This is a genomic window from Arthrobacter globiformis NBRC 12137 (assembly GCF_000238915.1).
GTDB classification, from domain to species: Bacteria; Actinomycetota; Actinomycetes; order Actinomycetales; family Micrococcaceae; genus Arthrobacter; species Arthrobacter globiformis.
The window spans coordinates 1-54720 of the sequence record NZ_BAEG01000027.1 but is presented as its reverse complement, the minus strand read 5'-3'; the positions used below and the strand labels follow the sequence as shown (position 1 = coordinate 54720).

Genomic DNA, 54720 nt, shown 5'->3' with positions numbered 1-54720 from the left:
CCGGCCGATCGTGTGGTGAGCTTGGATCATGGCAGGCAGAAGGTTGGTATCCCGTTTGGCCCTCGCGCTGGCAAAGCTGCTGGGGTTCGTGATTGTCAGCTGCCTCTGCGGGGTCCTCGTGGCCAGCTTCCTGGTGCCCGGGGCCGCCCTCGCCGGCACCTCGGTCAGCAGGTCGATTTCCTACTTCAACAGCCTGCCCACCGAACTCGCGGTGCCTGCGCCGTCGCAAACCACCCGCATGCTGACGGCTGACGGCAAGCTCATCGCTACGTTCTACTCAGAGAACAGGGTCCGCGTTCCGCTGAAGCAGATGTCCCCGTTTATCCGGAAGGCCGTCGTCGCCATCGAGGACAGCCGGTTCTATGAGCACAGCGGCGTGGACACGCAGGGCATCCTCCGCGCTCTGACCAGCAACCTGACCCGCGGCGACCGGCAGGGCGCCTCCACCCTCACCCAGCAGTACGTCACCAACATTGTGAACGAGTCCCTGATTTCCGAAGGCCGTGAGGACCAGGTGGTGCTCAGCGGGCAGAAGACCATGGGGGACAAGCTGCGCGAGATGCGGCTCGCCATGGCCTTGGAGAAGAAATTCACCAAGGACCAGATCCTCGAGGGCTACCTCAACATCGTCTTCTTCAACCGCAGCGCCTATGGCATTGAGGCGGCGGCCCAGTATTTCTTCAGCCTTCCGGCCAGCAGGCTGACCCTGCCGCAGTCTGCGCTGCTCGCGGGCCTGGTTAACAGCCCCAGCTTCTACGATCCTGTGGCCAACCCCAAGAACTCGCTGAAGCGCCGCAACCAGGTCCTTGGCGAAATGCTCAAGCAGAAGATGATCACCAAGAAGCAGCATGACGCCGCGGTGGCTTCAGGGGTCGGCCTGAAGGTGCGGCCTTCGCAGCAGGGGTGCGCCGCTGCCACCATGGCCCCGTACTTCTGCGACTACGTGACCCGGCTCTTCCTCAACAACCCGGCCTACGGCGCTGACACAGAGGCCCGGGAAAAGCGGCTCTTCCGCGGCGGCCTGACCATCACCACCACGCTGGACAGCCGGCTGCAGGCCAAGGCCCAGGCGCAGGTGAACGCCACCGCCGGCGCCAATCCGGACAGGTGGGGCGCTTCGCTGGTCACCGTCCAGCCGGGCACCGGCCGGGTCCTGGCGATGGCGCAGAACACGGTGTACCTGCCCCAGCCCGGCAAGTTCGACACCCAGCTGAACTTCAACGTGGACGCCAAGGACGCCATCGGCAACGACCTCAACGGCGCCGGCGGGTTCCAGCCCGGATCCACCATGAAGCCCTTCACCTTCGCCGAGTGGCTGCACCAGGGCAAGACCATGACCACGGTCGTGGACGCTTCGAAGCGCGAGTATCCGCTGGGCTTCCGCTGGCGGTCCTCCTGCGGCAAGGTGGCCGGCGGCTACAGCACCAAGCAGCGCAGGGCAGGACTTGAAACGGCTGACGACCTGCAGAACGCCTCGGAGGGCTACTACCGCAAGATGCCGGCCGACTACGGGCTCTACAACTCCATCAACACGGCCACCTTTGCCGAGGCCGCGCAGCTGGACTTCTGCGGGATCCAGAACATGGTCAACGCGGTCGGGCTCCGCAGCGGGCTGGACGGGACGCCAATCGACATGCACCAGCTGGGCAACCTCCTGGGCGGCACCGGCGTTGCCCCGCTGACCATGGCCAACGCCTTTGCCACCTTCGCCGCGGACGGCCGCTACTGCGTGCCGGTGGCCCTGGCCGGGGTGGCGGACATGGCGGGCAAGAAGCTGCCCGCGGAGGTGCAGAAGTGCAGCGAAACCGTGGACAAGAACGTGGTCCGCGGGGTGAATAAGGCATTGCAGGACATGCTCAACAAGGGCTCCGGAATCTACATCAACCCCAAGGTGCAAAAGAGCGTGCCGGTGGCGGCCAAAACAGGCACCAACAACAGCAACGGCGCCACCTGGGTGCTGGGCTACACCACCGGCCTGGCCACGGCCTCGTTCTTCGGGGACGCCCTCGAGGGCCAGCAGCGTCCGGGCCGGAACATCACCATCAAGGGCACGCACTACGACCGCATTGACGGCTACATGATCGCGGGTCCGCAGTGGGCAAACTACATGCTCCAGGTGGCGCGGCTCTATCCCGCCGCCGCCTTCCCCAAGCCGCCGGCGTCGATCGTCAGCAAGCCCGCGGCGAAGCCCAAGGCGCCCGCCCGTCCAGCCCCGAAGCCCACGGCCAAGCCCAAGCCCAAGGATTAGCCCGGGACCAAGGATTTAGACGGCCCCGGACAAGCCGGACGAACGCTCAGCCCAGCAGGATGCTGACCAGACGCGCGGCCACGCGGGCGGTCCGGTTGTCGATGTCGAAGGCCGGGTTCAGTTCGGCCACGTCCGCGTGCAGCAGCTTGCCGCTGGCCACCGCCTGGCGGCAGACGGCACTGATCACCGGCAGCGGAACGCCGTACGCCGCCGGGGCGCTGACGCCCGGGGCCACCGCAGCCGGCAGCACGTCCAGGTCGATGGTCAGGTAAAGGACATCGATCCCGCTGAGGAAATCCGCCACAAAGGCCTCGGCCGCGGCGGCGGTGCAGTCCTCGTCCAGGAGGTATTTCACGCCCAGCTCGTCGGCGGTGCTGAACAGCGCGCGCGTGTTGTTGGGTTCGGAAATTCCGACGACGGCGTACTTCAGTTCGCGCCCCGCGGCCGCTTCCGCGCGGGCCATCTGGAGGAATGGGGTCCCGGAGCTGGGGGCGTCCTCGTCCCGGAGGTCGAAGTGGGCATCAAGGTTGAGCACGCCCAGCCGCTGGCCATCGCGGACCGCCCGGGACCCTGCCACACCGAGGTAGCTGGCGTAGGCGGTTTCGTGGCCGCCGCCCAGCAGCACGGTGAGGCGGCCGCCGTCGAGCAGTGCCGCAACGGCGAGGCCTGCGCGGGCCTGGCCTGCCTCCAGTTCGCCGTCGCGGACCGCCACGTCACCGGCGTCGGCGACCGGCCGCTCCGAGTGGTAGGCGAGCGGTCCCAGTGCACTGCGGATGGCCGCCGGGGCGGCCGCGGCTCCGGTCCTGCCCTTGTTCCGGCGCACGCCCTCGTCACTGCAGAACCCGAGAATCACGGCCGGGCGCTGCGTGGCGGAGCCCAGCGCAGTCTTACCGGTGGCAGGCGTCACCGCCTGCCACCACCGGCGGTGGGCTTCGCCGTCGCCGTCGTAGCGGCCCGTCCAGGGGCGGGGTTGAACGTCAACTGGGAGCGCGGGAAAGTCCATGCTTCAAGCTCACCGTAAGGACACAGCGAAAGCCAGCAGCGCCGCCGTCGTGATGTCTGAAATACCGGAAACGGCAAACCCGCCAGGAAGGCCGGTGCTACATGCCCAGCGCCTGCTCAATCGGGCCGATTCCGAAGAACAGGACGAAGGCAGCCGCGACGGCCCACATCAGCGGGTGCACTTCGCGGGCGCGGCCCTGGAAGGTGCGGATGAGGACATAGGAGATAAAGCCGGCGCCCAGGCCGTTGGCGATCGAGTAGGTGAACGGCATCAGCGTGAACGTGAGGAAAGCGGGCATGGCGATGCCCCAGTCCTGCCAGTGGATCTTGCTGATTTGGGCCACCATCATGAAACCGACCACCACCAGGGCCGGGGCCACGGCCTCGAACGGCACAAGGTTGATGAGCGGGGTGAAGAACATGGCCACCAGGAACAGCAGGCCCGTCACGATCGAAGCCAGGCCCGTCCGCGCGCCTTCGCCGATGCCTGCACCGGACTCGACGTAGATCTGGTTGGAGGAGACGGACGCACCGCCGCCGACGATGGCGCCGAGGGCGTCCACCTGCAGGACGCGGTCAACGTTGGGGATGTTGCCGTCCTTGTCCACGGTGCCGGCCTCGTTGGCCAGGCCCACCATGGTGCCCATCGCGTCGAAGAAGATGCTGAGCAGGATGACGAACGCGAGCAGCGCTGCGGCCACAACGCCCAGATGGCTGAAGGCGCCGACCGGGTTGGCTTTGCCGATTAGGGAGAGGTCGGGAGCGGCCCATTCGGTGAACGTGGGGGCAACCAGGGACCATCCCTGCGGGTTGAAGTTTTTGCCGTCGAAGCTGGGGCCGATGTGGAGCGTGAACTCGAGGATGACGGCCAGGATGGTGGAGGCGACGATGCCGATCAGGATGGCGCCCTTGACGTTGCGCACCAGCAGGGCGATGGTCAGGATGAGGCCGAACACGAACACCAGGGTGGGCCAGCCCAGGAGCTTGCCGTCAAAGCCGAGACCCACCGGAACGGTGGTTCCGGCCGCGTCCGGAACGCGCCGGACGAAGCCGGCGTTGACCAGGCCGATGAGGGCGATGAACAGGCCGATGCCCACCACGATTGCGGTCTTGAGCCCGTCCGGAACGGCCCGGAACACGGCGGTCCGGAAGCCGGTCAGGACCAGGATCATCATGGTGACGCCGGAGAGGACCACCAGCCCCATCATGTCCGGCCAGGTCAGGCCCGGGTTGGTGGCCACTGTCACGGCCACGAAGGCGTTGACTCCCAGGCCGGTGGCCATGGCGAAGGGGTGCTTTGCCCACGCGCCCATGAGGATGGTCAGGATGCCGGCAACAAAGGCGGTGACGGCAGCGACCGCCTGGAAACCGAGTGTGGCGCCGGAGGAGTCCGCAACGGACAGGATCAGGGGGTTTAGCACCACGATGTAGCTCATGGCAAAGAACGTGGCAAAACCGCCGCGGATCTCGCGGGAAAGGTTGGACCCCCGTTCGGAAATCTTGAAATACCGGTCCAGTGCAGAGCCCTGCTTGAGCATTAGTCCTCCGGTGAGAGAGCGTGGGGTTACTTGAATCCTAGTAGGTTGCCGGGTGCCTACCCAGCAAATTCGCCTAGTCTGTAAGGAAGTCAACACGAGGAGTCGTCCGCCCATGCGTTTCACCCGCCAGCTGCTGTCCGCCCTCCTTGGTGCGCTCGCGCTCGTCGCCCTGCTCCTTACCGCGGGACCCGCTTCCGCGCACGACGCCGCCGAATCAAGCAGCCCCGCCGACGGCGCCACGGTGGCAACAGCTCCCGCCAAGGTCTCGATCACCTTCAACAACACCCCGCTGGGGCTCGGCTCGCAGGTCAAGGTGACCGACGCCGCCGGAACTGACTGGGCCGACGGCAAGGTGGAGATCGTGGACAACATCGCCTCGCAGAAGCTGCGGGAAGGCGCACCTGCCGGGAAGTACACCGTGGTGTGGCGCGTAGTGAGCTCGGATTCCCATCCGATCGAGGGCACGTTCGCCTTTACCGCCACGGCCGCTGCGGCGGGGGGAACGTCGGCGCCCGTTCAGACCGCCGGTACGCCGCAGCCGGGAGCCACGCAGGCCACGGGAACAGCTCCGGAGTCCTCGGAGCCCTTCCCGTGGAGCATCGTGGTGTTTGCCGCCGTGGCTCTCGGCCTGCTCGTCATCCTCGGTGTGCTGGCACGCCGGAGGCTCGGCGTGGGCGACCGGCCTGACGACGGGGATGCCGGGAAATAGCGCCCGCTTCAGACGCCCGCTTCAGACAGCCGGGGCGGGCAGAGCCGGGAAGCTTCCGGTCAGCACCGACGGCACACTGTCCGGGTAGACCTTCGCCGAGATGGCCTGGCCCACCACCTTGGCCTGGCGCAACACTTCCTTCGGCGTCGGCGTAATGAGCTCACCCACGCCGACCAGGTAAATGCCTATGGCGCGCATGGCGGCGACCAGGTTGGTGCCGATGGAGATGCCGAGGTCCGTGAGCATGCGCCGCAGCTGGCTGTGCGCACAGCGCGTGAGCACAATGTGGTCGGCCAGCAGGACGCCGTCCGGGGTATGCACGGCCCAGCGGTGCAGCGAGGCTTCCGCCCCCGGCCCCATCTTGTCGAGCAACACGGCAGACGTGTCGCTGCGGATGTCCAGCTGGTGGCTTGACGCGTAGTTGCGCAAGTGCCGAAGGATTTCGTTCCGCTCCTGGATTGACGCCGCCTCGGCGTCGTCGCACCGCTGGTGCCCGGATTTCTGGAACGACTGGCCGCCGGGGGATTCCAGCCGGCTGACGATGATTGAATCAACTCCCCGGCGCCGGAGTTCCGTGGCGATTGCCAAACCGGGAAGTCCGGTGCCGATGACCACAGTGGTGGTCCGTTCTGCGCCGCTGAGACCAGGCATGCGTGACACTACAACTTCCTCCTCGAGAATTTCGAAGTACAGGGCATCATCGCCGTGCACCGTCCACTGCCCCAGCAAGCAGACACAAGCCATCTCCGGCTGTGCGGTGGAGCACAATCCGGATCGATGGTGCCTCGACATTACAGAATTTTTTGGTCGCTGGATACCCTTCCGGAAACATTGGTTTGCAGGGCTTTGCATGGCGTCACCGGAGCACCCTGAAGGGCGCCGGAGGAGTGCCAGAAGGGGTGGAAAACAGCACCCCGCGAGGATCTTCAGGGCCCCGTCGGGCCCGCTTGCTAAGAGGTCGCCGACCGAGAATAGTTGGTCTTAAGGCAGGCTGTGCATAACCGGGAACCGGACGGCCTGCCGGTGACGGCTAGGCGGGCCGCTTCTGGCAGAATAGCCGCATCATCAGGCAGTATCGCGAGGAGGCGGACCGAATGGACGCACACGAATTGCATCCCGACCCGGCACGGGATGGCGGTGCCCGGCACGCGAGACCCGAAGGAATCGTCGTCGGCGTCGACGGTTCGGACCACGGCCAGTGCGCACTCGTGTGGGCTGCCCGTGAAGCCGAACGCCGCCGTCGTCCCCTCCACATTGTCACCGCCTACTCGGTGCCCATCTTTGCCGCGTCCGGACTCGACGGCGGCTATGCCACCGTGGATGACTCGGTGATCCGCGAGGGCGCCGAGGCCATCCTGCAGCATGCTGTGGACAAGGTGGCGGGCTACAACATCAACGTCAGTGCCTCGGTCGAGAACGGGGACGCATCCGGCGTGCTGCTGGACCTGTCCGAATCCGCCGAGCTGCTGGTCTTCGGGACGCGGGGGCGTGGCGGCTTCGTAGGGCGGCTCCTCGGCTCCGTGAGCAGCGCGCTTCCGGCCCACGCCAAATGCCCCACGGTCACGGTTCCGCTGATCTGTTCCGACCGTCTGGGCGAGACCACCCAGGACAAACACATCCGGGCCGAGCAGGCCAAGGCCGGCCACGGCCCCGTGGAGCAGGTCGTTGCCGTGGGGGTGGACGGGTCTGAGCAGGCCCGCGTCGCGGTCCTGGAAGCCGCGGAGCAGGCCGAACGCCTCGGCGCGCCGCTTCGGGTGATCTGCGCCGTGCCGCAGTACAGCGGATCCCTTGCCTGGGTTCCGGCCCCGTTGGACCGGGAAGCGCTTTTCGCCGATATCCAGGTCCAGCTCAAGGCCGGGGTGGCCTGGCTGCAGAGCCACTTCCCGCGGCTGGCCATCGAGACCCGCCTGCTGGACGGCTCGCCCGTGGATGTGCTGGTGGAGGCCAGCCGGCACGTTGAGCTGATAGTCGTGGGAACCCGCGGCCGTGGCGGCTTTACCGGCATGCTCCTGGGGTCGACGTCGGATGGCGTCCTGCACCATGCCAAGAGCCCCGTGATGGTGGTCCCGGACCGGGAAGACCCCCGGCTCGCCGACCGTGCCAGCTTCGGACCGATGCTCGGCGCCTCGTAGCGCATGAGCGGGCTGGTGCTCGGCCTCGGGGACCTCAGCGCATCCATGCTGCCGCAGGTTGGCGGCAAGGCCGCCAACCTCGGCGAGTTGCTCGCGGCTGGCCTCCCGGTGCCGGACGGGTTCTGCCTGACCACTGAGGCCTACGTCCAGGCCGTGGGGCCGCTGGGGCTCGCAGAGGTGCACAGCGCCCTTCAGGACACTCCGGCCGACGACCTCGAAACGCTCGCGGGCCTGGCCGGCAGGGCCCGCAGCCTGATTACGGCGGCAGAACTGCCGACGGCGACCGCCGGGGAAATACTCACGGCCTACCGGGCGCTGGACGGCGCTCCCGTCGCGGTGCGGTCCTCGGCCACGGCCGAGGACCTTCCCTTCGCCAGCTTTGCCGGCCAGCAGGACACCTACCTGAATGTCATCGACGCCGTCGCGCTGCTGGACGCCGTCCGGAAGTGCTGGGCCTCGCTGTGGACTGACCGGGCGGTGGCATACCGCGCCAGCCGGAACATCGACCCCGCAACGGTGGCCCTCGCCGTCGTCGTCCAGCGCATGGTGGACGCCGACGCGGCGGGGGTGATGTTCACCGCCAACCCGGTCACCGGCAGGCGCCGGGAGGCTGTGATCGACGCCAGCTCCGGGCTCGGCGAGGCCGTGGTGTCGGGCGCCGTCAATCCGGACCACTTCGTCGTGGACACCGCATCCGGTGCCATCCTGCAGCGCCGCCTGGGCGACAAGCGGACGGCTGTCAGGCCGCTGCCCGGGGGAGGCACCGAATACGTCGAGCAGGGCACAGCTGAGGTTGCACCGAACCAGCCCTGCCTCACCGACGCGCAGATCCGGGAACTCGCAGCCCTGGGGAGCAAGGCCGAAGCCCACTTCGGCGCCCCGCAGGACACGGAGTGGGCGCTCGACGGCGAGGGTAAAGTCTGGCTGACCCAGTCCCGGCCCATCACCACGCTTTACCCGCTGCCGGCGAAAGACCGTCATGGGGAGCAGGACCGTCTTGGGGAGAAGGCCGGTCTGACGGAGAGTGCCCCGTGGCGGGGCAGCCCGGTGGAGGAGTTGCGGGTCTACCTGTGCTTTAGCCTTGCCCAGGGCCTCACCCGGCCGCTGACTCCCATGGGGCTCGCCGCCCTCAGGCGGATCGGCTCGTCGGTTGCTGCCGCCGCCGGCTTTGACGTTCCGGACCCCCGCAGCGGGCCCCCGCCCTACGTCGAGGCCGGACAGCGCATCTTCGTCGACCTGACCGCCGCCGCGCGGAGCACCGTGGGCCGCCGGATCGTCCCGAAGGTCTTCGACGTCATGGAGGCACGCTCCGCCAAGGTCCTGCGCAGCGTGTTCGACGACCCGCGACTCTCCGTCACCCGCCGCACACCCTGGGACCTTCTCAGACACGTGGTCCCCCTCGCGGCCCGGGCCCGCGTCCCGGAAGCAGCGATCCGGGCGCTGGTCCGTCCCGAGGCGGCCCTCAAACGCCTGAACCGCTTCACCACGGAATTCAACGCGACGCTGGAACTGCCTCCGGGCGCCTCCCCGCGCGCGCGGCTTGACCACGCCGAGGGGATACTCTCGCGGCTCTTCCCCAACCTTCCGGCCGTGCTCCCGCTGGCCGGCCTGGGCTTCGCCATGCTCGGGCTCGCCGGGAAACTCCTTGGTGCCGGCAAACTTTTTGGTGCCGGCACACGCAGCACCGGGCAAGACAGTGCCAGCAAGGACAATGCCGGGCCGGAACGTGACATCGACCTCCAGCCCGTGCTCCGCGGTCTCCCCAACAACGTGACAACCGAGATGGACCTCGAGCTGTGGCGGATCGCCGCGGCGGTCAGGTCCGACGCCGAATCGGTGGCCGTGCTCACCGGGCATCCCCCGACGGTGCTGGCGCAGCGCTTCGCCGCGGGCGACTTGCCGGCTGCAGCCCAAGACGGGCTGGCAGAATTCCTGGCCCGGTACGGGCACCGGGCTGTCGCCGAGATCGACGTCGGGATGCCCCGCTGGCGGGACGACCCCACCCACATCCTTGGTGTCCTGGCCAACTACCTCCGGCTGGAGGACCCCGAACGCGCCCCCGAGCGGCAGTTCAGCAAGGCAGCGGCCGAAGCGGACGCACACATCGAGCGGCTGGTGGCCGAGGCCCGTTCGAGGGGACGCCTCCGCGCCGTGGCCGTCCGGGGGGCGCTGCGGCGGGCCAGGCTCTTCGCCGGGCTGCGCGAACTTCCCAAATTCCAGATCGTCCTGGCGCTGGCGGAGGTCCGGAAACAGCTGGCCGAAGTCGGCACCGTGCTGGCGGAACAGAAACGGCTCGCCCGGGCAGAGGACATCTTCTTCCTGGACTTTGCCGAAGCGAACCAGGCGCTGGACGGTACAGACATGCAGGACCTTGTGGCGCAGCGGCAGGGGGCCTATTACCTGGAACTTGAGCGGCGCCACATTCCGCGGATGCTGCTCTCGGACGGAACGGAACCCGAAACACTGCTTACCGCGGTCGGACCCGCTCACGCCGGGGCACTGTCCGGGAGCCCGGCGTCGGCGGGAACGGTGACAGCGCCCGCCCGCGTCATCCTCGACCCCGTGGGCGCCCACCTGGAACCGGGCGAGATCCTCGTGGCACCGTCCACGGACCCGGGCTGGACCCCGCTGTTCCTTACGGCAGGTGGCCTGGTGATGGAGATGGGCGGCCCCAATTCCCACGGCGCGGTGGTCGCCCGGGAGTACGGCATCCCTGCCGTGGTGGGCGTCGCCGACGCCACCTCGCTGCTCAATACGGGCCAGGAAGTGACGGTCGACGGCGGTGCTGGCACCGTGGTGCCCGGCGCCTAAGGGCTCGGGACCACAGAGGCCGGCGGCTACTGGCGGTCCTGTGCCGGCTTTCCCCGCCGGATCTGCCGGACCACGAGCCAGGCCAGGAAGATGGCCAGGGCGGTGTACACGGCGTAGTTGAGGAAGCGGGAGTACTGCTCCACCATCGAGTACTGCCGGCCCAGCAGCACGCCGAGGCCGATCAGCGCTCCGTTCCAGATGGCGCTGCCGGCGATGGTGAAGATGCTGAAGGTGCCCAGGTGCATCCTTTCGGCGCCCGCCGGCAACGAAATGAGGCTCCGCACGCCGGGCAGCAGCCGTCCGAAGAAGATCGCCGACCTGCCGTGGCGGCGGAACCAGACGTCTGCGCGTTCGAAGTCCTCCCGGTCCATCAGCGGCAGCTTGGACAGCCACCGGATCGAACGCTCCAGCCCCACCTTCGCGCCCAGGAAATACAGCGCCAAGGCTCCCACGTACGCCCCCAGTGTGCTGGTGACGAAGACCAGGGCCAGGTTGAGGGACCCCTGCCGGGTCAGGAACCCCGCCAGGGGAAGAATCACTTCGCTGGGGATCGGCGGGAACACCGTCTCAAGGAGCGTAAAGAGGCCCACACCCCATTCCCCGAGCGAATCGATCGACTGGGCGGCAAAACCCACGATGCCTGTCAGTTCGTCGGCGGGACTGGAGGTGGCACCTGGAATGCGCATGTGGGGAAGGCTCCTGGAAGCTGGAAAACGGCGTCCCACCCAGTCTGGTCCACCAGCCGGTACAGGCAAAGCCGACAGCCCGGCCGGGGCTGCCACAAGGGATGCCGAGGCGTACCCTGATGGTATGAGCTGCGACGTCGGAGCGGAGTTGACATGACTGCGACCTGGCTACGGTGGACGCCCGCCGTGGCCGTACCTGCCGTTATTGCTGCCGGAGTCCTGGCGGGGTCCCTGCCCGCGAGTGCGCGGGATCCGTTGCCTGAGAAGACGCCGGCACAGGTGCTGGCGATGATTGGACAACACCAAACCAAGTCCTTTTCCGGCACGGTGGAGCAGTCCTCCGAGCTTGGCCTGCCCGATGTCCCTCAGGTTGGACCCACCTCGGGCGCAGGCACGGGTTCCCTCGCCGAGCTGCTGACCGGGCCACACAGCGCCCGGGTCTACGTCGACGGACCAAGCAGGGCCCGCATCCAGGTGATGGACCGGATGGCCGAGCGCGACGCCGTCCGGCAGGGCAACGAACTGTGGCTGTACAACTCCAAGGACAACACGGCCACGCACGTCACCCTTCCCGCGAATGCGTCGAAGGAGTCCCGCAGCCATGACATGCCGGCAGGTGTGGCAACGCCGGAGGAACTGGCCGCCAAGATGCTTGACAAGCTGGACGGCAGCACCGAAGTGGCCGTGGCCGAAGACACAGAGGTGGCAGGCAGGACGGCCTACAATCTGGTCCTCACGCCGCGGTCGGACGTGACCTTGGTGGGCTCCGTGGCTGTGGCCGTGGACGGTGAGAACGGCATGCCGCTGAGCGTGGAAGTGCGGGCACGCGGGCAACAGGAGCCTGCGTTCCGGACCGCGTTCTCCACCCTGACGCTCGGGGCCCCCGACGCGAGCCTGTTCAACTTCTCGCCGCCGCCGGGTGCCTCTGTGAAGGAACTTGCGGTGCCGGCGAAGCCCAGCGGCACCAGGGACCTGGCTGACAGGAACCGGACCCGCAGCAATCCCGCTGACAGGGATTTGGGCAGCAAGGATCAGTCCGAAAAGGATTCAGCCCACAAGGACCTGCGCGGCCACGCCCCGACGGTAACCGGCTCAGGCTGGGAACGGATCGTCGGCATCCCTGCCCACTCCGCTTCCGCGCGGTCCCCTGAGTCCGGAAAGCAACCGGTCGACAGGCTGCTCAATGATCCCCTGCTTCGCCAGGCGACTGTGACTGTTGAGGGCGGACGGGCCATCTCCACATCACTGGTCAATGTCCTGCTGACGGACGACGGCCGGACGTTTGTAGGTTCCGTGCCCCTGGAGCGGCTCCAGGCCGCCGCTGCCGCGAGGTGACAGCCGCTGGCCGCGGCCCGGGTTCCGCAACTGACGCAGCGGCACCCGCCGTACCCGAAACCAGCGCGCCCGCTTTCAGGGCAACAGGCAGCCCGGCCATAGAAACCAAGGGGCTGAGCAAGCGGTTTGGCCACCAGATGGCGGTCAACAGCGTCGACCTGGCCGTCCCCAGGGGCTCTGTCTTCGGCTTCCTCGGCCCCAACGGTTCCGGCAAGACCACCACCATCCGCATGATGCTAGGCCTCGCCGCCCCGACCGCGGGGGAGGTCAGGGTCCTGGGGCTGGACATGCCGCGGCAGCTGGATGAGGTCCTGCCCAGGGTGGGCGCGCTGGTGGAGGGTCCGGCTTTCTATCCGTTCCTCTCGGGCGCGGCAAATCTGCACCGCTTTGATGCAGCGGACCGCCATGCCGTGCCGTCCACCCGCCGCGCGCGGGTGGCTGAAGCGCTGGAACGCGTGGGGCTTTCCCATGCTGCCCGCAAGAAGGTGCGGGCCTACTCGCTCGGAATGAAGCAACGGCTGGGAATCGCCAACGCGCTGCTGGCGCGGCGCGAATTGCTGGTCCTGGACGAACCCACCAACGGGCTGGATCCGCAGGGCACGCGGGAGGTCCGGCACCTGGTGCGGTCCCTCGCCGCCGACGGCGCCACCGTGTTCGTGTCCAGCCACCTGCTCGCCGAAGTGGAGCAGATCTGCACGCATGCGGCGATCATGAGCGCTGGCCGGCTGGTGGCCCAGGGACCCCTGGCCGAACTCCGCCAGGCGGGCACCGCGCAGCTTCGCCTGCTGACGCCCGACGCCGGGACGGCCGCGGGCGTTTTGGCGCGGTTCGGCTTGTCCCCGGTTGTGGGACACCCCGACGGCGCCGACGCCGTCATCACGTCGAGCCTGCCCGTGGGCGCCGGGTTCCCTGCCGATCACCCGGCGCCGGTCGGTGAACCATCCGCAAACGGCAGCGTGGCACCGGAAGCGATCGTGGCTGCCCTCGTGGCGGACGGGGTGCGTGTCCGCGGGTTCACGGTGGAGCGAGGCAGCCTGGAGGACCGTTTCGTGGCTTTGACGGGGGAGGGCTTCGATGTCGCACAGTGATGGGCCGGCAGTGCAGGAACCTCGAGCGCAGCAAGCGGAAATGCAGCGGCTGACCGTACAGAACAGTCCGGTGGCGGGTACCACGCGCCGGCCGTCCAGCGTTTCGCTGCTCGGCTCGGAGCTGAAGCAGCTGTTCCGCCGTCGCAGGACCCAGGCGATGCTCCTGGCGCTGGCTGCCATCCCGGTGGTGATCGCCGTCGTCGTCCGCGTTTCCTCAGCTGTTCCGCCGGGGAGGGGGCCCGCTTTCCTGGACCGGATCAGCCAGAACGGGCTGTTCGTTGCCGTCACGGCGATGCTGGTTTCCGTTCCGCTGTTCCTTCCGCTGACCATTGGCGTGGTCGCGGGGGACACCATTGCCGGGGAAGCCGGACTGGGCACGTTGCGGTACCTGCTCGTGGCACCTGCCGGGAGGGTGCGCCTGCTGCTGGTGAAGTATGCCGGGGCGGCTGTTTTTTGTATTTCCGCGCCGCTGGCCGTGGCGCTCGCCGGCGCTGGCATCGGGTGGGCGCTCTTCCCGGTGGGACCGGTGGCGCTGCTGTCGGGCGACCTGGTGGAGCCGGACGAGGCGCTGGTCAGGATGCTGCTGATCGCGGCGTATCAGGCCGTGTCCCTGCTGGGGTTGTCGGCCATCGGGCTGTTCTTGTCGACGCTGACCGACGTGCCCGTGGGCGCCATGGCTGCCACCATTGTCCTGTCCGTCGTATCCCAGGTGCTCGACCAGCTGCCCCAGTTGGAGTGGCTGCACCCGTGGCTGTTCACGCACTACTGGTTCGGCTTCGCAGACCTGCTTCGACAGCCCATCGGCTGGGACTCGTTCGGTGACAACGCGCTGTTGCAGGCGGGCTACATCGCAGTGTTCGGAGCGCTCGCGTACGGCAGGTTCGTGAGCAAGGACGTGCTGTCCTAGGGGTGGGGCTTCCGCCAAAGGGGTCTTGAAAAGCGCGCGTTCCGCTAGTAGCGCGCGGCGACGGGGTGGAGCTGCATGCCGGCCATCATGCTCAGGTCCGTCACGGTGATCCCCGCAGACGGGTTCAGGGCCTGGACCACCTTGCCGCCGCCCAGGTAAATCGCCACATGGTAGAAACCCGGGGCCGATCCCCAGACGAGGAGATCGCCGGGCTGCGCCTGGGACAGGGGCACGTGGACGGGCGCCTGGGCGAACTGCTCCGCAGCCGTGCGCGGAAGCTGCTTTCCGATGGCTGCGAATGCGTTCTGAACCAGGCCGGAACAGTCGAAACCGTACACACCCGTACCGCCGTACTGGTAGAAGTACGGCGATCCAACCTTGCCCATCGCCACCGAAATGGCCGCCTGGTTGGAACCGCCCGGAGAAGGGGCCGGCTGAACGGGAGCAGGGGCAGGAGCAGGAGCAGGAGCAGGGGCTGGTGCCGGCTGTACGGGCGCGGGAGCAGGGCGGACGGGGGCGGGGCGGGCCGGCGCCGCAGGCGAGGGGGCTGCAGGAGCCGCCGGGGCGGCCTGTGAACGAGTGTTCTGGGCAGGAGTGTTCTGGGATGGAGCGGCTTGGGCCGGCGTCCGGACCGGCGCGGGGGCGGACTGTTCCGCCGGTACTGCACTCCCGTTGCCGGCCGCCGCAGCATTCGCAGCCACTGCCTTGTCTGCGGCCGCCTGGGCTGCGGCGGCCCGTTCGGCTGCCGCAGTCACGGCGGCGAGGCGGGCCTGCTGGCGCTGGCGCTCCAGCCCGTCCACGCGTGCGGATTCGAGCGCAGCCGTGGTGTTCCGCAGCGAGGCGAGCTGCCCCACCAGGACGGTCCGCTGCGCCTTGGCATCCGCCACTGCCTTCAACTGCGCTGCGTTGGCGTGGTCTGCCCCGGCCTTGAGCGTCTCGGCGGTTTTCGCGGCGTCGTCTGCCGCGCGGCGGGCGTCGGCGGCAGCAGCGGTGAGTGATTCGGCCGCTGCGGCGGTGGTTTCGGCGGCGGTGAAGGCCCTGCTCCGGCCTGCGGTGAGGGCCTGCAGCGTGGCGGCCTTGGCGAGGACGTCGCCCGAGCCCGTGACCAGGCCGCTCAGCTCCGGATTAAGGCCGCCGTTCCGGTACAGGTCCCCGGCCAGTTGCCCCACGGCCTTGCGGCTCTTGAGCTGTTCCTTGTCTGCGGCAGCAGCCCTGGCCGTGGCCACCGCAGCCGCTGCAGACCTCGCGTCCAGTTCCACCAGGGCATTGCTGTAGGCGTTGTTGGCTTCGAGCGTCCGTGCGAACGTGACCTCCTGCGCCGCCGCTGCGTCGGCGAGGAGGCCGTCAATGTCGGTGACCTTCGCCGCCGTCGCACTTTCACTGGACTTGGCGGCAGCGATGTCCTCGGGGGAGGGGATTTCCGCCGTCGGAACCGTCAGGGCCGCTGCCCCAAGGCCCGCGGCCGGCGCAACCGCAAATGCCAGGTCAGCCCGGGCAGGTGCTGCAAGGGTTCCGAAGAGAACGACGGCGGTGCACAGGACAGCCGCCGTGCGGCCGGGGCCGATCAAACTCATTCACAACCTCGCAAGTCAGGGCGGGGCGAACGAGTCGGGAGGCGGCACGGAAGTGCCCCTCGAAAGATGCCCAGCCCTCTGAGGTTAGGTGTCCATTTGCCACTTTGGCAACACTGGTCACATCAATAACATAAACAACACGAGTGTCATTTGGGTGCAGATGGGGCGGGCGTGTCGCGGAATCGCTGCTGCACGCGCTAGTCCCACCCGAGTTCGTGAAGCCGCTGGTCGTCGATTCCGAAGTGATGGGCAATCTCGTGGATGACTGTTACCGCGACTTCCTCCACTACGTCCTCGCGTGAGGAGCAGATGTCCAGGATGGGCTGGCGGTAAATGGTGATGCGGTCCGGCAGGGATCCGGCGTCCCACCAGGAGTCACGCTCGGTCAGGGGTACGCCTTCGTACAGCCCCAGGAGCACAGTGTCCGGGTCCTCGCCGGGCTGCGGGACGTAATCGTCGTCGATGAACACCGCCACGTTGTCCATGGCCCGCGCCACCTCGGCCGGAAGCTGATCGAGGGCGTCGCTGACGGCAGCCTCGAAGTCGGATTCGGACATTTCGAACCCCGACGGGTCGCCGGTTCCGTCCGGCACGATCGGGAGGCCGGGCGGCAGGTTTGCGGGCATATCCAAACTTTAGCGGGATCTCCGCCGGGTCAGCCCGACGCCGAGGAGGCAGATGGCGCCGCCCACGAGTCCCCAGACGGTCGGGATCTCGCTGAGCACCAGCCAGGAGATCAGCACTGTGGTGCCGGGAACCAGATAGGTGGTGGCCGCCAGCTTCCCCGCGTCGATCAGGGACAGAGCGTAGGCCCAGGTAGTGAAGGCGATGGCGGTGGGGAAGATGCCCAAGTAGACCAGGCCAAGGGTTGCCGGCAGCGGCGCCGCCTGCAGCTCCGTCACAAGCTGGCCGCCGAAGGGCAGGCAGCAGAGCAGGCCCACCATGATTCCGAACCACGTGGCCTGCCCGGCCGGAAATTTCCGCAGCACGGGCTTCTGGATGATGACGCTGACTGCGGCGAGTGCAGCAGCGAGGAGGCAAAGCAGCACTCCGGCCACGTCCGCCGTCGAACGCGTCCCCGACCCCAATGCGATGACCGCGACGCCGCCGAACGCCACAAGGCTGCCGATGATCAGCCAGCGCGGAAATCCCTCCTTGAGGATGACGCCAGCCATTACGGCTACCAGGATCGGGTTCACGTTGATGAGCAGCGCGCTGGTTCCGGCGTCGAGTGAATGTTCCGCGGCGTTGAGCGCCACGTTGTACCCGGCGAACCACATGACGCCGTAGGCGAGGATCGGCCACCACTCGCGGCCCCGCGGCAGCGCCCGCAGCTTTGGCAGCACCACTGCCCCGAGTACGACGGCGGCGATCGCCAGCCGCCCGAGCGTCAGGGCGCCGGGGGAGAAGCTTGGGCCGACGGCGCGGATGCCCACGAAGGCGGAGGCCCAGAGCGCCACGGTCACCACGACGGCAGCGACGCCCAGCGCGTTGACTGAAAAGGCAGGTTTCTTGGAAGAGGTGCCTTTTGGTGCCGGTCCTCCAGCGGAGGGACCTTCGGGGGAGTGGGGCTGGAGCGGGCTCGTGCCGGCGGTGGATGCCATGGTGCCAATCTAGCTCCGTTCCCCGCGCGGTGGCTGGCGGAAATCGGCCATGTCTAGCCAAGAAACTGCCATTGTGGCGGGCCCCGATTTCCCTGCGGTTTGGGTGGTCTTCGGGCCGATTTTGGATATTCCGGCGAGAGGCTCTATAGTTTTACAGGTCCAGTTCGGAGGAACACGAAAGGACAAGAACGAAAGGCTTCGGCCCTTTATTTTTGCCCTTGTTCAACCAAATTGAGTCCAGGCCCCCATCGTCTAGCGGCCTAGGACACCGCCCTTTCACGGCGGCGGCACGGGTTCGAATCCCGTTGGGGGTACGCAAGGAAGTGGTCAAAGCAGGCAAAAAAGTCTGGTAGGCTGGAGTCCTTGAAAAAACGCGGTAGCAATACTGCGGAAGCAAGAAATAGCAAGGCCCTGTAGCGCAGTTGGTTAGCGCGCCGCCCTGTCACGGCGGAGGTCGCGGGTTCAAGTCCCGTCAGGGTCGCTTTGATTGCCGGAAGCAATTCCGGCTCTCATGGTGACATGTCACCTAGGCTCTGTAGCTCAGTTGGTAGAGCGTTCGACTGAAAATCGAAAGGTCACCGGATCGACGCCGGTCGGAGCCACCAGCTAAAACCCCGCTGTTCCATCAGGAACAGCGGGGTTTTTTCGTTTCCCGGGCTTTGCCCCTAATTCTCAACCTTGGTTGGGCGGCCGACTGGGTGAGCCGTCGTGGGGCACTTTGGGGGCGCCGCCGTCGTAATCCACGACGGCGTCCGGCGTGTCCCGTGTCAAAGTGCCCCGTTTGGTCGGCAGCCATTAGGTCGCCACCCTGAGATCGCCATGTTGGGGGCGCCGCGGGACCCGCCCACCTGGGCGGCCGGGTTGCTGGCTGTGAGCCGTCGTGGGGCACTTTGGGAGTGCCGCCGTCGTAATCCACGACGGCGTCCGGCGTGTCCCGTGTCAAAGTGCCCCGTTTTGGTCGGCTGAAGTCATGGTCGCGGGTGTGACCAAAGCCATTGATGACGCGTTTATTAAGGCACGTTTGATTCCAGTCCAGAAGTGCGCCACGCGCGCGCAAACGTGATGTAAGCGCTTGCATCCCTGGTGGACCCGCCGAGGGTACGCGGCCAAAACCGTGTTGAACTCGGCTGACATCGTTGTCTAGCGTTGAGTGTGGGCCGCGAAATGTCTGACGTTTCCGATCGCCCAGCGCGGGGTCCTACCCAAACCCCGTTTTCTCCCTCGACACAACGGCGTCCTCGATGACGCATGCTGTGTCAGCGGGGTCTCCGGAGTTCGGGGGACAAGGGCAGCTGCCCGTCTTCCACGAACGTAACTCCGCGAGAAGAGCAAAAAATGCACAAGCACCCCAACACCCCCCGGATGCTGCGGTGGCGCCCCGCCGCCGCAGCTCTGGTGGCAACTGTCGCCGCCACGGCGTTCCTCGCCGTGCCGTCGGCGCAGGCGAATGAGCCATCGGATCCGCCGTCGAGCACCCAGATGCCGGCACCGACTCCGGGCTTCCCCCTGCCGACGCCCCACACCCAGACGGCACACGACCCGGCCTCGGACTTCACCTCAAAGTGGACCCGTGCGGATGCCAAGCAGATCATGGCTCAGAGCGACTCCAAGGTTCAGCCGGGCCAGAACTCCATGAGCCCCGAAGTCACCATGCCGGAGATCCCCGAGGACTTCCCCGCCATGAACGATGACGTGTGGGTTTGGGACACCTGGTCGCTGACCGACGAGAACGCGAACCAGATCAGCTACAAGGGTTACGACGTGATCTTCTCGCTGGTTGCTGACCGGCACGCAGGCTACGGCTTCGACCAGCGCCACTGGAACGCCCGCATCGGCTACTTCTTCCGCAAGACCAACGCCGACCCGGCGAAGGACAAGTGGAACTACGGCGGACACCTGTTCCTGGACAACACCTCCATCGGCAACACCGAGTGGTCCGGCTCCACCCGCCTCATGAAGGGCAACCAGGTGAACGTGTTCTACACGGCCACCACGTTCTACGACGTCAAGGAGCGCAACGCCGGCGGCGGCGGCATCGCCCCGGACGCCGTCATCGCCAAGGCGCTCGGCAACATCCACGCCGACAAGAACGGCGTGACCTTCGACGGCTTCCAGCACACCAAGCTGCTCGAGCCGGACGGAAAGCTGTACCAGAACAAGGCGCAGAACCCGGGCTTCGCGTTCCGCGACCCGTACACCTTCGCTGACCCGGCTCACCCCGGCAAGACCTACATGGTGTTCGAAGGCAACACCGGCGGCAAGCGCGGCGACTACCGCTGCAAGAACGAGGACCTGGGCTACGCCAAGGGTGACCCCAACGCCGAGAACCTCGACGAGGTCAACAGCAAAGGCGCCTACTACCAGACCGCCAATGTTGGCCTGGCCGTGGCAGATAACAAGGACCTGACCAAGTGGCACTTCCTGCCGCCGATCCTCTCCGCCAACTGCGTCAACGACCAGACCGAGCGTCCGCAGATCTTCATCCAGAATGAAAACGGCAAGAACAAGTACTACCTGTTCACCATCAGCCACCAGTTCACCTACGCTGCAGGCATGCGCGGCCCCGACGGCGTCTACGGCTTTGTAGGCGACGGCGTCCGCTCCGACTACCAGCCGATGAACAACAGCGGCCTGGCCCTCGGCTCCCCGACGGACCTGAACCTGCCCTCCGAATCCCCGGAAGCCCCGACGCCGAACCAGAACGGCCGTCAGTTCCAGGCCTACTCGCACTACGTGCAGCCGGGCGGCCTGGTTCAGTCCTTCATCGACAACGTGAACGGCGTCCGCGGCGGATCCCTGTCGCCCACCGTGAAGATCAACTTCCGGGACGGCGTGTCCAAGGTTGACCGCAGCTTCGGCCAGAACGGCCTCGGCCCGTTCGGTTACCTGCCCACCAACGTCCACGTTGGCGGCAACGGCCTCTACAAGTAAGCCGTCACTGTTGCAATAAACAGGAGGCGCCCGGACCAGGTCCGGGCGCCTCCTGCCGCGTCTGCTGCCCTGTATATACAGGGCGACCCAAGGACAGGACTGCAAAGTGCACCCGGCCTGTCAACTTGGAAAGAGGCACGGCAGCCGGGCTAGACTCGCACGCCGGGGGACGGGCAGGCGTTCTGCGGCTGCCCAGCCAGGCCGCCCAAGGCGGCAAAACCACTCCAGGAATGGAAACTGTGACACATCTTGCCCGCCCGTTGTACGCCGTCGCCGTCTTCGCCGTCGTGGCACTTAGCGCCTGCTCCGCGCCTGCCTCTGGCAGTGCGCCGTCGGCGTCTGGACCGTCCACGACGGCGGCCAGCAGCACCGCTCCCACCGCATCCGCCAGCGTGGCGTCCGGTCCCTTTGGCGGCTATGCCTCGGCGGCTGAGGCCTGTGACGCCATCTCCACGCAGGCCACGGGGGCGTCCCTGCTGCCCCTCTCCGCCGCGCAGGGCAAGACGGCGGAACTGGAGCAGAAAAAGGCGGAGCTTGCCGAGACGGCCCAGCGGGTGCCGGAGGCGCTGAAGGCGGACTTCGCGCGGCTGAACGAGGTGGCTCTGGCCGGGCTCTCCGACCAGAGCGTGTACTCCAACGGCAAGTTCGAAGCGGCCATGGCCCCGGTGACAAGCTGGCTGTCCGCGAACTGCCATTAACCCTCCGGGGGCGCAGGGCTCCGCGGCGAACGTGCTGGTGGCCCCCTGACGTTGTCCGACCTAAGGGATAGGGTTGAGTTCAACAGAAGGGGAGTGCTGATGGAATACCAGAATCCACAAACCGCCGCCGTTCGAGCGGACCCTGCCCTGGTGCCGGCCGCAGCCGGAGGGCGGACCGTGATCTCCGAGACCGCCGTGGCCAAGGTCGCCGGGATCGCGGCCCGGGCCGTGCCCGGTGTGTACTCCCTGGGGACCGGGTCCTCCCGGGCGCTCGGAGCCATCAGGGACGCGGTGGGCAGCTCCGATCATGCCGCGGGCGTGCACGCCGAGGTCGGCGAAACACAGGTGGCAGTCGATATAACCCTGGTGGCGGTCTACGGCGCTCCGCTGCACGCCCTGGCCAATCAGGTGCGGGCCAGCGTTTATGCCGCCGTCGAGAAGCTGGTGGGCCTGCAAGTCATAGAGGTGAACGTCGAAATCAACGACGTCTACATTGCACCGCCGGTGAAGCCGACAGGCGCGCCCGCCGTCGCTGAGCGGGAGGCGGTCCTGTGAGCCCCACTGTCGTTGGGATCGCCGTCGGCGCCTTCGTTGCGTTCATGTCACTACAGTTCGGCCTCTGGGGCTTCCTGATATCCCTGCTGTTCATGGGAATCGGCGCTCTCCTGGGCCGCGCCGCAGAAGGGAAACTGGACCTGCGCAGCGTCATTGATGCCATCAGCGGCCGGCGCTCGTCCTCATGAACGGTACAGCCCACATGAACGGGGCAGCCGCATGAGCCAGGCAGCCGAAGCCGCGACGCCCAGCCGGCAGTACAGCGGCCACAACAGGATCAGCACCCGGGCGCTCACGAGCCTGGCCCAGGCTGCCGCTGCCGAGGCCCTGGGCATTCATGCCCATGACGTGCGCGCCGACTGGACGGACGACGGCGGCCTGCTGGCTTTGTCACTCGTGGCCCCCATCCAGGTCCCCAGTCTTACTGCCGTACTCCGCGACCCGGGACGCGTCCAGTCTGTGGGCGGCTCCATCTGGGACAGGACCGTGCACGCCAAGACCGACATTCTGACCAAGGTCACCGAACTCAGCGGTGCGAGTTTGAGCAGGGTGGACATCCGCATCAGCGGCGCCGACGTCACGGAAAGGGGCAGGGTGCAGTGAGTTCCGTCGTCGAACAGCAGCATGAGGCCGGCGGGGACCCGGCGCAGGGCGGCTCCGGGGCGGCGCACGCCGCCGCCATCGACATGCGCCGCGTCCTGCACCGCGAGACCCACTCCTCCCGTGCGGTGGCCGCGGTCATCGCCGGCGCCCTGGTCATCGTGCTCTGCCTTTACGCACTCCTGGAATCCGCGGTGCGAGCCATTGGCCAGCCGCCCTGGCTTATCGATCCGCAGACGGCGGCCGAACGGATCGTGGCACTCCCGTCGGGCGTACCGCCGCTGCTGCTGGGCGCTGCCGGAGCCGTGACCGCCGCGGTAGGTCTCTACTTTTTCCTAAACGCGGTCCTGCCCGGGCGCCGGGCCAGGCACCTGCTTGCTGACCGGCGGATCGCCGTGGTTGTTGACGATGAAGTCATAGCCGCGGCACTCGCCCGAAGGACGCGGCTGGCGGCCAATGTCACGCAGGAACAGGTCATGGTGGTGGTTTCCCAGCGGCAGGTGGTGGTCAATGTCCGTCCCACATCCGGTGTGCCGGTCAGCGAAAACGCCATCCGCAAGGCCGTGGAGGACGAACTGCAGGCGATGGGACCGTCTCCCATGCCGCAGGTGACCATCAATCTGTCCACCTCAGGGGTGGTGGGCGCATGAACGGCACACCCCGGCTTCTCAACCGAATGATTCTCGGCATTCTTGGCTTCAAGCTGCTGGTCATCGGCGTGCTGCTGATACTGCTGGCCGCTGTCCCTGCCGTTGCGGCGTGGTGGCATTCCTGGTCCAAAAGCGTGTCGGACAGCGCCGCGGCTGCCTTTGAGGGCACGCAGTTCCCCGGCCGGCAGGGGAGCTGGCTGTGGATCGTCCTGGCCCTCGCTGTGGTGCTGCTGATCGGCCTCATGGTTGCGTGGATCGCCCAGCAGGGCAAGGGCCGCACCGACCTCCTGCTGGCAGCAGAAGATCCGGGCGGCGTTCCCGGCGACATCCGGATCGGCGGGGGAGTGGCCGAGCAGGCACTGAAGAACGCCCTGGCCGACCGCCCCGACCTCGCCGGAGCCAGCGTCTCGATCTACGACGTCAAGGGCCAGCCCGCGCTGAAGCTCCGGCTGCACCCACGGCCGGGTGTGGCGCCGCAGGCCGTCGCGGCCGAAGCGGCGGACTTGGTTGATGCCCTGAGCGCGGTGGTGGGCCAGCGCACGCCTGTCCTGGTGCACATCGCGGCCGGCGCGCGGACCCGCTTCAGCCGTGCTGAGCGGGTCCGCTAACGCCGTTATTGGGAGCTCTGACGGCCGGAAACCGGTTGGTCTGAAGCCGCCTGGCTGCTTATCCGGCCACCAGGTAGGCCGCGCTGTTGGGCCCAACCACGGCTTCATCAGCGCCTGATTCCTCGGCGCTGGACAGGGCCACCCGGTAGCCGTCGGGGACCGGCGTCGGCTCCGCCCCCGTGTTGGCGACCACCAGGACATCACGGTTGTGGAAGGCCAGGACGCCCAGTTCGGGGTCGTGGTTGTCCGCCCAGCAGAATGTTCCGGATCCCAGCCCGTGGCTCCGGCGTGCGGTGAGCGCGGAGCGGTACAGCTCCAGTGTGGAGCCCTTGACGCCGTCCTGCCGGTCGGCGGCCAGGTCTTCGAAGGATTCGGGCTGGGGCAGCCAGGGCGCGGCCGGGTCCTGCGCAGCGGATGCCTCTGCAAAGCCAAACCCGGGCGCTTCGGATTTCCAGGGCAGCGGCACCCGGCAGCCGTCGCGCCCGCGCTCGACCCCGTTGGTCCGGAAGAACGTGGGGTCCTGCCGGGCTTCGGCGGGCAGCGTGGTGTGCTCGGGGAGGCCCAGCTCCTCGCCCTGGTAAATGTAGGCGGAGCCCGGGAGGGCCAGGGACACCAGCGTGGCGGCCCGGGCACGGGCCAGGCCCAAAGCGGCGTCAGGCTGCTCGTCCTCCGCGGCGATGCCCTTCGGGAAGGTGGTGGGGTCCTTCAGGCCGAAGCGGCTCGGGTGGCGCACGGTGTCGTGGTTGCTCAGCACCCACGTGGACGGCGCCCCGACGGATGCGGCCGCCTGTAGGGAGTCCTCGATGGCCACGGCCATCCGCTGGGCGTCCCAGCCGGCCAGGAGGAAGTCGAAGTTGAACGCCTGCTGCATCTCGTCCGGGCGGATGTACCGGGCGAGCCGTTCCGCGGGTTCAACCCACGCCTCGGCCACCAGCATGCGGTCGCCGTCGTATCCGGCCAGGACCCGGTTCCAGTCGCGGTAAATGTCATGGACCCCGTCCTGGTCGAAGAACGGGGACGGCGGATACAGCGGCGACACGGGCTCGTGGTCCGCGCCCACGGCGGCACCCGAGCCGGCACTGGACCCTGAATCGCCGGCCCCCAAGTCGGCGGCACCGGCCGGAGAAGCGTGGGCTGTATGCGGCTCAACGGCCTCTCCGTGGGCGCCCGGGGGATCCGTCACGTGGGCGGCTTCGGCGGAGCCTTCCACCATGGCGGCCACGCCTTCCCAGTCCGGAAGGCCGGCCTCCTTCACCATCCCGTGGGCCACATCCACACGGAATCCGTCCACGCCCCGGTCCAGCCAGAAGCGGAGCACGGAACGCATCTCCTCCCAGACTTCGGGGTTTTCCCAGTTGAGGTCCGGCTGCTTCGTGTCGAACAGGTGCAGGTACCAGTCGCCGGGGGAGCCGTCCGCATTCGTGGTCCGTGTCCAGGCCGGTCCGCCGAAGATGGATTTCCAGTTGTTCGGCGCGACGTTGCCGTCGCCGGAGCCGGGAACCTCGTCCTTCCCCGGACGGAAGACGTAGCGCTCCCTGGCGGCCGAGCCGGGTTCCGCCGCAAGGGCCTGCCGAAACCACACATGTTCGTCGGAGGTGTGGTTGGGCACCAGGTCGACGATCACTTTCAGACCCCGGCTGTGCGCCTCGTCCAGCATGGAGTCGAAGTCGGCCAGCGTACCGAATGCCGGATCCACCTGCCGGTAATCGGCGACGTCGTAGCCGCCGTCGGCCTGCGGCGAACGGTAGAACGGCGAGAGCCAGACGGCGTCGACACCGAGCTGCTGCAGGTAGGGCAGGCGTGCCGTGACGCCGGGCAGGTCGCCCATGCCGTCACCGTTCCCATCCGAGAAGGAACGCGGATAAATCTGGTAGACGGCCGCGTGGGCCCACCACGCCGCTGTTTCGGACGCCGGCGTGCTGATCGGGCGGTGACTCATAGTTGCCTCTCCGGTAACAATTAGGTGTAAACGCTTGCATATCTTCGGGCAACGTTACTAGTGTGACAGTCACCACATCAACCGCACGAATGATTTTCATGTCACTCAGCGAGGAGTCTCCAGCCAATGAAAACCCCTAAGTTCTTACTCCCGGTTGCCACTGCCGGCGTGCTCGCTCTGACCCTGTCTGCCTGTGGCGGCGGCGGGGGAGGCGGCACAACAGCCGGCGGCGGCGACGCCGAAGCTGGCCTTGACGGGCGCGGGCCCATCACATACGTCCAGGGCAAGGACAACAGCAACGTGGTCCGGCCGCTGATTGCCAAGTGGAATGCCGCGCACCCGAATGAGAAGGTCACGTTCAAGGAGCAGACGGACCAGGCCGACCAGCAGCATGATGACCTCGTGCAGCACTTCCAGGCCAAGGATGCCGGATACGACGTCGTGGACGTTGACGTGGTTTGGACAGCCGAGTTCGCTGCCAAGGGCTGGCTGCAGCCGCTCAAGGACAAGATGGCCTTTGACACCAGCGCCATGCTGAAGCCAACCGTTGACAGCGGCACGTACAAGGGCACGCTGTACGCCGCGCCGCAGACGTCCGACGGCGCTTTGCTGTACTACCGCAAGGACCTTGTTCCCACGCCGCCAAAGACGTGGGACGAGATGATGAGCATGTGCTCCATCGCCAAGCAGAACAACATCGGCTGCTACGGCGGCCAGCTCAGCAAGTACGAGGGCCTGACCGTCAATGCCTCGGAAGCCATCAACTCCGCTGGCGGATCGGTTCTGGATAAGGACGGTAAGCCCAGCCTGAACACCGCAGAGGCCAAGGCCGGTCTTGAGAACCTCGCCAAGGCCTACGCCGACGGCAACATCCCGAAGGAAGGCATCACCTTCCAGGAGGAGCTGAGCCGCCAGGCGTTCCAGAGCGGCAAGCTGCTGTTCCTGCGCAACTGGCCCTACGTCTACAACCTGGCGACCACGGAAGGTTCCTCGGCGGTGAAGGACAAGCTCGGCATCGCCCCGATCCCGGGCAAGGACGGCCCCGGCGCCTCGTCACTGGGTGGCCACAACCTGGCCGTCAGCGTGTACTCCAAGAACAAGGCCACTGCCCTGGACTTCCTGAAGTTCATGACTTCGGAAGAAACCGAGAAGTTCTACGCGACGCAGGGTTCACTGGCTCCGGTGCTGGGCAGCCTCTACACCGATGCTGCCCTGGTGAAGAAGCTCCCGTACCTGCCCGTCCTGAAGACCTCCATCGAGAACGCCGTTCCGCGTCCGGTCACCCCGTTCTACCCGGCAGTCACCAAGGCGATCCAGGAAAACGCGTATTCAGCCATCAAGGGCGAAAAGCCCGTGGACTCTGCACTGTCTGACATGCAGAAGTCCATCGAGTCCGCCGGTGCAGGATCGTAGGTCTGCCATGGCAACCGAAGTAGGCCCGACGCCGGTCAAGGCACCGGCGTCGGGCGGTGCCCCGATCCATCATGGCCCCAAGGGCGTTGGTGAGGATAACAAAATTCTTAGCCAGGGAAAGTGGGCCTCGTGGCTCCTAGCCCCGACTATCATCGCGCTTGCTGTGGTGATCATTTACCCGATCATCAGTGCAATCGTGATGTCCTTCCAGAAGGATGCCGGCCTGGACCCCGCGACGGGCCTCTTTACGGCCGGCGGACCGGCCGGCGTCCAGAACTACGTGAACTGGATTGCGCAGCAGTGCTCGGCTCCGGCTGGCGGAACTGTCGCCTGCCCGCCGGGCACCCTCGGTGCCCAGTTCTGGTCGGCCACGGCGACAACGTTCTTCTTCACTGTGGTCACTGTTGCGTTCGAAACCGTCCTGGGCTTTTGGATGGCCATGATCATGGCCCGCGCCTTCAAGGGCCGCAGCCTTGTTCGTGCGGCCGTGCTGGTGCCGTGGGCCATTCCCACCGCCGTGACCGCAAAGCTCTGGTTCTTCATCTTCGCGTTCGAAGGAATTGCCAACAAGCTCTTCAACACTTCGATCCTGTGGACCGGCAGCGAATGGCCGGCGAAGTGGGCAGTAGTCATCGCGGATGTCTGGAAGACGACGCCATTCATGGCCCTGCTGATCCTGGCCGGACTGCAGATGATCCCGGCCGAGGTTTACGAGGCAGCCAAGGTTGACGGCGCCACCGCCTGGCAGCGCTTCCGGCTGATCACGCTGCCGTTGGTGAAGCCGGCGCTGATGGTGGCCATCCTGTTCCGCACCCTGGACGCGCTCCGCATGTTCGACCTCCCGTACATCCTTACGGGCGGCGCGAACAACACCACCACGCTGTCCATCCTGGTGATCAACCAAATCAGACAAGGGTTCAATGCCGCCGCGGCGTTGTCGACCATCACCTTCATCATCATCTTTCTTGTCGCGTTCATCTTTGTCCGGTTCCTCGGCGCAAATGTTGTTGAACAGAGCGGCGCCACCGGTAAGGGGAAGAAATGACCGCCGCGACATCGTCCGCCACAAGCCTGCGCGCGGAGCAGGACCGAGGCCGCCGCAAAGCCCAGAACAAGGAGAAGTGGGCGCAGGGCAGGACCTACATCAGCGCCGCCGTCATCCTGATCTGGTGCCTGGCACCCGCGTACTGGATGGTGGTGACGGCGTTCCGCGAGGTGGGCTTCACCTACGACACCTCGATCCTGCCCACCCATGTCACGCTGGACAACTTCAATACCGCGTTCGACACCTCGTTCGGCAACCGGTTCGGCCAGGCGCTGCTCAACAGCGTTTTCATCGGCGGCGTGGTCACGCTGGTGTCGCTGATCATCGGTGTTTTCGCGGCGTACGCGCTCGCGCGGCTGAACTTCCGGTTCAAGTACATGGTGCTCGGCTTCATCCTGGGCGCATCCATGTTCCCGGGCGTTGCCCTGATCACCCCGCTGTTCCAGCTGTTCACCAACATCGGCTGGATGGGGTCATACCAGGCGCTGATCATCCCGAACATTTCGTTCGTCCTCCCGCTGACCGTCTACACCATGACCTCCTTCTTCCGCGAGATGCCGTGGGAACTGGAGGAGTCGGCCCGGGTGGACGGCTGCACGCAGGGACAGGCTTTCCGCAAGGTCATCATGCCCCTGGCCGCACCGGCCATCTTTACTACCGCGATCCTGGCGTTCATCTCCTCCTGGAATGAATTCCTGATCGCCAGCCAGCTGTCCAGCGACGCAACACAGCCGGTGACGGTGGCCATCGCCAACTTCGCCGGGGCGCAGCCGAACCAGATTCCCTACACGGCCATCATGGCGGCAGGCACCATCGTCACCATCCCGCTGGTCATCCTGGTGCTGGTGTTCCAGCGCAAGATTGTGGCTGGTCTGACGGCGGGCGCTGTCAAGTGACGCACGGAGCAGCACCACAGGGCAGGAAACCGGAACCGATCGCGCCCAAGCGCGTCCGCTCCGGCGAGGACTTCGACATCATCATCGGATTCCTTGGATTCTGGGCCGTGGTGCTGCTCGTCGCCACCGTCTGGATGGAACTGACGGCGCAGCCCGCCGTCTTCTGGGCGCTGGGGCTGCTGGCCACGCTGCTGGCGCTGTATGGCATGGTCAGGCTCCGCAAGCGGCTCCCCGCGCGGACGGCCACGCGCCGCAAGTGAGGCTGGCGGGACTAAAATGGATACTTGCCGCCGGGAGAACGGCGTGGCGGAAATCTGCATGAGGGTTTAGAGAGGACATCGTGGCGCGCACTAGTGAAAGGGCACAGCGCGGTGGCCACTCGGGAGTCAGTATCGAAGACGTGGCCGCGGCCGCAGGTGTTTCCACCGCCACCGTGTCCCGCGCTGTGCGCGGCCTGCCCCGCGTCTCCCCGGCCACCCGGGAAAAATCCTTGAGGTGGCCACGGCACTGGGCTACGTTGCCTCGTCCTCGGCGTCAGGCCTTGCCACCGGGCGCACCAAGACCATCGGGGTGTTAGCTCCGTTTGTGAGCCGTTGGTTCTTCTCGAAGGCCATTGAGGGCGCGGACCGCGAACTGCACGCCCGGCAGTACAACCTGTCCCTCTTCAACCTTGGGGGCCACGGCAGCCACCGCGAGCGGCTCTTCAGCAAGACCATGGTCTACAAGCAGATCGATGCCCTCCTGGTCCTGTGTATGGCGCTGACCCGGGACGAGCTGGAGCACCTGCAGAAGATCGATATTCCGCTGGTGGTGGTGGGCGGCCACGTGGAGGAATGTGCGTACATCGGCATAGACGATTACGCGGCAGCCTCTACCGCCGTTAAACACCTGATCGAACTCGGCCACCGGGACATCGCGCTGCTGCACGGCGACGACGAAACGGACCTCAATTTCGATGTTCCCCGGGTCCGCATCCTGGCCTTCCAGGACGTCATGTCCGCCGCGGGCCTTGAAGTCCGCCCGGAGTGGGACGAATGGGGCGACTTCACCGTCCGCAGCGGCCAGGAGGCATTCCGGCGGCTGTGGGCCCAGCCCGGCGCCAAACCCACCGCCATCTTCTGCGCTTCAGATGAAATGGCAATGGGAGTCATCTTCGAAGCGAACCGGGTCGGTGTCCGGGTGCCCGAGGAGCTGTCCGTGATCGGCATCGACGACCACGATTTTTCCGACGCCATCGGCCTTACCACGGTGGGGCAGCGGCCGGACGAGCAGGCCGAGCTTGGCACCAAGATGCTGCTCGACGAACTATTGGGGATCACCGGCTCGGTGCGGTCCTCCGTGGCACCCCACCGCCTGATAGTCAGACGCACGACGGCGCCGCCCCGGTCCTCTTAGCAGCGCACCTGACATCTGAAACCCGGTGCCCGGCCGGGGATTAGTCCCGCGTCATGATGCCCGGGCCAGCTGGCGGATCGGGATCCAGCGCGAGGCAAGCCGCCGGTAGGCAGCGGCAGCGCCGGTCATGTCACCCTCAGCGAGGCACTCGATGCCCAGCCGCACGTCCATCGGGGAGTCGTCCGGATAGACCTTGTCCGCCACCGCGCCGTAGTCCAGTTCCACCATGGAGTCCGCGTGGAAGAGTTCCAGCCATTCGGTGAGCTGAGTGAGGTCGTCCAGCATGTCCAGGTCCGGCGCGGCGAGGGCAAGGTTTGCGACGGCGTAGCGCACCCGGTCGAGGGCGTCGGAGATCGGCGTCCAAACCCGCACCGTGAGGATCCTGCCGCCCGCCTCCACAACGTCCTGCGGATCGGACTCGAGGAACAGCGAGAACCAGCTGAAGGGGATGCCCCAGGTGGATGCCCGGGTGTGCACGCGGGTGATGCCTTCGCGGGCATTGACCAGGTCGATGCGTTCCTGGTGCCTGTCCCGCTGTTCCTCGGGGATCAGCAGCTCGGCCAGGGGCCCGTGGATGCCTTCGATCAGGGCGTTGGCCGCCAACCCGGCACGAAGCACCAGCTGGCTGGGGCAGTAAAGCAGCCCGACGCCGTCGGCCGCTTCATCCTCGGAGCCTTCCTTGCCGGCATCCTCCACGGGAACACCCGGGGCGCGCGTGACGCGAACCAGGTCGGTCCGGCCGGTGGGGAACGGATCGCCGCCGGGCCGGGTGATCCGCCCCAGCGAAGCCAGCAGCTCCGCGTTTTCGACCGCGGCGCGGGACACCGCCCGCTCGCCGGCTGACTTGATGGCGGGTCGCTGCTCCTCCGGAAAGGCATCCAGCGGCTCATAAACGCGCAGCGTGGAGGAAAACGGGAGCCCCGCCTGGCCCCGGTAGAGGTTGCCCGTCATGAATGCCTGCCTGTCATCAGCCGTCAACCCCCATCAGTCAGCCAGTTCCACAATTACCGGCGCGTGGTCGGACGCGCCCTTGCCTTTGCGTTCCTCGCGGTCGATCGATGCGCCGGAGACCCGGGAGGCGAGGGCAGGAGAAGCGAGCACGAAGTCGATCCGCATGCCCTCCTTCTTCGGGAAGCGCAGCTGGGTGTAGTCCCAGTACGTGTAGACCCCTGGGCCCGGGGTGTGGGGGCGCACGACGTCGGAGTAGCCCACGGACTCGAAGGCGCGGAACGCGGCGCGCTCCGGTTCGCTGACGTGGGTGTAGCCCTGGGTGAGGAACAGATCAATGTCCCAGACGTCGTCGTCCGTGGGGGCGATGTTCCAGTCGCCCATTAGCGCGACCTGAGCGGACGGGTCCTCCGAGATCCAGCCTGCCGCGTGGTTCTTCAGGGAATCAAGCCACTTGAGTTTGTAAGGCATGTGCTCGTCATCGAGGGAGCGGCCGTTGGGGACGTAGAGACTCCAGACCCGGACTCCGCCGCAGGTAGCGGCCATGGCGCGGGCTTCCTGGACGGGATCCTTGCCCGCCTTGCCGAAGTGCGGCTGGTCCGTGAAGCCGCGTTCAACGTCGTCCAGGCCCACGCGGGAGGCGATGGCCACACCGTTCCACTGGTTGACGCCGTAGTGCGCCACCTCGTAGCCCATGCGTTCGAAGAGCTCCCACGGAAAGTTGTCGTCCTTGCACTTGGTTTCCTGGATGGCCAGGACGTCGCAGTCGGAGCGCTGCAGCCACGCCTCCACACGGTCGGCACGGGCACGCAGCGAGTTCACATTCCAGGTAGCTATCTTCACAGTCCTAACTTACCGAACTTGGACACCGCTGCTGCCGAAACAGGGGCATTCCGCTGTCCAAAACGGGGCACTTTGCCGCGGACACGCCGGGACTAGGCGCCCGCGGGCACCCTTGGCGCCGCAAAGTGCCCCACGACGGCGGCAGCTCACCACCGCCGCCAACCCCGTCTTAGGACCTCTGGAATTTAGTAGGAAGTCCGAGTAGATTCAGCACCAGAGATGACCGGGGTCATGCAAAGGAGCATCCATGGTTCGCGAACTTTCCCACTATATTGGCGGCCGGCGGGTAGACGGCACGTCCGGCCGGTACGGCGACGTTTTTGATCCCTGCACCGGAGAGGTCCAGGCCAAGGTGCCGCTGGCGGGCGCGGAGGAAGTCCGAAATGCCGTCGCGAACGCCGAAAAAGCCCAGCTGGAGTGGGGCGCCATGAACGCGCAGCGGCGTGGCCGCATCCTGCTCAAATTCGTGGACCTCGTGAACCAGAACATGGACGAGCTCGCCTCCCTGCTCTCCTCGGAACACGGGAAGACCCTCGCGGATGCCCGCGGCGACATCCAGCGCGGCATCGAGGTGGTGGAGTTCGCCGCGGGCGCCCCGCACCTGCTTAAGGGCGAGTTCTCCGACGACGCCGGCGCGGGCATCGACGTGCACTCCATGCGCCAGCCCCTCGGCGTGGTTGCAGGCATAACGCCCTTCAACTTCCCCGCCATGATCCCGCTGTGGAAATCCGGCCCCGCACTCGCGGCAGGCAACGCGTTCATCCTCAAGCCGTCCGAACGCGATCCTTCGGTACCACTGCGGCTGGCCGAGCTCTACTCCGAGGCGGGGGTGCCGGACGGCGTGTTCAACGTGGTCAACGGCGACAAGGAAGCCGTGGACGCGCTGCTCGAGGACCCGCGCGTGCAGGCGATCGGCTTCGTGGGTTCCACCCCGATCGCCCAGTACATCTACGCCACGGCCGCGGCGCACGGCAAGCGGGCGCAGTGCTTCGGCGGCGCCAAGAACCACATGGTGATCATGCCGGACGCAGACCTTGACATGGCCGCCGATGCCCTGATCGGGGCCGGCTACGGGTCGGCCGGTGAACGCTGCATGGCAGTGTCCGTGGCCGTTCCTGTGGGGGAGGAGACCGCGAACAGCCTTGTGGCACGGCTGCAGGAACGGATCAAGTCCTTGAAGGTGGGCCACAGCCTGGCCAAGGACTCCGACTTCGGACCGGTGGTCACGCCAGCCGCCAAGGAACGGATCGAGGGGTACATCAAGTCCGGCGAGGAGGAAGGTGCCTCACTCCTGGTGGACGGCCGCGGCCTCGCCGTGGACGGCTACGACGGCGGGTTCTGGGTTGGCCCCACGCTGTTCGACAACGTTACGAAAGACATGAAGATCTACCGCGAGGAGATCTTCGGCCCCGTGCTCAGCGTCCTGCGCGCATCCGACTACGACGAAGCCCTCCGGCTCTGCAGCGAGAACGAGTTCGGCAACGGCGTGGCCATCTTCACGCGCGACGGTGACGCGGCACGGGACTTCGCCAGCCGGGTGCAGGTGGGCATGGTGGGCATCAACGTCCCCATTCCGGTGCCCATTGCCTACTACACCTTCGGCGGCTGGAAGGCGTCCGGATTCGGAGACCTCAACCAGCACGGCGCCGACGCCTTCCGCTTCTACACCAAGACCAAGACCGTGACCTCACGCTGGCCCTCCGGCATCCGGCAGGGTGCCAGCTTCATCATGCCGGAAGGAAGCTGATGACTGAACCTGCCCCGAACGGACCGCCGGAAAACCCGGGCTTGCTTTCTGAACAAGAGGTGCTGTTCGAACAACGGGGCAACCTGGGGGTGGTCACGCTCAACCGGCCCAAGGCGGTCAACGCGCTCACGGCCGGCATGGTCTCCGCCATGTTGGAGCAGCTGACCGCCTGGGCCGACGACGACACCGTGGCCACCGTGCTGGTCCGGGGTGCCGGCGACCGCGGCCTATGCGCGGGCGGGGACATCGTGGCCATCTACCGGGACATCCTCGCCGGCGGCGACGAAACGGCCGGTTTCTGGGCTGACGAATACCGGCTGAACTCGCTCATTGAGCGGTTCCCCAAGCCGTATGTGGCGTTCATGGACGGCCTGGTGCTCGGCGGCGGCGTGGGCATCTCCGCCCATGGCTCGCTGCGCATCGTCACCGAACGGACCCGGACCGGGATGCCGGAGACCACCATCGGATTCGTGCCCGACGTCGGCGGCACCCTCCTGCTCTCACGCTCACCGGGGGAGGCGGGTACCCATGCCGCCCTCACCGGCGCCCACCTCAGCGGGGCGGATGCGCTTTTCCTGGGGCTTGCCGATTACTTTGTCCCGTCCGGCAGCCTCGCGGACCTCGCGGCGGCGCTGGAAAACGAAAGTGCGGAAGCCGCCGTCGTACGCTTTGCCGAAAAGCCGCCAGCCTCGGCGATGGAGGCGCAGCGGGACTGGATCGACGCCTGCTACTCAGCGGACGACGCCGAGGAGATTGTCCGGCGGCTGCGTGCCGCCGGCGGGGAGGCCGCGGCGGCCGCCGACACCATCGAGGCGAAGTCGCCCACCTCCGTCAAGGTGACCCTGGCCGCGCTCCGCCGGGCGCGGGGGCTGACGCTCGACCAGGCGCTCGCCGAGGAGTACCGCGTGGGACTGCGGTGCCTCGCCGGAGCAGACTTCCGGGAGGGGATCCGGGCGCAGGTGGTGGACAAGGACCGCAACCCGCAATGGCGTCCGGCGACGCTGCGGGAGGTACACGCCGACGACGTCGGGCGGTACTTTGCGCCGTTGGGCGACCGGGAACTGGTGTTGTGGGAAAAGGAGTCGGACCATGCCTGAAGAAGTTACCCGCGCTGAAGAAGCGAAACCGCGTGTTGCCTTCCTGGGACTGGGTCACATGGGCGGTCCCATGGCGGTGAACCTGGTCAAGGCAGGCTACGACGTCGTCGGTTTCGACGTGGTGCCCGCGGCGCTGGAAGCAGCGCGCGGGCATGGCATCCCCGTCGCCGCGAGTGCCGCGGAAACCATCCCCGGAGCGGACGTCGTGCTCACGATGTTCCCGAGCGGGCAACATGTTCTGGACGCCTACCGGGGCGGGGACGGACAGCCCGGGCTGCTGGAGGCCGCGGCGCCGAACACCATGTTTCTGGACTGCTCCACGATCAACGTGGACGAGGCCCGGGAAGCCGCCAGGCTGGCCCTCGACGCAGGGCACCGCTCCGTGGACGCCCCGGTTTCCGGCGGCGTGGTGGGGGCGGAGGCCGGCACCCTGACGTTCATGGTCGGGGCGCTGCAGGAGGACTTCGAGACAGTGCGGCCCCTGTTCGACGTCATGGGCAAACGCGCGGTGCTGTGCGGAGAGCACGGCGCCGGCCAGGCCGCGAAGGTCTGCAACAACCTCATTCTCGGTGTCTCGATGATCGCCGTCAGCGAGGCGTTCGTGCTCGGGGAGAAGCTGGGGCTGACGCACCAGGCCCTGTTCGACGTCGCGTCCGCGGCGTCAGGGCAGTGCTGGGCCCTCACCACCAACTGCCCCGTTCCGGGACCGGTGCCCACCAGCCCGGCCAACCGCGACTATCAGCCTGGGTTCGCAGGGGCCCTGATGGCCAAGGACCTCCGGCTGGCGCTGAACGCCCTTCAGTCCACCGGCGTCGCCGCCCGAATGGGACCGCTGGCCTCCGACATTTACGACGCCTTTGCCGCGGAAGGCGGGGCAGGCCGGGATTTCTCCGGCATCATCACCGACATCCGGGACAAGTCAGGACAGTAGGCTTAGTTTCAGGACATAGCAACCACATGAGGGGCATGGATGACGCACGAGTACGGGAACATTCTGGTGGAACGCCGCGGGCGCGTTGGCCTCGTTACCCTGAACAGGCCCGAGGCGCTGAATGCCCTGGACAGGACCACCCTGGAAGAACTCGTGGCGGCGGTTTCGGCCATGGACACGGATCCCGGCGTGGGCGCCGTGGTGATCACCGGCTCGGGAAAGGCCTTCGCCGCGGGCGCCGACATCAAGGAGATGGCGGACAAGGGCTACCTGGAGATGTACGACGCCGACTGGTTCCGCGGGTGGGAGGACCTCACCCGGCTGCGCATTCCGCTGATCGCGGCCGTGTCCGGATTCGCGCTGGGCGGCGGCTGTGAGCTGGCCATGATGTGCGACTTCATCATCGCCGGGGACAACGCCAAGTTCGGCCAGCCCGAGATCAACCTTGGCGTTGTGCCGGGCATGGGCGGATCGCAGCGCCTCACCCGCGCCGTGGGCAAGGCCAAAGCGATGGACATGATCCTCACCGGCCGGTTCATCGACGCGGCGGAGGCGGAGCGCTCAGGCCTGGTGGCCCGCGTGGTGCCGGCGGCGGACACCGTGGAAGAGGCACTGAAGGCCGCGGAGGTCATCGCGTCCAAGTCGAAACCGGCTGCCATGCTGGCCAAGGAAGCCGTCAACGCGGCCTTCGAGACGGGGCTGGCACAGGGCGTGCTGTTTGAGCGGCGGCTGTTCCATTCGCTCTTCGCCTCTGAGGACCAGAAGGAAGGCATGGCTGCTTTCGCGGAGAAGCGCCAGCCGGAGTTCAGGCACCGGTGAGTGCCAGGCTGACCGGGGAGCGCACCGTGAAGGGGACTTCCCTGCGCGTTGTCCCGGCAGCCATGGTCTCGCTGGCCGGCTTTGTCCTGTTCGCGCTGGACCAGAGCCTGCCGGGATATGCCCTGCTTGCCGCGGCGCTCGTGGTCGCGGCGCTGGTGGACCGGCTGCTGTTCCGTGACCTCGCGCTGATAGCAGCCGGGGTGGCCATCATCAGTGCCGTGCCGATCACCACCGACGTCAGCACCTCCCACATGCTCGTCATGGGCTCGGCCATGATCGCGGCCGTCGGGATCCCCTACGCCGTGTCGCATTTCCTTACCAAGGAGCACGCGGTGGTGTTTCCGGTCCGGACCGGGCAGAAATGGACGCGTGCGGAGAAGTGGTACCTGCCCGCCGTCGTGGTCATTGGCTACGCCCTGCTGCCCGTGTACATGATCCGGACCGGGGTCTACATGAACTGGCCCGCAGTGCATGACCCCGAGGGCATCGCGCGGCTTTTCGTCGGCACCAACGCCCTGGGCATCTGGGATGAGCTGTTCTTCATCTGCACCTGCTTCGCGCTGCTTCGCCGCCACCTGCCTGACTGGCAGGCCAACCTGCTGCAGGCCGTCCTGTTTACCTCGTTCTTGTGGGAACTGGGGTTCCGGGCCTGGGCACCGTTCTTCATCTACCCGTTCGCCCTTCTCCAGGCGCGCATCTTTACCTGGACCAAGTCGCTGTCGTACATCGTGAGCGTGCACCTGCTCTTCGACTTCGTGCTGTTCCTGGTGCTGCTCCACGCGCACAACCGGGCGTGGGTCGACATCTTCCTGTACTGATTTCTGTACTGCCTCCCGGTGCGGCCCGTGGAGTTTTGTACAGACATCGGCCTCACAAGGCCCTTTTTGCTCGCGACATCTACAAAAACTCCACATAGTCCGTCGCTATTGGCCGCCGGGATTTCACTCGCAGTTAATCGCGATGCCTTAGCCTTGCACTTCAGGCAAAAGTCTTTATTCAGGCAAACGTCCGAAAAGGGGAACGATCGTGGCCGATATCGCTGCTGTACTGGGACGGCTCACCGCGGCTGAGCTTGAGGAAATCCATGCCACAGGCCCGCAGGGGCACTTGAGCCGCAGGATCGTGGAAGCGCTGGACCGGGCTGCCGGCGGTCCCGGCGGCGGCCGCGGCTACTATGTTCCGGCCGGAAGTGTCAGCGGAACCGGCAGCCCGCACGTTGTGCTGAGGAGCGACGTCGCAGCCTGGCTTTTCGGGCATTCCGCACCGGCCGCCGTCGCCGACCCCGCGTAAAAGTCAACGCCGGGCTAAAGCCGGCCCGGCATAGAAGCGTGCCCGGCGCAAAAGCGAACCCGGCGTAAGAGTGTCCGGGCTAGCCTGCCGCCTGTGCTGCCGGCGTGAGGGCGGATGCTGGTGCCGTGCCGGGGGAGCTATCAGATCTGCTGTTTTGCTGCCGCATGCCGCCGCCGTTGAGGATGGTGCCCAGCAAGCCATGGGCCGCCTCGAGGACGTCGCGTACCTCAGGAGACGTCAGTTCGTAGAACAGGCGGCCGTCCTTCCGGGACGGAACGATCAGCCGCTGGCGCCGCAGGATGCCGAGGTGCTGGGAGAGGTTCGAGGCTTCAAGGCCGGTGCAGTCCCGCAGGTTGCTCACGGTCACCGGACCACTGACCAGCATCTCCAGGACCAGGATGCGTGCAGGGTGCCCCATGGACTTGAACAGGTCAGCCTTTACCTCGGTGTGAATCACGCCGTGGGGCATGTCACCCATGATGGATTCCTTCCACTGTTCCTTGCCAGATGTTGCCAGCCAGGTATTGCTCGGCCCGCCGAACTGGTGCCCCCAAGGCGTATAGACCTAAGTATAGAGACAGAACGGTCTGTCTCCAGCGAGCGGGGTGAACTTTTTGTTGGCGAGTCGGTCCTGCAGGGGCGCGGCGGCCCGGGAGTGGCCACGGACAGGCCTTGCCAAGACGCCGCAACTGGTTCACAATTTCATAAATTCCTCAATTGCCGCCCCGGCTCATCCGCGGGAGCGGCAAGGAAGAAAATCTCAGCTGCTTCCGGCGACGACGGCGTCCCGGACGCCGTGTTCCCGGATCCAGGAGGGCTAAATGGCTGGCATGTTCGAACTCTTCATTGACGCAGAGGCTTCATTCAGATTCCAGCTCACCGCCCCGGACGGCACCGTGATGGCCGTGTCCCGCCCTTTTCCCAGTAAGGCTGCAGCGGTTGAAGGCATCGCTGCCGTTCGCGAGTACGCCGGAATGGGGCACGTGCGGGAGCTCGCCTCGGCCCCGGTGGACCGCTTCCTCGGTTCCCGCCCCCGGACTGCCGTTCGCCCTCTTCCCCAGCGCATACCCGTCAAGTGCCAGGGGATGGCCGGATAGGGCGGCCGGGAGCTGCGATGAGCCTTCCGAAAACCGTGCGGGCGTACTCGAGCGCACTCGGGCCAACAGATTGTGTCGCCGGCACGTTCTACTACGATGCCGTCTCCGGACGGCTCGAGTGGTCAGATGAGCTGTACACCCTCCACGGTTACCGCCGCGGCGACATCGTCCCCAGCGTGGAGCTGCTGTATGCCCACAAGCATCCGGACGACAGGGAGCGTTGCCATGACATCTTCATGGCTGCCTGCGAAGCGGGCGGATTCTTCTGCAGCTACCACCGCATCATCGACGCGCGCATGCGCGAACATCGTGTCCTCACCGCGGGCGAGGCGCTCATGGAGGACGGCAGTCTCAGAGCGGTTGAGGGATTCATCGTTGACCTGACCAGCACGCTGCACTGGGAAACCGAAAAGGCAGCACGCGAAGCAGTTGCAGGCGCCCTTGGCACCCGAAGCACCATCGAACAGGCGAAGGGCATCCTGATGGGGATCCTGCGGATTGGTTCCGAGGCCGCCTTCGACCTGATGGCCAAATACAGCCAGGACACGAACATCAAGGTCGCCAGCACGGCTGCAGACCTCGTGCGGCTTGCCAACAGCCCGCAGCCGGCGGCATTGCTTGACGCGTTCGTCCAGGAGCTGCGGCGGCCGTCCGAAAGCCATGCGGACAGCCCTGCCGAGAAGGACGGCGTGCCAAGCTGCTAGCCGCAGGGCCGCCAGTCAGTCCGCCAAACCGGTCAGTCCGTGAAGTCCCCGGCGCCGCGGCGGAAGTCGCCCAGGATCCGGATCAGCTGGTTCACATCCTCTTCACCGAAACCGGACTGACCGAAAACTTCGCCGTTGAGCACCGCCGTCGCCCGCTTTGCCAGCGTGCGCCCCTCGGCCGTGAGCTCGATCAGGGTGGTGCGCCCGTCCGTGGGATGCGGCGAACGGACCACCAGCCCCGCCGTTTGGAGGCGGTCGACGGCGTTGGTCACCGAGGTGGGATGGACCTGGAGCAGGGCGCTCGCCTTGTTCATGGGCAGGGCGCCGCTCCTGGCGAAGCTGAGCAGCGCCAGCAGCTCGTAGCGGGCGAACGTCAGTCCGAAGGGCTTCAGGGCCCCCTCGATCCGGGCCATCAGGATCTGCTGGGTGCGCATGATTGCCGTGATGGCGGCCATCGGGGCGGCGACGTCGCCCCAGCCGTGGCTCTCCCAGTTGCGCTGTGCATCGGCAATCGGGTCGCGGGGCAGCGGGGGGCTCACGGTTCAGCCCTGGCTTTTCAGGCCCGGGAAATCCGTTTCGGAGTATTCCGTGCCCAGGCCTGGCGGAACGGCCGCCTGGGTGCCGTCCGCGTGGCGGATCTCCTCGCTGTGCCGCAGCTCAACCCGGCGGATCTTGCCCGAGATGGTCTTCGGCAGCTCGGCGAACTCCAGCCGGCGGATGCGCTTGAACGGCGCCAGGTGGTCGCGGCAGTAGCGCAGGATCTCCTCGGCGAGCTCGGGCCCCGGCTCGTGGCCCGCCGCCAGTACCACGAATGCCTTGGGTACGGACAGCTTCAGCGGATCAGGCGAAGGAACGACGGCGGCCTCCGCCACCGCCGGGTGCTCGATGAGCACGCTCTCCAGCTCGAACGGGGACAGCCGGTAGTCGGAGGACTTGAAGACGTCGTCGTCCCGGCCCACGTAGGTGATGACGCCGTGCTCGTCCCGGCTGGCCATGTCGCCGGTGTGGTAGTAGCCGCCGCGGAATGCCTCGGCCGTCTTCTCCGGGTCACCGTAGTACGACTTCATCAGCCCTGCGGGGCGGGGATCCAGGCGCAGGCACAGCTCGCCGTCGTCGGCCTCTTCTCCGGTAGCCGGATCGACGAGGACCACGTCGTATCCCGGCAGGGGCAGGCCCATGGCGCCGATCTTGACCGGCTGGCCGGGGGTGTTGGCCACCTGCACCGTGGTCTCGGTCTGGCCGAAGCCGTCGCGGATGGTCTGGCCCCAGGCGCGCTGGACCTGGCCGATGACCTCCGCGTTGAGGGGCTCGCCGGCTGAAACAACCTTGGTGGGCGGATTCTTGAGGAGCGTGAGGTCGGCCTGGATGAGCATCCGCCAAACAGTGGGCGGGGCGCAGAAGCTGGTGACCTTCTCCCGGTCCATCTGCTCCATGAGAGCCTTGGCATCGAAGCGTTCGTAGTTGTAGACGAACACGCAGGCCTCGGCAATCCACGGGGCGAACAGGTTGGACCAGGCATGTTTGGCCCAGCCCGGGGAGGCCACGTTGAGGTGCACGTCGCCCGGCTCCAGGCCGATCCAGTACATCGTGGACAGGTGGCCCACCGGATACGAGGTGTGCGTGTGTTCCACGAGCTTGGCCTTGGAGGTGGTGCCCGAAGTGAAGTAGAGGAGCAGGGTCTCATCTGCCAGGGTGGGCGCGTCGGGCGTGAAGTCGGCGGGTGACCCTGCCGAATCCGCGTACTGCAGCGCCTCGCCCGTGCCGTTGATGCCGACACCGTTGATGCCGGCGCCGTTGATGCCGGCGCCCGCGGCATCGGGGATGCCGATCAGCCGGTAGCGGCCGGGCACCTCGGCAAACTTGCCCAGGTTGGAACTGCCGACGGCGGCCCAGCCCGCTTCCCCGCGCTCCACCCGGTCCTTCAGGTCCGCGGGACCCATGAGGGTGGTGGTGGGGATCAGCACGATGCCTAGCTTGACGCCGGCCAGCACGAGCTCCCACAGTTCCACCTGGTTGCCCAGCATGATGATCATGCGGTCGCCGCGCTTCACGCCCTGGCTGCGGAGCCAGTTGGCCACCTGGTTGGACCGGGCCGACAGTTCAGCGAAGCTGCGGCGGGTGGCCGAGCCGTCCTGCTCCACGATCACCAGTGCCGGGTTCCCGCCGCGATCAGGATCGGCCGCGATGGCGTCAAACCAGTCGAGCGCGAAATTGAACTCCGAGGGCCGCGGCCATTCGAAGCTGGTTCTCGCCTGCCGGTAGTCCTGGCGCGCAGCGAGCAGCTGGTCTCGTGCGGCCCGGAAGTCGTCGGTGACTGTCATGGGGCACCTTTCGCCTGGGGATTCACGTTCTAGTGATCCACATCACTGTGCAATATACTAGGACATCCAAGGGTTTGGAAGAGCGAAGGGATCTATGCCCGTGCAGCCACAAGGACGTGACAGCGGACAGACCACAGAGGTGACAGCGGAGGAACCGGGGGTGATTGGACCGCCGTTTGCCGACGCGGATCTTATGTATGTTGCGGACCTGCTTCCGCCGGCCGAACGGACACGCTACCTCGAGATCAGGGACTTCCTGCAGTCCAGGGTCCGGGCCCAGTCCATCGAATACTGGAACAGGGAGGAGTTCCCGTTCGGGCTTCTCGCGGAGCTGGGAAAGCACGGACTTGGCGGGCTGCAGACGGACGGGACATCCACGCTCTTCAAGGGCCTGATGTACGTTGAGGTGGCCCGCGCCGACGTCTCCCTGTCGGCCCTGGTGGGCATCCACAACGAGCTGATCGTCGGCATGATCGACGCCCTGGGGTCGGATGAGCAGAAGCAGCGGTGGCTGCCGGGACTGACTGCTTTCACGCAGCTGGGGGCGTTCGCACTGACCGAACCGGAGCACGGCTCGGACATTGCCGGCGGGCTGGCCACCACGGCCCGGTTTGAAGACGGCGAATGGGTCATCGACGGCGCCAAACGGTGGATAGGCGCGGGAACAATCGCCGACTTTGCGCTCGTGTGGGCCAGGGACACGGCGGACCATCAGATCAAGGGCTTCATTGTCGAGACGGACCGTCCCGGCTACACGGCGACCAAGATCAGCAACAAGATCGGGCTGCGGATCATGCAGAACGCCGACATCCGGCTGGACGGCGTCCGCATTCCGGAAACCAGCATGCTCCCTGGCGCCACGGATTTCACCAAGGCCAACGAGCTGCTGAGGGATTCGCGGGCGTGGGTGGGCTGGCAGGCCGCCGGAATTCAGCTGGCGGCCTTTGACGTTGCCCGCTCCTATTCGCTGCAGCGCCGCCAGTTCGGCAAGGAGCTGGCGCGCTTCCAGCTTATCCAGCAGCAGCTCGCAGAGATTCTGGGCAACGCTTCGGCGTCGCTGGCCCTGATGGCGCAGCTGGCCCGGATCCAGGAGGACGGCAGGCTGGAAATGGCGCAGGCGGCGATGGCCAAGGCCACCACCACCCGGCTGGCCCGCGCCTCCGTGGCCATGGGCCGGTCGCTGCTGGGCGGCAACGGCATCAGCAGCGACTTCGAGATGGGAAAGCTCTTCGGCGACGCGGAGATCCTGTACACGTACGAGGGCAGCTACGAGATCAATTCCCTGATTGTGGCCCGGGCGGTCACAGGAAAATCGGCCTTCGTGTAGGACGTCCTGGCCGGTCAGTGCGTCACCCTGCCCGCGCCTTACTCGGCCAGGGTGGCGGCTTTACGCGCTGCGGCCTCGAGGTGCTCCACGTAGGCGGCCTGCTCCTCGGGCGCCCGCTGCGGAAGGTTGGGGTCGTTGGGGCCCTGCCCGGCGGAACCGTCAATGAGTTCCCGGATGATGTCGGCATGCCCCAGGTGCTGCGCCGTCTCCGCGCACATGTGTACCAGCATCTGGTGCAAGGTCACGTGCCGGCGTTCTTCCCGCCACCAGGGCACAATCCCGGGAGCGTCCAAGGACAGCGCTTCGATGGTGGCGTCGGTGTGCGCCGCTGAGAAGTGGTGCAGCTCCACGATCTCGGCGCGGGTTTGCTCCGGGGTGGCCCACATGTCCGCGTCCGGCTCGGCACCGTCGGCGAACCAAGGCAGCTCCCGGTCGCTGGGCCGTCCGAATACCTCGCTGAAATAGCCCAGTTCCACACTGGCCACGTGTTTGACCAGGCCCAGGAGATTGGTGCCGGTGGGCGTCATCGGCCGGCGGACGTCATACTCACCGAGGCCGTCGATCTTGGCCAGTAGCTGGGCGCGCCGTGTCCGCAGGTAATGGTGCAGGGTCGCTTTTTCATCCATGGCGGCACTCTACCGGGCGGGAGTACCAAAACTGTGGGAACCAAAAACTCCCCTGTGCGTGCCAGGCACGGACAGGGGAGTTTTTGGAAAGCCGTTACAGCGGGCGAATGTTCTCTGCCTGCGGACCCTTGGGGCCCTGGGTCACTTCGAATTCGACCTTCTGGTTTTCATCCAGGGAGCGGTAGCCGCTCGAGGCAATTGCCGAGTAGTGGGCGAATACATCTGCCGATCCATCATCCGGAGCGATGAAGCCGAAGCCCTTTTCGGCGTTGAACCATTTAACTGTGCCTGTTGCCATTGCTACTTCCTTTGTAACGCTTATTCTGGTCCTGCTCCGACAGCAGGCAGAGGCGGAAACTGTTGTCCGCTGTCTCCAACCTATGGGCGTTCCGCCGGGCGTGCAATAGCTACCGTCATCAGGAGTCCCACCAGTAACGGGAGATTCTGTCCACGATCGCTAATTCAAAACGCCGTTTGCTGGGCTAGGCCGTGCCGTCCGGCCCCTGTCCGGTGTCCTCCCACAGCACATCGAGATTACGGAATACCGGGGGACCGTCGCACAGGGCCGCCATTTTCGCGGCGAAGTCGGAGGTCTCAGGCCGGTTGGAGTTTTCCATCGCCGACTCGTAGGAGTCGAACTCCACGATGGTGAAGTACGTCCCGGGACGGTCCCGGTCCGCAGTGGCAATGATGCGGCGAAACGTCGGTGCGGTGGTTCCCTCGGTTCTTGACGGGCGGCCCAGCGCTTCGACCTCCTCGATGCGTGAGGTCTGGAATTCGATGATCTGCACAAACCCGGCCATGACGGCTCCTCGACGGCGGTGGTGACTGATGCGGATCACGGTAGACCCCGTGCCGGGCCGGCGCAACCGTTTCTACGGCGTCAGGAGCACCTTGATGGCCCGGCGCTCGTCCATCGCCTTATAGGCTTCGGCCGCCTCCTCCAGGGGCATCTCGACGTCGAACACCCGCCCGGGATTGATGGCGCCGGACAGCACGTCCTTGAGCAGCTCGGGAATGTAGGTGCGGGCCGGCGCCATTCCGCCGGACACGGCGATGTTCTTGTCGAACAGGTAGCGCAGCGGGATCTCCGCACCGCCGGTGGGGACCCCAACGAAGCCCAGGGCGCCGCCGGGCCGGGCGGAATGCAGCGCCTGCTCCATGGACTCCTTGGTTCCCACGCACTCGAGCACAGAGTCGGCCAGCACTCCGCCGAGCAATTCACGGACCTTGGCGACGCCGTCGTCCCCGCGTTCCTCCACAACGTCCGTGGCGCCGAACTCGCGGGCGACGGCCTGACGGTCGGCGTGGCGGGACATTGCGATGATCCGTTCGGCGCCGAGCCTCTTTGCCGCAAGGACGCCGCACAGTCCCACGGCGCCGTCGCCCACCACCACTACGGTCCGGCCGGGGCCCACCTGGGCGCTGACGGCGGCGTGGTGCCCGGTGGCCATGACGTCCGAGAGGGTCAGCAGGCTGTTGCGCAGCTTTGCATCCGGCTCGGTGACACCCGGTACCTTCACGAGCGTGGAGGCGGCGAGCGGGACGCGCACGGCCTGGCCCTGGCCGCCGTCGACAGCGAGCCCGGCGTCGTCCGTTCCGCCCCAACCGGCGAGGCGGTCACAGGCCACGGTGACGCCGTTCAGGCACTGCGGGCACTGCCCGCAGCTGACCACGAAGGGGGCGATCACAAAGTCGCCCGCCCGGAGTGAGGACACATCGGCACCTGTGCTTTCCACGACGCCGACGAATTCATGGCCGATGGCGGAGGCGTGGCGGACCGGCTTCACGCCGCGGTAGGGCCACAGGTCCGAGCCACAGACGCACGCGGCAGTCACGCGGACCACGGCGTCCGTGGGGAGCTGGACGGCCGGATAGTCGCGGTCCTCCACCCTGATGTCTCCGGGTCCGTGGATGATGGTGGCGCGCATGGCTGCTCCTCTCGAAGGGCGGGGCTGGACGTGACCGAGTCTAGCCCTGCTGCAGGGACGCGCACGGGCGCCGGCCGGCAGCCGCTAGCGCATCCCCTCGCGGCGGATGGCGGTGGCGATGGCCGCGGCCCTGGTCTCGACGCCCAACTTGGCGTAGATGTGGGCGAGATGGGTCTTGACGGTGGCCTCGGAGATGAACAGCCGCTGGCCCAGTTCCTTGTTGCTGAGCCCTTCGGTGAGGAGGCTCAGCAGCTCGGCCTCCCGCGGGGTCAGGACGTCGTCAGGGTTGCGCAGCTGCTGGAACAGGCGGGAGGCCACCGGTGGGCTCATCACGCTTTTGCCCTGGACGGCGCCCCGGACGGCGGCAAAGATCTCCTCCGGCGCGGCGTCCTTGAGGAGGTATCCCATGGCGCCGGCGTCCACGGCACGGACAATGTCGGCGTCGGAATCGTAGGTGGTGAAGACCAGCACGGCCTGCCGGCGGTTGCGTTCGCGGATCTTCCTGATGGCCTCGATCCCGTCCATGCCCGGGCCCATGGCGAGGTCCATCACCACGACGTCGGGGGAGTGCCCTTCCACGGCGGCCAGGGCTTCCTCGCCGGAGGACGCCTCCGCCACCACCTCGATGTCCGGCTGTGTGCCCAGCAGTGCCTTCAGTCCGCTGCGGACCACGAGGTGGTCGTCCACGAGGAGCACGGTGATGACGCTCATTTTTCCCCCTTTGCCGGCAGCTGCGCTGCCACAACAGTTCCCTCGCCCGGGGCGCTTTCCACCGAGAAGACGCCGCCCAGTTGCTCCACGCGCTGCCGCATGGCCCGCAGTCCGTATCCTCCGGCGTCCGACGGCGGTGCTACCGCCGCCGGGTCGAAGCCCGTACCGTCGTCGTAAATGTCCAGCGTGACCGCATCCGGCAGGAAGCCAAGGGTGATGGTTGTGGTGTCCGCGGAGGCGTGCAGCTTGATGTTCGCGGCGGCGCTTTGCACCACCCGCAGGAGTGTGTGCCGGACTTCGGCCGGGACTGCCCGCGGTTCGCCGGTGACCAGCAGCCTGGCGTCCGGCACGTACTGGGAGGCGGCCTGCAGCAGGGCGTCCGGCAGCGGTGAGGCGTCGAGGCCGGGCGAGGCCAGTTCGTGGACCAGGCTGCGGGTGTCGGACAGGTTTCGGCGGAGCAGCTCACTGGCCTGCCGGAGATCCTGCCGGGACGCCGGCTCCGGCCAGGCCCGGTTTGCCGCTTCGAGCAGGAGCAGACTGCTGGCGAGGCCCTGGGTCACGGTGTCGTGGATTTCCCGGGAGACCCGTTCTCGCTCCGCGATGGTGCCCGCGCGGCGCTCGCTGGCCGCCAGCTGCCCCTGGGCGAGGGATACTTCGTGGTGCAGGCGCCGCTGCTCGGCGGCGTCGTGCTCAATGCGGTCATATATCAGCGTCAGCAGGACGCCGACGGCGAGCGGGCCCAGGAGCATGGCCAGATCGCTGCCGTCGCTGAGCCGGAACAGCCCCGCTGCGGTGGCCGCCGCCGTCGCCCCTGCCGCCGCGTAGGCGACCGTCCCGGTGAAGGCGATGCGGCACAGGAAGAACAGCGCAAACGAACACCAGGCGAAGCTGGGTGCGGAGACCACCAGCACAGCCCAGACGGCCACGAGTACGAACATCCATACGGCCCAGGGCCGCCGGCGCTGGGCGAGCACCGCGATGACCGCGTACAGGGCGCACGCGGCGGCTGCCAGGGCGAGGACCAGCTGGTTGTCCTGGGCGCTGTGCCGCATCACGTAGCGCACCACCGAGGCAACCATGAGCACGGCGAAGCCCAGGTGGACCGCGGCGTCGATCCGTCCCAGCCGGCTGCCCGGAGCAGGGCCGGTCCGGGCGGGAGGAAGTTCCGGTGCGGCAGAGAGGGCTGGGGAGGGCATGGCGGGTCCGGTTCCGGTGGGTGACGTACTACGGACCATGCTATTGCCCGCGCCGTTGCTGGTCTCTCAGCCTTTTGGCTGATACCGCCAGCCGAAAGGACCAGACGGCTGCACCTGATGGCCTGATGCATCCGCTCCGCGGCAGGTCCACCATGGAAATGCAGCCGTTTGGCTACGTCTCACCGAAGGAGAACCACCGTGAAGAAGTCCCAGAAGATTTTTGCCGCCGCGGCAGCCGGAGCGCTCGTCATCACCGCCGGTGCCACCGCCGTCGCCAATGCCGGATCAGGGTCTTCCCCCGCGGCCGCTTCGATCCAGCCTGCGGCCGCGCAGGCAGCAGTGCCCGCCGCGGATGTCCAGCCGGGTGCGGACAACGTCGTCGCCCAGAACCGGATCACCGTTGGCGCCTCGGCGAAGGCGGTGGGCGCCGCGCTCGCCAAGTGCCAGGCCGACAAACTGCCGTTCGTGACCGTGGCCCTCGTTGACCGGTTCGGCACCGTGCAGGCACTCCTGCGTGGCGACAACGCCGCCGAGCACACCATCGAGTCCGCCAAGCAGAAGGCCTACACCGCAGCAGCGTTCGGCAGCCCCACGAGCGAACTCGCCAAGCGCATCAGCGGCAACGGGCCGAGCATCGCCGACCTTCCCGGCACCCTCTTCCTCCCGGGCGGCGTCCCGCTGAAGGTGAACGGCGTCTCCGTGGCGGGCATCGGCGTCGGTGGCGCCCCTGACGGCAAGCTCGATGAAGCCTGCGCCGAGGCCGGCGCCGCCGCAATTGCCGTCAAGTAGGTTGCGGGCCGTGACCCGGGACGCATACGACGGCGGCCGGCCGGCCACCGCTCTGCCGCTCGCGGGCCTGGCTGTAGTGGTTTCCCTACTGGCGGGGTGCGCTTCGGGCTCCCCGCCGGCCGGATCCCCTTCGGCGGGCAGCCCCGGGTCAGTCAGTTCGGCGCCAGCCGGTTCAAGCCAGGGCAGTTCGGCCAGCCCGACGGCGGCGGGAGGTTCCGGAGTGAGCGGGACCGTGCGGCCGCCGTCGTCGACACCCTCCGCCCCGCGTCCCTCCCTGCCCCCGGGTGGCCAGCGGAAGCTGGACCAGCGGCTGGTCCTGGCCGCGAAGGCCAACGATGCTGCGCTCGTGGCGCGGCTGATCCGGGAAGGCGGGAACGTGAACGCCAAGGATCCCATCCAGGACTCAGCCTTCCTGTACGCCGGTGCCGAGGGCTTCAACGAGGTCCTGCGGCTGACCCTGGCCAACGGTGCGGACGTCAGGAGCACCAACCGTTTCGGCGGCACCGCCCTGATCCCGGCGAGTGAGCATGGGCATGTGGAGACTGTACGGATCCTCATCGCCGCCGGCGTCCCCGTCAATCACGTGAACAAGCTCGGCTGGACCGCGATGCAGGAAGCCATCCTCCTCAACAACGGAGGCCCAAGGCAGCAGGACGTGGTCCGCCAGTTGCTCGATGCCGGCGCCGACCCGAATATCCGAGACCCGGAGGGCAGGACGGCTTTGGAGAACGCCGAGCGGCTGGGCTTTGCCGAGATCGCCCGGCTGATCCGCGAGGTTGAGCAGGGCTGAGGTGCAGGGCCGCAGCGTCAAAGTCCGGCCGGTTCGGCGAGCCCCGCCGCAACCGTAAACTCCGCCTCCGTCTTCTCCCGGATTTCCTCCACGGTGACGCCGGGGGCGAGGCGGGTGAGCGTGAGCCGCCGCCCGCCGTCGTCCGTCTTTTCAAGGTCGAAGACTGCCAGGTCGCTGATGATCCGGTCCACGACGCTCAGGCCGGTGAGCGGAAGGGTGCACTCTTTGACGATCTTGGCGGACCCGTCCTTGGCGTTGTGTTCGGTGAGGACCACGACGCGCGGGGTGCCCGCGACGAGGTCCATGGCGCCGCCCATGCCCTTGACCATTTTGCCGGGGATGGTCCAGTTGGCGAGGTCGCCGTTGCCGGAGACCTGCATGGCGCCCAGGATCGCGACTTTCACGTGGCCGCCGCGGATCATGCCGAACGAGGTGGCGGAGTCGAAGATGCTGCCTCCGGGCAGGACGGTGACGGTCTGCTTGCCGGCGTTGATCAGGTCGGCGTCCTCCTCGCCTTCGTAGGGGAACGGGCCCATGCCGAGCAGCCCGTTCTCGCTTTGCAGGATCACGCGCACGCCGTCGGGCAGGTTGTTGGCCACCAGCGTGGGGATGCCGATGCCGAGGTTGACGTAGTCGCCGTCGTTCAGTTCCTCGGCCGCGATTGCAGCCATGTCATTCCGGGTCCAGGCCACGGGAGTCTCCTTCTTAATTGTTGACGAGTTCAGTGCGGGGGCGGACGGTGCGCTGTTCGATGTCCTTGATCCTGGTGCTGGCCTGGACCAGTTGCTGGACGTAGACGCCGGGTGTGACGATGTGGTTCGGGTCCAGGGCGCCCGGTTCGACGATGACCTCTGCCTCGGCGACGGTGACGGCGCCTGCGGTGGCCACGACCGGGTTGAAGTTCCGGGCGGTGTAGCGGTAGAGGAGGTTGCCGTCCGTGTCGGCGGTGTGGGCGTGGACCAGCGCGACGTCGGCGAGGATGGCGCGCTCCCGAATGTACGTTTCGCCGTCGAACACCTCGTGCGGTTTGCCTTCGGCTACCAGGGTTCCCACGCCGGTTTTGGTGTAGAACGCCGGGATGCCGGCGCCGCCGGCGCGCAGCCGCTCGGCCAGGGTGCCCTGCGGGGTGAACTCCACCTCCAGCACCCCGGCGAGGTACTGCTCGGCGAACAGCTTGTTCTCGCCGACGTAGGACGCGATGACCTTGCGGACCTGGCCCGCTTCGATCAGGATGCCAAGGCCCTTGCCGTCCACACCCATGTTGTTGGACACCACCGTCAGTTCTTTCACACCGGAATCGCGCACGGCCTCGATCAGGTCAGCCGGAATCCCGCTCAGCCCGAACCCGCCCACCGCGAGGGTGATCCCGTCGGCAAGCACATCGTGCAGGGCCTCTGCGGCGCTGGACTTCAGTCTGGACATCGCATCTCCTCGTTGAGCTGTGTCGCAGTCCACTTTATGGACGCTCTTTCTGACTCTGGAGCGTATGTGTGCCCTAGTGGCGGTGTCAAGGTTCTTTCGCGCCACGCCGATCGCGCTTTTACACTGTGGACGCTAGGCTGGGAAGTATCCATATTATGGACTTTCAGGGAGGATGCCGTGAATCAGGTACCGGTCCAGGGCGCTCAGGTCGTCAGCCGCATTGCGGGGCTGCTGCGAATTGTGGGGCGCAAGCCGGAGGGAAGCCCGCTCGTGGAGCTGGTGCGTGACTCGGGGCTGACACGTCCAACCGTGCACCGTCTGCTCACGTCACTTGCGGCCGAGGGTCTCCTCGATCATGATCCCCAGAACGGGAACTGGGTGCTCGGCCCCGAGGCCCTGCTGATGGGATCAGTGGCCGCCGCGCGCTTTCCGTTGGAGGACCTGGCGCGGCCCAGCCTGCGACGGCTTGCCGAGGAGACCGGTGAGAGCGCCTTCTTCTCGATCCGGAGGGGGGCCGAGACCGTTTGCCTGCTGCGGGAGGAGGGCAGCTTCCCCGTCCGCTCCTTCGTGCTTCACGAAGGTGTCCGTTTTCCGCTGGGCGTGGCATCGGCAGGAACAGCGATCATGGCGTTTCTGCCCGAGGCGGAGCAGGAACAGATCCTGGGGGACTGGGCTGGCCACGCCGGCAAATACTCCAACGGACACCCCGAAGACGTGGTCCGGGACAACCTGCGGCAGACCCGCCGGCGCGGCTACTCGGTGAACCCGGGCCTGGTGCTGGAAGGCAGCTGGGGGATGGGCGCGGCGGTCTTCGACCAGGCCGGCCGTCCGTCGTGGGCGCTGTCCCTGACCGGGATCGAACCGCGCTTCCGTGGGGATCGGCGCGAACTGCTGGGTCGGCTCCTGCTGGAGGAGGCCCACCGGCTCACCGTCAGGCTCGGATCGGGTAGCCAGCGCAGGCGGCAGAACTAGCGGGAGCACATCTCCCTGGGCGCAGCGGCCAGTCCTGGTGTCCGCACCCGTCGGCCCGGGAACCGGGTACTAACTGTTGTGGTGCCTGCCGGGCGTGCCTACTCTTGCAGAAGAGTTCTTCCCCTTGTGGAAGCCTGGACAGCACCGAAGGAGCCAGAGCCATGAGCACACGGGTCTACTTTGAGGAATACGGCGATCCGCAGGTCCTGAAGGTGGGCACGGAGAAGCTGGCCGAACCGGGTGACGGCCTGGTGCGGGTGGAATTCCGGGCGGTAAGCGTCAACCCGGCTGACTGGAAGCTCGTGGCCGGCTATCTGCAAAAGTGGGTTCCGCTGGACTTTCCGGCGGTGCCGGGCAGCGAGGCGGCCGGCGTGGTGACCGCCGTCGGGCCCGCATTCGAGGGGTTTGCCGTGGGTGACGAGGTCATCTGGAACGGACTGCTGGGCGGCTACCGGGCGGAAGCCGTGGTGCCGGCGGACCAGCTGACTCCCTTGCCGGCGGGCGTGGACTTCGAGCAGGCGGCGTGCATCCCCGTGGCAGGAGGCACGGCGTATTCTGCCCTGAAGCAGCTCGCCGTGGGAGCGGGGGACACCGTGCTGATCCATGGCGCCGCAGGCGGGGTTGGCTCGGCCGCGGTCCAGATCGCGCAGGTGTTCGGTGCGAGGGTGATCGGCACGGCCTCGGAAGACAACCAGGAGTACCTCAGCGAGCTGGGCGCCGAGCCCGTGACGTACGGTCCCGGGCTTGCGGACCGGGTCCGGGCGCTGGCCGAGGACGCCGGTACAGTCACCGCGGTCCTGGACACTGTGGGGAGCGGGGACTCGCTGGCGGTAACAGCCGAGCTGCTCCAGGGCATCGGCCGGGCGGTGACCACCGTTCCGGGCGGGCAGTCATCCGCGGCCGGGCTGGCCGCCGTCCAGCAGCTGGAAGGCCGGGTGGCGGAAGTGGGGATGCTCGCCGCCGAAGGACAGATCACCTTCACGATCGCGCACCGGATGCCGCTGATCGAGGCCGCCGACGCCCTGGAAATCAGCCGTGGCGGCCACGGCCGCGGGAAGATCCTGCTGCTGCCCTAGGACCTGCTGCCCTGGGGCCGGCCGCCTAGCTAAACGGCCGCTCCAGCCAACGCCTTAGAGTCCTGCGCGGCCTTCTTCCGGGCCCTCGTGCTTCCACCACGTGTCGAAGATGCTGACCGGAACGGTGCGCTTGTGCCGGGTCCGCAGGTACTTCTGTTCGATCAGCTCTGCTGCGGTATCGCCGACGTCGCGGCCCTCGAGGTAGTCGTCGATCTGGTCGTAGCTCAGGCCCAGTTCGTCCTCGTCGGTGCGGCCGGGCCTGTCGTCCAGGAGGTCGGCCGTGGGCACCTTCTTCCACACCCGTTCCGGGGCGCCGAGGTACTCCAGCAGGGCACGGTTCTGCCGCTTGTTCAGGCCGAACAACGGCAGGATGTCGGCGCCGCCGTCGCCGTACTTGGTGAAGAACCCGGTGACGGATTCAGCACCGTGGTCGGTGCCGATGACGAGGTAGTTGTGCTCCCCGGCCAGGGCGTACTGGGCAATCATGCGCGTGCGGGCCTTGGTGTTGCCCTTGTGGAAGTCGGAGATCCCGTTGCCGACAGTCTTTTCGAACTCATCCTCGAAGCCGTCGACGGCGGCGGAAATGTTGAAGGTCCATTCCTTGGAGGCTTTGATGAAATCCAGGGCCGCCTGCGCGTCCTCCTCGTCGTGCTGGACGCCGTAGGGAAGGCGGACCGCCACGAACTGCGCGTCCGTACCCTCTGCCTGCAGCTCTTCGACGGCGAGCTGTGCGAGCCGCCCGGCGAGCGACGAGTCGAGGCCGCCGGAGATGCCCAGGACGAAGCCCCTCGTGCCGGTGGCCTTGAGGTACTCCTTGAGGAAAGTGACGCGTTTGCGCACCTCCTCTGCGGGATCGATCCGGGGCTGGACGCCCATTTCTTCGATGATCTTGGCCTGGAGTGTGCGCATGGGAAACAGCCTAGTCAGCGGAATCCGCAAGGCTCAACTGTTTCCGCCCGAGTCCCGGCGCGAGCGAACACTCGAGCCCCACGAGCCGGGGCTCAAATGTCCGTTCGCGCTCTGTGCTGCCGCGGGCCGGGAGGCGTACCGTATGGCTCATGGAGAGTACAGGGTGCGTGGTGGTGGGCGGCGGGCCGGCCGGCATGATGCTGGGCCTCTTGCTGGCGCGCGCCGGCGTTGAGGTCACCGTCCTCGAAAAACACGGCGACTTCCTCCGGGACTTCCGCGGCGACACCGTCCACGCGTCCACCATCCGGCTCATCGACGAACTCGGCCTCGGCACCGAGTTCCGCGGGCTGCCGCAAAGCCGGCTGCGCAACGTGGCCTTCCCGACGCCAGGCGGCGGCCTGGTCACGCTGGGAAATTTCGCCGCCCTGCGGCCGCCGTACAACTACATCGCCATGATGCCCCAGTGGGACTTCCTGAACTTCCTCGCCCGCGCCGCCGAACAGGAGCCAACGTTCACGCTCCTGATGGAGCACAAGGCGAGGTCCCTCATGTCCGACGGCGGACGGGTCACCGGTATCCGGTACGTCACCAAGGACGGCACCGAAGGCGCGCTCCGCGCAGACCTCGTGGTGGCCACGGACGGCCGGCATTCAGTACTGCGCCAGGCGGCGGGACTGAAATCGAAGGAATACCCGGTGCCGTTCGACACATGGTGGTTCAAGCTGCCGCGGGCGGAGTCGGAGCAAGGCGAAGTCGCAGGAATCGTTCCCGCCTTCGGGGACCGCGACGCCGTGATCGCCCTGTTCAGGG

At 67.0% G+C, this 54720-nt stretch carries 54 protein-coding genes, 3 tRNA genes and 1 pseudogene; 36 read left to right on the top strand and 22 right to left on the bottom strand.

Going from position 1 to position 54720, the window contains the following annotated elements; all coding sequences use genetic code 11:
• The first annotated feature begins 28 nt into the window (after window positions 1-28).
• Entirely contained in the window at window positions 29-2248 is a 2220-nt protein-coding gene (locus tag ARGLB_RS03965; RefSeq protein ID WP_050934270.1) for a transglycosylase domain-containing protein, read from the top strand.
• Between the two features lie 46 nt (window positions 2249-2294).
• Here the strand turns inward: ARGLB_RS03965 and hutG are convergent, their stop codons facing one another.
• Both hutG and ARGLB_RS03955 read right to left on the bottom strand, forming a co-directional pair.
• The gene (gene hutG, locus ARGLB_RS03960; RefSeq protein WP_003799157.1) at window positions 2295-3251 is read right to left on the bottom strand and encodes a formimidoylglutamase; all 957 of its coding nucleotides are present in this window, start codon (window positions 3249-3251) and stop codon (window positions 2295-2297) included.
• A 97-nt stretch (window positions 3252-3348) separates the two neighbouring features.
• Complete coding sequence (locus tag ARGLB_RS03955; RefSeq protein WP_003799155.1) at window positions 3349-4788, bottom strand: NCS2 family permease; 1440 nt, start codon at window positions 4786-4788, stop codon at window positions 3349-3351.
• Window positions 4789-4900: 112 nt separating this feature from the next.
• On the opposite strand from ARGLB_RS03955, the gene ARGLB_RS03950 reads away from it, so the two are divergent.
• On the top strand, window positions 4901-5497 hold the full coding sequence (locus tag ARGLB_RS03950; protein ID WP_003799153.1) for a copper resistance CopC family protein: 597 nt from the start codon (window positions 4901-4903) through the stop codon (window positions 5495-5497).
• A 21-nt stretch (window positions 5498-5518) separates the two neighbouring features.
• Here ARGLB_RS03950 and ARGLB_RS03945 read toward each other — a convergent pair whose 3' ends face one another.
• Complete coding sequence (locus tag ARGLB_RS03945; protein WP_043417914.1) at window positions 5519-6148, bottom strand: FAD-dependent monooxygenase; 630 nt, start codon at window positions 6146-6148, stop codon at window positions 5519-5521.
• 443 nt (window positions 6149-6591) lie between these two features.
• On the opposite strand from ARGLB_RS03945, the gene ARGLB_RS03940 reads away from it, so the two are divergent.
• Together ARGLB_RS03940 and ARGLB_RS03935 are read left to right on the top strand one after the other, a co-directional pair.
• Window positions 6592-7629, top strand: coding sequence for a universal stress protein (locus tag ARGLB_RS03940; protein WP_003799148.1), 1038 nt, complete (start codon window positions 6592-6594; stop codon window positions 7627-7629).
• Window positions 7630-7632: 3 nt separating this feature from the next.
• A complete protein-coding gene (locus ARGLB_RS03935) occupies window positions 7633-10440 on the top strand; it encodes a PEP/pyruvate-binding domain-containing protein (RefSeq protein ID WP_003799147.1) in 2808 nt (935 codons plus the stop codon).
• Between the two features lie 26 nt (window positions 10441-10466).
• On the opposite strand, the gene ARGLB_RS03930 is transcribed toward ARGLB_RS03935, so the two are convergent.
• Window positions 10467-11126 carry a DedA family protein gene (locus ARGLB_RS03930; protein ID WP_003799145.1) on the bottom strand — a complete coding sequence of 220 codons (660 nt, stop codon included), beginning with the start codon at window positions 11124-11126 and terminating at the stop codon, window positions 10467-10469.
• A 153-nt stretch (window positions 11127-11279) separates the two neighbouring features.
• Between ARGLB_RS03930 and ARGLB_RS03925 the strand changes: the two genes are divergently transcribed.
• The 3 genes from ARGLB_RS03925 to ARGLB_RS03915 all read left to right on the top strand — a co-directional run bounded on the left by ARGLB_RS03925 (window position 11280) and on the right by ARGLB_RS03915 (window position 14456).
• On the top strand, window positions 11280-12461 hold the full coding sequence (locus ARGLB_RS03925; protein ID WP_003799143.1) for a LolA family protein: 1182 nt from the start codon (window positions 11280-11282) through the stop codon (window positions 12459-12461).
• Window positions 12462-12598: 137 nt separating this feature from the next.
• Window positions 12599-13549, top strand: coding sequence for an ABC transporter ATP-binding protein (locus ARGLB_RS03920; RefSeq protein WP_003799141.1), 951 nt, complete (start codon window positions 12599-12601; stop codon window positions 13547-13549).
• A gap of 40 nt (window positions 13550-13589) precedes the next feature.
• A complete protein-coding gene (locus tag ARGLB_RS03915) occupies window positions 13590-14456 on the top strand; it encodes an ABC transporter permease (protein WP_003799139.1) in 867 nt (288 codons plus the stop codon).
• Between the two features lie 44 nt (window positions 14457-14500).
• Here ARGLB_RS03915 and ARGLB_RS03910 read toward each other — a convergent pair whose 3' ends face one another.
• The 3 genes from ARGLB_RS03910 to ARGLB_RS03900 all read right to left on the bottom strand — a co-directional run bounded on the left by ARGLB_RS03910 (window position 14501) and on the right by ARGLB_RS03900 (window position 17634).
• Window positions 14501-16030 (bottom strand): C40 family peptidase, encoded by a 1530-nt coding sequence (locus tag ARGLB_RS03910; RefSeq protein ID WP_003799137.1) that lies wholly within the window; start codon window positions 16028-16030, stop codon window positions 14501-14503.
• Between the two features lie 197 nt (window positions 16031-16227).
• The gene (locus ARGLB_RS03905) at window positions 16228-16656 is read right to left on the bottom strand and encodes a metallopeptidase family protein (protein ID WP_043417859.1); all 429 of its coding nucleotides are present in this window, start codon (window positions 16654-16656) and stop codon (window positions 16228-16230) included.
• Between the two features lie 9 nt (window positions 16657-16665).
• Entirely contained in the window at window positions 16666-17634 is a 969-nt protein-coding gene (locus ARGLB_RS03900; RefSeq protein ID WP_003799133.1) for a DMT family transporter, read from the bottom strand.
• Window positions 17635-17875: 241 nt separating this feature from the next.
• Between ARGLB_RS03900 and ARGLB_RS03895 the strand changes: the two genes are divergently transcribed.
• The 10 genes from ARGLB_RS03895 to ARGLB_RS03850 all read left to right on the top strand — a co-directional run bounded on the left by ARGLB_RS03895 (window position 17876) and on the right by ARGLB_RS03850 (window position 23676).
• Window positions 17876-17948: transfer RNA gene (locus ARGLB_RS03895), tRNA-Glu, on the top strand.
• Between the two features lie 93 nt (window positions 17949-18041).
• A tRNA-Asp gene (locus ARGLB_RS03890) sits at window positions 18042-18115 on the top strand.
• Window positions 18116-18163: 48 nt separating this feature from the next.
• Window positions 18164-18239 (top strand) — tRNA-Phe (locus ARGLB_RS03885).
• Window positions 18240-18969: 730 nt separating this feature from the next.
• A complete protein-coding gene (locus tag ARGLB_RS03880; protein ID WP_003799130.1) occupies window positions 18970-20565 on the top strand; it encodes a glycoside hydrolase family 68 protein in 1596 nt (531 codons plus the stop codon).
• Between the two features lie 230 nt (window positions 20566-20795).
• Window positions 20796-21263 (top strand): hypothetical protein, encoded by a 468-nt coding sequence (locus ARGLB_RS03875; RefSeq protein ID WP_245531465.1) that lies wholly within the window; start codon window positions 20796-20798, stop codon window positions 21261-21263.
• A gap of 99 nt (window positions 21264-21362) precedes the next feature.
• Entirely contained in the window at window positions 21363-21818 is a 456-nt protein-coding gene (locus ARGLB_RS03870) for an Asp23/Gls24 family envelope stress response protein (protein WP_043417905.1), read from the top strand.
• On the top strand, window positions 21815-22006 hold the full coding sequence (locus ARGLB_RS03865; RefSeq protein ID WP_003799126.1) for a DUF2273 domain-containing protein: 192 nt from the start codon (window positions 21815-21817) through the stop codon (window positions 22004-22006). Before ARGLB_RS03870 ends, ARGLB_RS03865 begins: the two co-directional genes overlap by 4 nt.
• Before the next feature lie 31 nt (window positions 22007-22037).
• Window positions 22038-22421 carry a hypothetical protein gene (locus ARGLB_RS03860; protein ID WP_003799124.1) on the top strand — a complete coding sequence of 128 codons (384 nt, stop codon included), beginning with the start codon at window positions 22038-22040 and terminating at the stop codon, window positions 22419-22421.
• Entirely contained in the window at window positions 22418-23068 is a 651-nt protein-coding gene (locus ARGLB_RS03855; protein WP_003799121.1) for a DUF6286 domain-containing protein, read from the top strand. The genes ARGLB_RS03860 and ARGLB_RS03855 overlap by 4 nt, the downstream gene beginning before the upstream one ends.
• Window positions 23065-23676 (top strand): hypothetical protein, encoded by a 612-nt coding sequence (locus ARGLB_RS03850; RefSeq protein ID WP_003799120.1) that lies wholly within the window; start codon window positions 23065-23067, stop codon window positions 23674-23676. The genes ARGLB_RS03855 and ARGLB_RS03850 overlap by 4 nt, the downstream gene beginning before the upstream one ends.
• A gap of 58 nt (window positions 23677-23734) precedes the next feature.
• Here ARGLB_RS03850 and ARGLB_RS03845 read toward each other — a convergent pair whose 3' ends face one another.
• Entirely contained in the window at window positions 23735-25615 is a 1881-nt protein-coding gene (locus ARGLB_RS03845) for a glycoside hydrolase family 13 protein (protein WP_003799118.1), read from the bottom strand.
• Window positions 25616-25741: 126 nt separating this feature from the next.
• Here ARGLB_RS03845 and ARGLB_RS03840 point away from each other — a divergent pair, with 126 nt between their 5' ends.
• From ARGLB_RS03840 to ARGLB_RS03820, 5 genes and pseudogenes are all read left to right on the top strand, one after another.
• A complete protein-coding gene (locus tag ARGLB_RS03840) occupies window positions 25742-27028 on the top strand; it encodes an ABC transporter substrate-binding protein (RefSeq protein WP_003799116.1) in 1287 nt (428 codons plus the stop codon).
• Between the two features lie 7 nt (window positions 27029-27035).
• A complete protein-coding gene (locus tag ARGLB_RS03835; protein ID WP_003799114.1) occupies window positions 27036-28073 on the top strand; it encodes a carbohydrate ABC transporter permease in 1038 nt (345 codons plus the stop codon).
• Window positions 28070-28969, top strand: coding sequence for a carbohydrate ABC transporter permease (locus ARGLB_RS03830; protein WP_003799112.1), 900 nt, complete (start codon window positions 28070-28072; stop codon window positions 28967-28969). Before ARGLB_RS03835 ends, ARGLB_RS03830 begins: the two co-directional genes overlap by 4 nt.
• Window positions 28966-29229: a hypothetical protein gene (locus tag ARGLB_RS03825; RefSeq protein ID WP_003799109.1), complete on the top strand. Its 264-nt coding sequence runs from the start codon at window positions 28966-28968 to the stop codon at window positions 29227-29229. Before ARGLB_RS03830 ends, ARGLB_RS03825 begins: the two co-directional genes overlap by 4 nt.
• An 80-nt stretch (window positions 29230-29309) precedes the next feature.
• Window positions 29310-30364 (top strand): annotated as a pseudogene (locus ARGLB_RS03820) (LacI family DNA-binding transcriptional regulator).
• 51 nt (window positions 30365-30415) lie between these two features.
• On the opposite strand, the gene ARGLB_RS03815 reads toward ARGLB_RS03820, so the two are convergent.
• Window positions 30416-31315: a DUF8083 family protein gene (locus tag ARGLB_RS03815; RefSeq protein ID WP_003799105.1), complete on the bottom strand. Its 900-nt coding sequence runs from the start codon at window positions 31313-31315 to the stop codon at window positions 30416-30418.
• A 33-nt stretch (window positions 31316-31348) separates the two neighbouring features.
• On the bottom strand, window positions 31349-32155 hold the full coding sequence (locus ARGLB_RS03810; RefSeq protein ID WP_003799104.1) for an exodeoxyribonuclease III: 807 nt from the start codon (window positions 32153-32155) through the stop codon (window positions 31349-31351).
• 247 nt (window positions 32156-32402) lie between these two features.
• On the opposite strand from ARGLB_RS03810, the gene ARGLB_RS03805 reads away from it, so the two are divergent.
• The 6 genes from ARGLB_RS03805 to ARGLB_RS03780 all read left to right on the top strand — a co-directional run bounded on the left by ARGLB_RS03805 (window position 32403) and on the right by ARGLB_RS03780 (window position 38039).
• Window positions 32403-33902 (top strand): CoA-acylating methylmalonate-semialdehyde dehydrogenase, encoded by a 1500-nt coding sequence (locus tag ARGLB_RS03805; RefSeq protein WP_003799102.1) that lies wholly within the window; start codon window positions 32403-32405, stop codon window positions 33900-33902.
• Window positions 33902-34999, top strand: coding sequence for an enoyl-CoA hydratase/isomerase family protein (locus tag ARGLB_RS03800; protein WP_003799100.1), 1098 nt, complete (start codon window positions 33902-33904; stop codon window positions 34997-34999). The genes ARGLB_RS03805 and ARGLB_RS03800 overlap by 1 nt, the downstream gene beginning before the upstream one ends.
• Window positions 34992-35930, top strand: a complete 939-nt coding sequence (gene mmsB, locus ARGLB_RS03795; protein ID WP_003799099.1) for a 3-hydroxyisobutyrate dehydrogenase — start codon at window positions 34992-34994, stop codon at window positions 35928-35930. Before ARGLB_RS03800 ends, mmsB begins: the two co-directional genes overlap by 8 nt.
• Window positions 35931-35969: 39 nt before the next feature.
• A complete protein-coding gene (locus tag ARGLB_RS03790) occupies window positions 35970-36749 on the top strand; it encodes an enoyl-CoA hydratase (RefSeq protein WP_003799098.1) in 780 nt (259 codons plus the stop codon).
• Window positions 36750-36811: 62 nt separating this feature from the next.
• A complete protein-coding gene (locus ARGLB_RS03785) occupies window positions 36812-37567 on the top strand; it encodes a CPBP family glutamic-type intramembrane protease (RefSeq protein WP_245531470.1) in 756 nt (251 codons plus the stop codon).
• 208 nt (window positions 37568-37775) lie between these two features.
• Entirely contained in the window at window positions 37776-38039 is a 264-nt protein-coding gene (locus tag ARGLB_RS03780) for a hypothetical protein (protein WP_003799094.1), read from the top strand.
• Between the two features lie 79 nt (window positions 38040-38118).
• Here ARGLB_RS03780 and ARGLB_RS03775 read toward each other — a convergent pair whose 3' ends face one another.
• Window positions 38119-38517: an ArsR/SmtB family transcription factor gene (locus ARGLB_RS03775; protein WP_003799092.1), complete on the bottom strand. Its 399-nt coding sequence runs from the start codon at window positions 38515-38517 to the stop codon at window positions 38119-38121.
• A gap of 343 nt (window positions 38518-38860) precedes the next feature.
• Between ARGLB_RS03775 and ARGLB_RS03770 the strand changes: the two genes are divergently transcribed.
• Both ARGLB_RS03770 and ARGLB_RS03765 read left to right on the top strand, forming a co-directional pair.
• Complete coding sequence (locus ARGLB_RS03770) at window positions 38861-39136, top strand: YegP family protein (RefSeq protein WP_003799091.1); 276 nt, start codon at window positions 38861-38863, stop codon at window positions 39134-39136.
• A 17-nt stretch (window positions 39137-39153) separates the two neighbouring features.
• On the top strand, window positions 39154-39840 hold the full coding sequence (locus ARGLB_RS03765) for a PAS and ANTAR domain-containing protein (RefSeq protein WP_003799090.1): 687 nt from the start codon (window positions 39154-39156) through the stop codon (window positions 39838-39840).
• 32 nt (window positions 39841-39872) lie between these two features.
• Here the strand turns inward: ARGLB_RS03765 and ARGLB_RS03760 are convergent, their stop codons facing one another.
• Complete coding sequence (locus tag ARGLB_RS03760; RefSeq protein ID WP_003799089.1) at window positions 39873-40379, bottom strand: MarR family winged helix-turn-helix transcriptional regulator; 507 nt, start codon at window positions 40377-40379, stop codon at window positions 39873-39875.
• A gap of 3 nt (window positions 40380-40382) precedes the next feature.
• Window positions 40383-42161: an AMP-binding protein gene (locus ARGLB_RS03755; protein WP_003799088.1), complete on the bottom strand. Its 1779-nt coding sequence runs from the start codon at window positions 42159-42161 to the stop codon at window positions 40383-40385.
• A 193-nt stretch (window positions 42162-42354) separates the two neighbouring features.
• Between ARGLB_RS03755 and ARGLB_RS03750 the strand changes: the two genes are divergently transcribed.
• A complete protein-coding gene (locus tag ARGLB_RS03750) occupies window positions 42355-43488 on the top strand; it encodes an acyl-CoA dehydrogenase family protein (protein ID WP_245531469.1) in 1134 nt (377 codons plus the stop codon).
• 38 nt (window positions 43489-43526) lie between these two features.
• On the opposite strand, the gene ARGLB_RS03745 is transcribed toward ARGLB_RS03750, so the two are convergent.
• The 6 genes from ARGLB_RS03745 to ARGLB_RS03720 form a co-directional block, all read right to left on the bottom strand.
• On the bottom strand, window positions 43527-44114 hold the full coding sequence (locus ARGLB_RS03745; protein ID WP_003799086.1) for a DinB family protein: 588 nt from the start codon (window positions 44112-44114) through the stop codon (window positions 43527-43529).
• 94 nt (window positions 44115-44208) lie between these two features.
• Window positions 44209-44412 (bottom strand): cold-shock protein, encoded by a 204-nt coding sequence (locus ARGLB_RS03740; protein ID WP_003799085.1) that lies wholly within the window; start codon window positions 44410-44412, stop codon window positions 44209-44211.
• Window positions 44413-44596: 184 nt separating this feature from the next.
• A complete protein-coding gene (locus ARGLB_RS03735; RefSeq protein ID WP_003799084.1) occupies window positions 44597-44917 on the bottom strand; it encodes a putative quinol monooxygenase in 321 nt (106 codons plus the stop codon).
• Window positions 44918-44989: 72 nt separating this feature from the next.
• A complete protein-coding gene (locus tag ARGLB_RS03730) occupies window positions 44990-46045 on the bottom strand; it encodes a zinc-dependent alcohol dehydrogenase family protein (RefSeq protein ID WP_003799083.1) in 1056 nt (351 codons plus the stop codon).
• Window positions 46046-46129: 84 nt separating this feature from the next.
• Window positions 46130-46756: a response regulator gene (locus ARGLB_RS03725; RefSeq protein WP_003799082.1), complete on the bottom strand. Its 627-nt coding sequence runs from the start codon at window positions 46754-46756 to the stop codon at window positions 46130-46132.
• Complete coding sequence (locus tag ARGLB_RS03720) at window positions 46753-47952, bottom strand: sensor histidine kinase (protein WP_003799081.1); 1200 nt, start codon at window positions 47950-47952, stop codon at window positions 46753-46755. Before ARGLB_RS03720 ends, ARGLB_RS03725 begins: the two co-directional genes overlap by 4 nt.
• A gap of 198 nt (window positions 47953-48150) precedes the next feature.
• Between ARGLB_RS03720 and ARGLB_RS03715 the strand changes: the two genes are divergently transcribed.
• Together ARGLB_RS03715 and ARGLB_RS03710 are read left to right on the top strand one after the other, a co-directional pair.
• A complete protein-coding gene (locus ARGLB_RS03715; RefSeq protein WP_003799080.1) occupies window positions 48151-48741 on the top strand; it encodes a GlcG/HbpS family heme-binding protein in 591 nt (196 codons plus the stop codon).
• Between the two features lie 220 nt (window positions 48742-48961).
• Window positions 48962-49531 carry an ankyrin repeat domain-containing protein gene (locus ARGLB_RS03710; RefSeq protein WP_003799079.1) on the top strand — a complete coding sequence of 190 codons (570 nt, stop codon included), beginning with the start codon at window positions 48962-48964 and terminating at the stop codon, window positions 49529-49531.
• A 17-nt stretch (window positions 49532-49548) separates the two neighbouring features.
• Here ARGLB_RS03710 and ARGLB_RS03705 read toward each other — a convergent pair whose 3' ends face one another.
• Window positions 49549-50223 carry a CoA transferase subunit B gene (locus ARGLB_RS03705; RefSeq protein WP_003799078.1) on the bottom strand — a complete coding sequence of 225 codons (675 nt, stop codon included), beginning with the start codon at window positions 50221-50223 and terminating at the stop codon, window positions 49549-49551.
• A 13-nt stretch (window positions 50224-50236) separates the two neighbouring features.
• Window positions 50237-50953 carry a CoA transferase subunit A gene (locus ARGLB_RS03700; protein WP_003799077.1) on the bottom strand — a complete coding sequence of 239 codons (717 nt, stop codon included), beginning with the start codon at window positions 50951-50953 and terminating at the stop codon, window positions 50237-50239.
• A 177-nt stretch (window positions 50954-51130) separates the two neighbouring features.
• Here ARGLB_RS03700 and ARGLB_RS03695 point away from each other — a divergent pair, with 177 nt between their 5' ends.
• The gene (locus ARGLB_RS03695) at window positions 51131-51925 is read left to right on the top strand and encodes an IclR family transcriptional regulator (RefSeq protein WP_003799076.1); all 795 of its coding nucleotides are present in this window, start codon (window positions 51131-51133) and stop codon (window positions 51923-51925) included.
• Window positions 51926-52086: 161 nt separating this feature from the next.
• Window positions 52087-53001 carry an NADP-dependent oxidoreductase gene (locus tag ARGLB_RS03690; protein WP_003799075.1) on the top strand — a complete coding sequence of 305 codons (915 nt, stop codon included), beginning with the start codon at window positions 52087-52089 and terminating at the stop codon, window positions 52999-53001.
• Between the two features lie 54 nt (window positions 53002-53055).
• On the opposite strand, the gene nadE is transcribed toward ARGLB_RS03690, so the two are convergent.
• On the bottom strand, window positions 53056-53910 hold the full coding sequence (nadE, locus tag ARGLB_RS03685; RefSeq protein WP_003799074.1) for an NAD(+) synthase: 855 nt from the start codon (window positions 53908-53910) through the stop codon (window positions 53056-53058).
• 149 nt (window positions 53911-54059) lie between these two features.
• Between nadE and ARGLB_RS03680 the strand changes: the two genes are divergently transcribed.
• Window positions 54060-54720, top strand: a 661-nt coding sequence (locus ARGLB_RS03680; RefSeq protein WP_003799073.1) for an FAD-dependent monooxygenase, incomplete at its 3' end; no start/stop codon positions are given.

What these genes read in the sequence shown, in the direction of transcription:
- ARGLB_RS03965 (WP_050934270.1), top strand. Translation starts at nt 29, where the DNA reads ATGGCAGGCAGAAGGTTGGTATCCCGTTTGGCCCTCGCGCTGGCAAAG.
- hutG (WP_003799157.1), bottom strand. Translation starts at nt 3,251, where the DNA reads ATGGACTTTCCCGCGCTCCCAGTTGACGTTCAACCCCGCCCCTGGACG.
- ARGLB_RS03955 (WP_003799155.1), bottom strand. Translation starts at nt 4,788, where the DNA reads ATGCTCAAGCAGGGCTCTGCACTGGACCGGTATTTCAAGATTTCCGAA.
- ARGLB_RS03950 (WP_003799153.1), top strand. Translation starts at nt 4,901, where the DNA reads ATGCGTTTCACCCGCCAGCTGCTGTCCGCCCTCCTTGGTGCGCTCGCG.
- ARGLB_RS03945 (WP_043417914.1), bottom strand. Translation starts at nt 6,148, where the DNA reads ATGCCTGGTCTCAGCGGCGCAGAACGGACCACCACTGTGGTCATCGGC.
- ARGLB_RS03940 (WP_003799148.1), top strand. Translation starts at nt 6,592, where the DNA reads ATGGACGCACACGAATTGCATCCCGACCCGGCACGGGATGGCGGTGCC.
- ARGLB_RS03935 (WP_003799147.1), top strand. Translation starts at nt 7,633, where the DNA reads ATGAGCGGGCTGGTGCTCGGCCTCGGGGACCTCAGCGCATCCATGCTG.
- ARGLB_RS03930 (WP_003799145.1), bottom strand. Translation starts at nt 11,126, where the DNA reads ATGCGCATTCCAGGTGCCACCTCCAGTCCCGCCGACGAACTGACAGGC.
- ARGLB_RS03925 (WP_003799143.1), top strand. Translation starts at nt 11,280, where the DNA reads ATGACTGCGACCTGGCTACGGTGGACGCCCGCCGTGGCCGTACCTGCC.
- ARGLB_RS03920 (WP_003799141.1), top strand. Translation starts at nt 12,599, where the DNA reads ATGGCGGTCAACAGCGTCGACCTGGCCGTCCCCAGGGGCTCTGTCTTC.
- ARGLB_RS03915 (WP_003799139.1), top strand. Translation starts at nt 13,590, where the DNA reads ATGCAGCGGCTGACCGTACAGAACAGTCCGGTGGCGGGTACCACGCGC.
- ARGLB_RS03910 (WP_003799137.1), bottom strand. Translation starts at nt 16,030, where the DNA reads ATGAGTTTGATCGGCCCCGGCCGCACGGCGGCTGTCCTGTGCACCGCC.
- ARGLB_RS03905 (WP_043417859.1), bottom strand. Translation starts at nt 16,656, where the DNA reads ATGCCCGCAAACCTGCCGCCCGGCCTCCCGATCGTGCCGGACGGAACC.
- ARGLB_RS03900 (WP_003799133.1), bottom strand. Translation starts at nt 17,634, where the DNA reads ATGGCATCCACCGCCGGCACGAGCCCGCTCCAGCCCCACTCCCCCGAA.
- ARGLB_RS03880 (WP_003799130.1), top strand. Translation starts at nt 18,970, where the DNA reads ATGCACAAGCACCCCAACACCCCCCGGATGCTGCGGTGGCGCCCCGCC.
- ARGLB_RS03875 (WP_245531465.1), top strand. Translation starts at nt 20,796, where the DNA reads ATGGAAACTGTGACACATCTTGCCCGCCCGTTGTACGCCGTCGCCGTC.
- ARGLB_RS03870 (WP_043417905.1), top strand. Translation starts at nt 21,363, where the DNA reads ATGGAATACCAGAATCCACAAACCGCCGCCGTTCGAGCGGACCCTGCC.
- ARGLB_RS03860 (WP_003799124.1), top strand. Translation starts at nt 22,038, where the DNA reads ATGAGCCAGGCAGCCGAAGCCGCGACGCCCAGCCGGCAGTACAGCGGC.
- ARGLB_RS03850 (WP_003799120.1), top strand. Translation starts at nt 23,065, where the DNA reads ATGAACGGCACACCCCGGCTTCTCAACCGAATGATTCTCGGCATTCTT.
- ARGLB_RS03845 (WP_003799118.1), bottom strand. Translation starts at nt 25,615, where the DNA reads ATGAGTCACCGCCCGATCAGCACGCCGGCGTCCGAAACAGCGGCGTGG.
- ARGLB_RS03840 (WP_003799116.1), top strand. Translation starts at nt 25,742, where the DNA reads ATGAAAACCCCTAAGTTCTTACTCCCGGTTGCCACTGCCGGCGTGCTC.
- ARGLB_RS03835 (WP_003799114.1), top strand. Translation starts at nt 27,036, where the DNA reads ATGGCAACCGAAGTAGGCCCGACGCCGGTCAAGGCACCGGCGTCGGGC.
- ARGLB_RS03830 (WP_003799112.1), top strand. Translation starts at nt 28,070, where the DNA reads ATGACCGCCGCGACATCGTCCGCCACAAGCCTGCGCGCGGAGCAGGAC.
- ARGLB_RS03815 (WP_003799105.1), bottom strand. Translation starts at nt 31,315, where the DNA reads ATGACGGGCAACCTCTACCGGGGCCAGGCGGGGCTCCCGTTTTCCTCC.
- ARGLB_RS03805 (WP_003799102.1), top strand. Translation starts at nt 32,403, where the DNA reads ATGGTTCGCGAACTTTCCCACTATATTGGCGGCCGGCGGGTAGACGGC.
- ARGLB_RS03800 (WP_003799100.1), top strand. Translation starts at nt 33,902, where the DNA reads ATGACTGAACCTGCCCCGAACGGACCGCCGGAAAACCCGGGCTTGCTT.
- mmsB (WP_003799099.1), top strand. Translation starts at nt 34,992, where the DNA reads ATGCCTGAAGAAGTTACCCGCGCTGAAGAAGCGAAACCGCGTGTTGCC.
- ARGLB_RS03790 (WP_003799098.1), top strand. Translation starts at nt 35,970, where the DNA reads ATGACGCACGAGTACGGGAACATTCTGGTGGAACGCCGCGGGCGCGTT.
- ARGLB_RS03785 (WP_245531470.1), top strand. Translation starts at nt 36,812, where the DNA reads ATGGTCTCGCTGGCCGGCTTTGTCCTGTTCGCGCTGGACCAGAGCCTG.
- ARGLB_RS03775 (WP_003799092.1), bottom strand. Translation starts at nt 38,517, where the DNA reads ATGGGTGACATGCCCCACGGCGTGATTCACACCGAGGTAAAGGCTGAC.
- ARGLB_RS03770 (WP_003799091.1), top strand. Translation starts at nt 38,861, where the DNA reads ATGGCTGGCATGTTCGAACTCTTCATTGACGCAGAGGCTTCATTCAGA.
- ARGLB_RS03765 (WP_003799090.1), top strand. Translation starts at nt 39,154, where the DNA reads ATGAGCCTTCCGAAAACCGTGCGGGCGTACTCGAGCGCACTCGGGCCA.
- ARGLB_RS03755 (WP_003799088.1), bottom strand. Translation starts at nt 42,161, where the DNA reads ATGACAGTCACCGACGACTTCCGGGCCGCACGAGACCAGCTGCTCGCT.
- ARGLB_RS03750 (WP_245531469.1), top strand. Translation starts at nt 42,355, where the DNA reads ATGTATGTTGCGGACCTGCTTCCGCCGGCCGAACGGACACGCTACCTC.
- ARGLB_RS03745 (WP_003799086.1), bottom strand. Translation starts at nt 44,114, where the DNA reads ATGGATGAAAAAGCGACCCTGCACCATTACCTGCGGACACGGCGCGCC.
- ARGLB_RS03740 (WP_003799085.1), bottom strand. Translation starts at nt 44,412, where the DNA reads ATGGCAACAGGCACAGTTAAATGGTTCAACGCCGAAAAGGGCTTCGGC.
- ARGLB_RS03735 (WP_003799084.1), bottom strand. Translation starts at nt 44,917, where the DNA reads ATGGCCGGGTTTGTGCAGATCATCGAATTCCAGACCTCACGCATCGAG.
- ARGLB_RS03730 (WP_003799083.1), bottom strand. Translation starts at nt 46,045, where the DNA reads ATGCGCGCCACCATCATCCACGGACCCGGAGACATCAGGGTGGAGGAC.
- ARGLB_RS03725 (WP_003799082.1), bottom strand. Translation starts at nt 46,756, where the DNA reads ATGAGCGTCATCACCGTGCTCCTCGTGGACGACCACCTCGTGGTCCGC.
- ARGLB_RS03720 (WP_003799081.1), bottom strand. Translation starts at nt 47,952, where the DNA reads ATGCCCTCCCCAGCCCTCTCTGCCGCACCGGAACTTCCTCCCGCCCGG.
- ARGLB_RS03700 (WP_003799077.1), bottom strand. Translation starts at nt 50,953, where the DNA reads ATGTCCAGACTGAAGTCCAGCGCCGCAGAGGCCCTGCACGATGTGCTT.
- ARGLB_RS03690 (WP_003799075.1), top strand. Translation starts at nt 52,087, where the DNA reads ATGAGCACACGGGTCTACTTTGAGGAATACGGCGATCCGCAGGTCCTG.
- nadE (WP_003799074.1), bottom strand. Translation starts at nt 53,910, where the DNA reads ATGCGCACACTCCAGGCCAAGATCATCGAAGAAATGGGCGTCCAGCCC.